This window comes from Pseudomonas borbori (genome assembly GCF_900115555.1).
Classification (GTDB): Bacteria; Pseudomonadota; Gammaproteobacteria; order Pseudomonadales; family Pseudomonadaceae; genus Aquipseudomonas; species Aquipseudomonas borbori.
In genome coordinates this window covers 1-55,557 of sequence record NZ_FOWX01000024.1, presented here as the reverse complement: position 1 = coordinate 55,557, position 55,557 = coordinate 1, and the positions used below count along the sequence as shown (strand labels likewise).

The following is a 55,557-nucleotide window of genomic DNA, read 5'->3' as shown; positions in this document are numbered from 1 at the left end:
CCAGTCCTCGGTCATGCGTGCGGCAAAACGATCCTGCAAGCGCGGGTGGGGGTGGTTGATCCGCACGCGGTAGCTCAGCTTCGCCAAGCCTTTGGCCGGTTGCCAGACCCCGCGTTCGGGGCTTTCCTGGGTCCACTCGCCGTCGGCGCTGAAATCGCTGTAATAACCTTTGTCGCCCAGATTGAACGCCAGGCTGTGCACGCGTTCGCCATTGCCCAGCGTCAGGCTGACTTCGGCCTGGTCGCTCTCCGGCAGAAAGCGCACGTGGTAATCCAGGTCGACCTTCTGCGCCGCCCAGAGCGGTGCGCACAGGCTCAGCAGTAAGGCGGACAACAAGCTGCGGCGGATCATCATGATGGGCTTTTCCTTGGCGGGACGGGTCATGCATTACATGGACTGGATATAGGCCATGCAACTCAATATAAGACGACCGTTATAACTATTTAAACCATGCCCTGCTTCAGCCTGCGCGAAAAATCAGGTGTTCTTCCCAATCGTCCTCGGCCACGCTGTTTTCGCTGAGCATGCGCCCGGACTGGGAGATACGCTGCTGGTGCACCTGTTCCGGATCGCCGCAGACCAGGTGATGCCACAACAGCAGATCCTTGCCCTCGCTGACCAGGCGATAGGCACAGGTCGGCGGCAACCACTGGAACTGGTCGGCCTGGGCCGGGGTGAGCTGGATGCAATCGGCGACGAATTGCCGGCGGTTGCTGTAGTCGGTGCAGCGGCAGCTCTGCAGATCGAGCAGCTTGCAGGCGATGCGCGTGTAATAGACGCTGCCGTCGTCCTCATCCTCGAGTTTTTGCAGGCAGCACAGGCCACAGCCATCGCACAGCGACTCCCACTCATCCTGATCGAGTTGCTCAAGGGTTTTGCGTTTCCAGAAGGGTTCGACTTTGGCGGCCATGGCGAGGGTACGGTGACTGGCGAAAGGCCGGCAGTCTAGCGCGCCGCATGGCCAAGTCCAAGGCCGCCGGGCCGAATGGCAGCGTTGTGACACGCCGGCGTAGGGTGCGTCGTGCGCACCGGGTGCCCGCAGTCAATCGATGGTGCGCGGCCGGCGTCATCGAAGCAGTTTGTAGCCGGATGCAATCCGGGGAAGACAGCACGTCTGCGACTCAATACCCGCGGACAAAATCCACGGCGCCGCGCAACTCGCTGCCGGCCTGGTAACGGCGCAGATTGTCGACGAACAACTGCACCATCAGCCGCGGCTCGGTCGGTGCCGCGCTGTGCCCGGTGAGCAACAGGTGCGGCGCACTCCAGAACGGATGGCCGGCGGGCAGCGGCTCCTGGCGGCAGACGTCGATCACCGCGCCGGCCAATTGGTCCTGCTGCAGCGCCGCGACCAGGTCGGCATCGACCACCGCCACGCCACGCCCGGCGTTGATCAGCAGCGCGCTCGGTTTGAGCCGGGCGAACAGCGCGGCGTCGTAGATGTCGCGGGTGGCCGGGGTGTCCGGCAACAGGTTGATCAGGTAGTCGGCCTGACTGGCCAGGCGCGGCAGCTGATCGAGTCCGGCGACTTCGAGAAAAGGCGCCAGCACGCGCGCGCGACTGGCCACGCCGTACAGCTCGATGCCGAACGGGGCGAGAAAGCGTGCCACGCTCAGGCCGATATCGCCGCAGCCGACGATCAGCACCCGGCGTCCGGCCAGGCTCTGCGGCAGACGGTCGTCCCAGCGCCGTTCGACCTGGGCGGCCAGACGGGCGAACAACTGGCGCTCATGGGCCAGCAGGTGACAGAGCACGTATTCGGCCATCACCTGGCCGAAGATGCCGACCGCGCGGCTCAACCGGTAATCGCGCGGCAGATCGGCGGCCAGCAGCGGCGTGATGCCGGCCCAGGTCGATTGCAGCCACTGCGGCTTGTGCCCCTGAGCCAGCAGCGGCGCGAGCAGATCCGGCTGGCCGAGCCAGAGCGGACAGCTAACCGCCCAGTGCGCCAGCTCGAGCGGGTCGGCGCTGCCGTGCAGCTCGAGCTCGGGCGCCGCCTGGCGCAGCAGCCCGGCGTAGCGGGCATGTGCGGTTTCGCCGATCAGGACGCGCATGGCGCTCATACCGGATCGTTGCGCCGCAGCAATTCGTCCGGCAGGTGCTCGATGTATTCATCTTCCGGCGGCGGCATCTGCAGGTGATAACCCTGCTTCTCGAGGTTTTCCAGCACGGCGTGAATGTCCTCGCGGGCCAGCTTGCGTTCCGGCGTGAGCACCATGCTGAAGGCCAGGGTCGGCGGGCCGAACGCCGCCAGCAGGCTTTCCGGCACGCGCGCCAGGTCATCGCTTTTCAGCACATAGAGGTACATCTCGTTCTTGCGCGGGCTTTTGTAGATCGAGCAGATGCGTTTCACGCGGATTCTCCTTCGCCGGCCAGGCAATCGAGCAGGGCCTGGCCCATCAATTCACGGCGCCAGCCGCGCAGCGAGTCCGGCAACTGGTAGGGACCATTGGGGTAGCCGCTTTTCAGCAAGGCTTCGAGGGTTTTCTTGCGCAGCATCAGCTCCGGGGCGATGTTCAGCCGTTCGCCTTCGCGCTGGCCGATGGCGCGCAGTTTCTTCAACAATGCCGAGGCTTCCAGCGGCAGGGGCTCGGGCAGGGCCTCGGGCCACTCGGCTGGCGGCGTGGCGGCGGCGTCCTTGATCAGCTGGAGGAGGAACTCGCCGTCCTGACGCACGGTTTTCGGGTGCATATCGTCGATCCGCGCCAGCGCCACCAGGTTGTTCGGCTGGGTGCGGGCCAACGGCCACAGCGAATGTTCGCGGATGATGCGGTTGCGCGGCTGATTGCGCGCCCGCGCCTCGCGCTCGCGCCAGGCGCAGAGTTCGCGTAGCACCGCCAACTGCGCGCGGGACAGCTTCCAGGCCAGCTTGGCCTCGCGGTAGGCATCTTCCGGGGCGATTTCACGGCCCAGGTTGGCCACCAGCTCGGCGCCGTCTTCCAGCACCCAGGCGTTTTTCTCGGCCGACAGCTGTTGCTGCAACAGGTTATAGACCTCGGCCAGGTGCAGCACATCCTCGGCGGCGTAGCTGATCTGGGTCTCGCTGAGCGGGCGCTGCAGCCAGTCCGAGCGGGTTTCGCCCTTGGGCAGTTCGATGTTCAGCACCGTCTGCACCAGGCGCGAATAGCCCATGGAGAAACCGAGGTTGAGGTAGGCGGCGGCCAGCTGGGTGTCGAACAGCGCTACTGGCAGGCTGCCGGTCAGGCGCAGGAAGACTTCCAGGTCCTCGCTGCAGGCATGCAACACCTTGACCACGGCCGGGTCCTGCAGCAATGCGGCGAACGGCGCCCAGTCGTCGATCAGCAACGGATCGATCAGGTAGGCGCGCTCACCTTCGCTGACCTGCAGCAGGCCGGCGATCGGGTAAAAGGTGTCGACCCGCATAAACTCGGTATCTACCGCCACGAACGGCAGGCTGTGCCAGCCGGCGCAGTGCTGCGCCAGGCTGGCGTTGTCACGAATCCAGTGAATATCGATAGCCACGCGGCGCTCCCATGAAGAATGCCGCGCAGTATATATCGCCCCGCCACCTAGCCGGGCATTGACGATGCGCGGCATGAGACAGAAGCGCTATCCTGCGCGGCGCCTGCTTGAAACCATCCATACAGGGAATAAGAATAATGAACAAACTGCTTGGCCTACTCGTCCTGCCGATCGCCGCCGCGGCGATCTATCTGGCCATCACTCCCAGCTCCATCGACCCGCTGGCCTGGCAGGCGCCGCCCGCCCCGGCCATGACCGGCGTGCTGGAACCCAACGACACCCTGATGAAGGCCGAACTGCTCGGCCGCGGCCAGTTGCACGGCCCGGAAGACACTGCCGTGGACGCCCAGGGCCGGGTCTACGCCGGCCTGCATGACGGCCGCATCGTGCGTATCGAGGCCGACGGCAGCGTCGCGACCTTCGCCGACACCCAAGGCCGACCGCTGGGCATAGACTTCGACGCCGCCGGCCAGCTGGTCGTCGCCGACGCCTACCGGGGCCTGCTGTCCATCGACCCGCAAGGGCAGATCCAGGTCCTGACCACTGAGGCCGAAGGTCTACCCTTCAAGTTCACCGACGACCTGGACATCGCCAGGGACGGCACCATCTATTTCAGCGACGCCTCCTCGCGTTTCGCCCAGCCGGATTATTTGCTCGACCTGCTCGAAGCCCGCCCCCACGGCCGCCTGCTCAGTTACAACCCAGGCAGCGGCGAGACCCGCGTGCTGCTCAAGGACCTGTACTTCGCCAACGGCGTGGCGCTGTCGGCCAACGAGGACTTCGTGCTGGTCAACGAAACCTACCGCTACCGCATCACCCGCTACTGGCTCAAGGGCGAGCAAGCCGGCAGCCGGGATGTGTTCATCGACAACCTGCCGGGCCTGCCGGACAATCTGCAAGGCGATCGCGCCGGCACCTTCTGGGTCGCCCTGCCGACGCCACGCAAGGCCGATGCCGACTTCCTCCATCGCCACCCCTGGCTCAAGGCGCAGCTGGCCAAACTGCCGCGCGCGCTGTGGCCCAAGGCCATTCCCTACGGCTTGGCCATCGCCCTCAACGAGCAGGGCGAGATCGTGCGCAGCCTGCACGACACCAGCGGCAGCCACCTGCGCATGCTCACCTCGGTCAAGCCGGTGGGCGATTACCTGTACTTCGGCAGCCTGGATAACGACCGCATCGGCCGGCTGAAGATTCGCTGAATATAAACGCCGCACGGCAGCGGCTGCGTAGCTTGCCTAAAGTCATGGAGCAGGCGTCAGCGTAATCCGGGGTGGTCGCGGCCCTGGATTGCGCCGCACTGGTCGGGCCGCGCAGGTGACAGGCCATCAATCGCGGCCTGCGGGTACAGGTACAGCCCGACCGTAGGATGGCGTTGAGCGTAGCGATACCCATCAAGCGACTTATGCCTGTACTCGGCGTCATGGCCACTATCGCTGATGGGTTACGGCGCCATTGCTCTTGTGGCAACAGGCCAATTTGCGCGCGCCTAACCTACGCGGTCCGACCCATCCTACGCCGCCTGACCTACGCGGCCCGCTCCCGCCTACAGCTTCTCGGCGATCCAGATGGTATGGCGGGTACCCTTGTTGCCATGGGCATAGACCTGCACTTCCTCGACCTTGAAGCCGGCTCTGCGCACCTTGTCGGCGAACTTGCTGTCGGCGCTGGCCGACCACACGGCCAGCACGCCCTTGGCGCGCAAGGCCTGGTGACAGCGCTGCAAGCCTTGCGCGGAATACAGCCAGCCGTTGCGTTTCTGGGTCAGGCCCTCGGGGCCGTTGTCGACATCCAGCATGATCGCGTCGTAACGCCTGTCCGCCGTCTTCAGGCTGTTGGCCACATCCTCCTGCAGCACCCGCGTGCGCGGGTCGAGCAGCGGGTAGCCGGCCTTGGCCCCCAGCGGGCCACGGTTCCACTCGACCACGCCCGGCACCAGCTCGGCGACTTCCACCTCGGCGTTTCTGCCCAGGTTCTGCAGCGCCGCCGCCAAGGTGAAGCCCATGCCCAGGCCGCCGATCAGTACCCGCGAATCCGGGCGGCCGGCGACTTTCTTGCAGGGAATCGCCGCCAGGGCGTCTTCGGAGCCGTGCATCCGCGTGTTCATCAGCTGACCGCCATCGCCACCGGCGATCTTGATCACGAAGTCCTCGCCGTACTCGAACAGGCAGAGCGCCCCGGAGCCATCGGGAATCGGGGCGGTATCCAACAGTACGAAGCGCTTCATGGTTGTCTCATGCTTGATTGAGTCGAAGAAGAAAAACAAGGCGTGCAGCATGCACAGAAACGGCCAAAGATGCAGCGCCGCAGCCTAAGAAAAAGTCGCGCCTTGCCAACCTGACGCCCATCAGGCTTCGCGGCTGTTGCGATGGTTGTTGTGCAATCGCGTAACCCCGACACAGCCTTTATCATGCCTGCAGTCTTCCGCGAACCCCAGGACACCTGCCATGCCCCTCGCCCAACTGCTCACCGCCGACGCACTCCAGGCCCGCCTGGGTCAACCCGAACTGCTCATCCTCGACTGCCGCTTTGCCCTGGATGACCCTGCCTACGGCCAGCGCAGTTACGCCGCAGGGCATATCCCCGGCGCCCAGTTCGCCGATCTTGAGCGCGATCTGTCCGGGCCGGTGCATAAAGGCATCAGCGGCCGTCACCCCTTGCCCGAGTCCGCCCAACTGCTGGCGCGCCTGCGCGCATGGGGCCTGCACGACAGCAGCACGGTGGTGCTGTACGACGACGGCCCCGGCACCTTCGCCGCCCGCGCCTGGTGGTTGCTGGTCTGGCTGGGCAAACGCGAGGCCGTCTACCTGCTAGACGGCGGCTTGCAGGCCTGGCGCGAAGCCGCTTTCGAGCTGAGCCAGGCGCTGCCGAACCCCGCGCCGGGGCGCTTCGACGGCCAAGCCGATGCCAACCTGCTGGTCGACGCCAACCAGTTGCAGCGGCGCCTCGCCGATCCGCAACTGACCCTGCTCGACGCCCGCGCCCTGCCGCGCTTTCGCGGCGAGGTGGAGCCGCTCGACCCGGTCGCCGGGCATATCCCCGGTGCCCGCTGCGCACCCTGCACAGACAATCTGGACAGCAGCGGACGCTTCCTGCCGGCGGCCCAACTGCGCCAGCGCTTCGCCGCACAACTCGGCGAGCGCCCGGCCAGCGAGCTGGTGGCCTACTGCGGTTCCGGCGTCACCGCCTGCCACAACCTGTTCGCCCTGTGCCTCGCCGGCTACCCGCTGGCGCCGCTGTATGCCGGCTCCTGGAGCGAGTGGATTACCGACCCGAACCGCCCTGTCGCGGTGGGTGATTAGGGGCTATCCGAGACGACTCGGCACACAACTGGCGGGCTGTCGCTACGCTCCGAGGCGCCCTGCCTGCGAGCGGATCGCCGCCCGCTCGCTCTAAGCACCAAGTGGAATATAGGTAATAACAGAAAGCATAAAACAATTTAAAAACAGTCTTTTACAAACGAAAGGTCGCACTAGACTTCAAATCAAGCGGCTAAGTCCGCTTCCGGTGGGGCCTTTCCAAGAATGACCACAAGCTGCCACGCGCCCCGGCCCCACCGGTCATTTTTCGCGAGGGCTATATGGGAATTGCAGCCTGCGAGTTGATCCAGCACGTCATACGCCCCACGCTGATCTATCTGGGGCGTCACTCACCTGCTGCCGAAGCCCTGCTCCTGGGCGCCGCCGCCTGCCAGTCGGCGCTGGGTTCGGCGCTCGACGACCAGGGCGGCCATGGCCTCTACCGCATCGCCGAACTGCGCCATCAACAGCTGTGGGATCAGTATCTGGCACTCGATCCGGACCTGGCCAGCCAGATCCGCGGCCTGGCCAGCCAGCACGCTTTTCTGGCAGCGCCACACCTGGAACTGACGGTCAACCTGCGTTACGCCACCGCCATCGCCTGGATGCTGATCGAGGTGGAACAGCGCGAATTGCCCGCTGCAGACGACCTGTTCGCCCTGGCCCGGGTCTGGTGCCGGGTATTTCGCCCACAGGGCCACCCGCGCGACTTCATCGAAGCCTGGCAACGCTGCATCGGCAGCTTCAGCGCGGTCGCCTGACCCGGCAGCCTGCAGGGGCGACTTTCGGCGGCGGTGGGCGGATCGCCAGCAAGCTGGCTCTTACATGCCCCCTCCCCTCCCCTATTAGTGACCTGGCGCCTAAACCAGCCAGCACTTTGCGCTACACTCGCCCCACAAAAAACCGCGTGAAACTGCCATGACAGCACTCTGTACTGCCCTGCCCGACCAGCTTCGCCTGTTGCTGGTGGATGACCATCGGATCTTTCTCGACGGTCTCAGCCTGGCCCTGGCGCCGCTCTGCCCTGACCTGCAGATCCAGACCGCACAGAACGCCGGCGAAGCCGAGGCCTGTCTGCGCCGGCACGATTTCGACCTGATACTGCTGGATTTGCGCCTGCCGGACGTAGCCGGCCTCGAACTGCTGCAACGCTGGCAGCAACAAGGGCGCCTGACCCCGGTGGCGATTCTCAGTGCCAGCGACTCGAATCTGGATGTTCAGGCGGCGCTGACCGCAGGCGCCCTGGGTTTTATCCCGAAAAGCGCCAACAGCGACGACCTGCGTCAGGCGGTGACCCGCGTGCTGCTCGGGGAAACCCTGCCGGCGCCGGCGGCCGGCGAAAAACCACCCCTCACGCCCCGCCAATCGCAGATTCTCCTGCTGCTGGCCGACGGCTTGCCGAACAAGGCCATCAGCCGACAACTGGGGGTTTCCGAAGACACGATCAAAACCCACCTGAAGACCCTGTTCCAGGAACTCGACGTGCACACCCGCACCGCCTGCGTCAGCGCCGCTCGCCAGCGCGGATGGTTGTAGAGCTCTACAGCATCCACCCTACGAAATCGCAGGTCTTGCAAATAAACATAGGATCTACCTGGCTGCAGGAGCGGCCGGCCGGCGTTCCGTTTCTAGGCTTTTTCAGCAACCGGCAACAGCACCGCCAGCGCCTGGCGCAAACGTGCCGGCAGCAGGGGTTTGCCGAGCAGGGTGACGTGGGCGGGCAGGCAGCGCTCCTGCAACTCGGGGCTGATATCGGCGCTGACCAGCAGGGCCGGAAGCATGCTCCCGGCCTCCTCGCGCAGGCGCTCGATGGCGCACAGGCCGTCTTCGCTGGCGGCCAGGCGGTAATCGCTGATCAACAATTGCGGCGATGCCTCTGCCAGGCATGCCAGGGCCGCTTGCAGGTCGGCGCAGGCCCAGACCTCGCAACCCCAGCGGCGCAACAGCCCGGACAAGGCCTCGCGCCCGGCTTCGTCGTCCTCCAGCAGCAAGACCCGACCATGCAAGGCGGCGCCGACCGGCTTGGCTGGCTGCCACTCCCCCACGGCGGCGCGCGGCAGGCGCACTGCGAAACGGGCGCCCTGGCCCGGACTGGAGTCCAGCTGCAGCGGATGCTCCAGCAGCGCGGCCAGCTGCTGGACGATGGCCAGACCGAGGCCCAGGCCGCGCTCGGCATTGCGCCCGGGGTTATCCAGTTGGCGGAATTCCTCGAAAATTTGTGCCTGATCTTGCGCCGTCAGACCACGGCCGTCGTCGGCGACCTCCAGCAACACGCTGCCCGCCTCCGCCCGGGCGCTTAGCGTCACGCGCCGCGCCTGGGCATGGCGCAAGGCATTGTTGAGCAGATTGCGCAGCACCCGTTCGAGCAGCAACGGGTCGCTGCGCACCCATAGATCCGCGCACTGCAGATCCAGCTCGACGCCCTGCAGCTCGGCTTCGCTGCGGGTTTCGCCGCTCAGGCGTTCGAGCAGCGGACGCAGGGCGAACACTTCCAGCTTGGCCTGCACCCCGCCGGGCAAGGTCAGGCGGCTGTAGTCGAGCAGCGATTGCAGCAGGCGGCTAAGTTGCTCCACCGAAGTTGCCAGACGAGCGCTGACCCGACGGATGCCCGGTTCCCGGCTTTGCTCGAGCAGGTGCTGGGCATACAGGCCCATGGCGTTCAGCGGCTGGCGCAGATCATGGCTGGCCGCCGCGAGCAGACGCAGCTTGCGTGCGTCGTCGGCTTCGGCGCGCTGCCGCGCCAGGTCGAGCAGGCGCAGGTTGAGCCAGGCGCCGCGCTGCCCGTGCTCCTGCAGGTAGGCACCGACACTGCCGATCAGGTTGGCGCAGATCAGAAACAGGCCCTGATAAGCCAACTGGCTACCCGGCTCGGTCAGCAGCAATCCAAGCGCCAGGAACAGCAGGCAGAAGCTCCAGGCCGCCAGGCTCACGGCGCGAAACGAGACGCCGAGCAGCACGTAACCGAACAACAGGATCAGAAACAGGCCGTCATAGGGCATGGCCTCGCCCTGAACCCAGCACAGGTGGATGATCAGCGCCACACAGGCGCCGTTCAGCGCATAGGCGGCGGTGTAGGCGAACAACGCCCGGCGTGGCGGGCTCTGCGGGCGCCGACAGTAGACGAACGCCGCCAGCACGCCAAGGATGCCCAGCACCCGCAGGGGCATCGCCGACAGCCCCACCGCCAGCGGCATCAGCAGCAGATCGAGGGCGCTGTAGATCAGCTGGAAGACAATCGCGGTGCCGACGATCAGCAACAAACGGCGATGGATGCGCTGTACCCGGTGCTCGACGAAGCCCTGCTCCAGCTCGGCAACGAAACACAAACGCCGGTAACCACGGCGCTGTTGCGCCAGCAACAGACGTTCTTCCTGCTCCAGCCTCATGGCTGCGCGGCCGCCCGTGCGAGCGACTGGCGATCAAGGCTCGGCGGGGGCGCGGTCCTGCTGTTTGGCGGCAATCGCATCATAGGTGTCGACTCGGTGTTGATCGGCGGCGTCGAACAGGCGCTGGCGCAGACGCTGCTGCTCATGCTGCTGGTCCGCCGGGCTCAGACCGGTGCTGCGCAGCGTGGCCAGTTGCTCGCGATAGGCCGTGTAGCGCTGCTGCCAGGCGCGCTCAGTGCGCTGCTCGAGCAGCAGGCGCTCGACAGTCGACGGATCATAGGACAAAGCCAATGCCTGGCGCACCTGTTCCTCGCTCGCCCCCTCGCGCCACAACCGTTCGCTTTGCGCCTGCTGTGCCTGGGCCTGGCTCTGCCGCTCCTCACTGGCGCGCATGGCCGCCGGCAATTGCTCGCGCAGGCGCTCCTGGGCGGCGGCTTTGCCCTGCTCGCTCAAATCGTCGCGGGCGACTAGCGCCAGGCTGTCGAGGGTGTAACGCGCATAGACCTCTTCGGCGCCGAACAAGGCCTCCACCGCGTCCGGTGAAAAGTGGCTGCGGCGCAACTGGGCCAGGCTGTCGAAGGCCTGCTGCAACGCCAGCAACTGCCCTTGCGGCTGGGCTTGCTGGTGGGCGCCCAAGGGTTGCTGCAGCAGCGCCAGGCTGGCGCGCTTGTACTCCAGATAGTCGCCAAGCAGGCCGACCAGCTGGCCCAGCGCCGGCTCCTGCAGGCGCCCGCCGGCATCGGCCAGCAAGGCCTCGACCGAGGCATCCAGCCCGGCCTGGTCGACAGCGCTGAGGAAGTAATCGAAATAGTCGCGCAGCGCCAGGTCGAGCTGCAGGTTACCGGCGCTGTCGCTCTTCAGTTCGCCATCGACCTCGGTGCCGCCCAAGCCCGGCAGCAATGCCGACGGCGTGGCCGGGGCGTCAGCCGTTGGCGCCGGCTGACCCGGCAAGGGGCTGGCAATGAGCGGAGCGACAGGTTCGTCCTGGCTGGCCGAATCGACCTGGACCACGGCCTGCTGCGGCCATTGCCAGTAGAGCGTCAGTGCAGCGGCACCGATGACCAGCACGACCAGCGCGGCGATGGAACGGATCGGCAGGGGCATGCGACCTCCAAGACGGGCTGCTGGACAGCCCGCCGGCGTGGCAAGGATCAGACGCCTTTGTTCTTCAGGCGGTTGGCATGCTGGCGATACAACGAGACCGGCTCGGTCCAGCCGCGGATACCGAACAGGTGATTGATCGCATCGACGTGGTTCATGTGGTAGCTGTCGCCGAGCACCTGGCCCAGGTAGGTCGCACAGACGCCAACCAGGCCGTCGTTCTTCTCGCCGGCGAAGGCCAGGCCGGTGATGGCCAGGAACGGATCGACCGCGTCGAAGATGTTGGTGTAGGAGGAATTGCCGGTCCAGGAGAAATAGCGGATGTTGTAGCCGCGCACGTTGTGCACTTCGCTGGATTTGGCGCAGTAGCTGGCGTTGTTCACGCCCCACGGATGGCGGCTGTTGAGGGCCGTGGTGCCGGGGGTGGCCAGGGTTTCCAGGGCGGCCAGGCCGTCCTGCGGATTGTTGCTGCCGGACAACAGGTTGATCACCGCACCCAGGGCATTGGCGATGGCACTGGCGCCGCCTTCGATGGCGCTGTCCGGCGGCACCACGCCGCGCACCACGTCGGCGACCTTGGAGCCCTTGTTGACGCCATTGATCGAGGTCACCGAGGCCACCAGGTCCGGGCGCAAGGAGGCCGCTACCCGCGAAGTCGGCGAGCCTTGGCTGTGGCCGATCAGGTTGACCTTGCCGCCATTGGCACCGGCCCAGGGCACGATCTGCCGGGCCAGTTCGGCGCCGCGCTGCTCGCTGTCGTTGAACGCGGCGACGCTGGCGACGTAGACCTTGGCCCCGTCGCGCTCGAGGTTCCAGGGAATGGTGTGGAAGTAATTGACCAGACCGCCGATGGTGTCGAAGCCGGTGATGCCGTGTACCAGCACGATCGGGTACTTGGTCTGGGTGTAGCCGGCCTGGGTCTCGACCGCGCCGACCAGGGCAACGGCGGCTAAAGCAGTGCAGATAACGCGACGCATGGGGTGCCTCCTTATTGTTCTTGTGGGCACGCCGGGTGACTGCGTCCGGCGTGCCCACACTTTAAGGAGACGAGGATGGCCCGCCCATCGCCCAGATGGGTGAAGCTACCGGCTCAAGGTGCCGAGGCGATGGCCTTTTCCACCGCAGCGATCAACTCGGGATCGTCCGCCAGGGTGCGGCTGGAGAAACTGGCGACCACCCGGCCCTGGCGGTCCACCACATATTTGCTGAAGTTCCAGCGCGGCGCCTGGCTCTGCGCGGCCAGTTCCTTGAACAACGGAATCGCCTGGGCGCCGGTGACAGGCTGGGTTTGGCTCATGCTGAAGGTCACGCCGTAGTCGACGTAACAGACCTTGGCGGTTTCCTCGGCATCGTCCGACTCCTGCTTGAAGTCGTCCGAGGGCACGCCGAGCACTTCCAGGCCCTGGCCCTTGTAGCGCTGATACAGCGCCTCGAGGCCTTTGAACTGCGGGGTGAAGCCGCAGAAACTGGCGGTATTGACCACCAGCAGCGGCTTGCCGGCGAATTGCTCGCACAGGTCGATGCGGTCCTTGCTGCGCAGCTTGGGCAACTCGCCTTGCAGCATGCTCGGGCACTCGGCGGCCAGCGTTGGGGCCACGAGCAACAAGGACACGACAGCGCTGCGCAGCAGCATGGCAAAACCCTCGGTAACAGATCGATTGGACGCTACGCCCAACCAAGCTCAAGGGCAATCGGCGACGACTGACAGGCCGCGCCAGGCGCCGCGCTCAACATACCGCCATGCCCAGTTGCAGGAAGGCCAGACCACTCTGCTGCCAGCCCCACCAGATCAGCCCGAGAGCCAGGGAACCGAGCAATGCCAGGCCGACACTCAGCAGATTGTGGGTATTCATACGCCAGCCTCCAGGTTGCGTAAACGCGCTACCGGCTGCTCACGCACCGGCCAATTGAGGGCGGCAGCCAGCAAGCTGAGCAGAATCGCGATCTGCCAGACCAGATCATAGCTGCCGGTGCGGTCGTACAGGTAGCCACCCAACCAGCCGCCCAGGAACGCGCCGATCTGATGAAAGAGGAACACGATACCACCGAGCATAGACAGGTTGCGCACGCCGAACAGGGTCGCCACCGTGCCGTTGGTCAACGGCACGGTGGCCAACCACAGCAAACCCATGGCGATGCCAAAAGCATAGGCGCTCCAGGTGCTCAGCGGGGTCAGGATGAACGCCGCGATTACCACCGCCCGCGCCAGGTACAGGCCCGTCAGCAGACGCGGCTTGGACATGCGCCCACCGAGCCAGCCGGCCGTGTAGGTGCCGAACACGTTGAACAAGCCGATCAGCGCCAGCACCGTGGTCCCCACCAGCGCCGGCAGATGCTGATCGACCAGATAGGCCGGCAGGTGCACGCCGATAAACACCACCTGGAAACCGCAGACGAAAAAGCCCAGCGCCAGCAACCAGAAGCCCGAATGGGCGCAGGCTTCGCGCAATGCTTCGCCCAGGCTTTGCTCATGGGCCAGGACCGGCGACGGGCTGTCCTTGATCATCGCTGCCAGCGGCACGATCAGGGCCACCAGCAGACCCAGGGCGAGCAAGGCAACGGACCAGCCGAGCCAACTGATCAGGCCCAGGGTGCCCGGCAGCATGGCGAACTGACCGAGTGAGCCGGCCGCTGCAGCAATGCCCATGGCCATGCTGCGCTTCTCCGCGGGCACTGCACGCCCCACCACCCCGAGGATCACCGAGAACGAGGTGCCGGACAGGCCGATGCCGATCAACAGACCGGCACTCAAGGACAGCGTCCAGGGCGAATCGGCCAGCCCCATGCATACCAGACCAAGGGCATAGAGAATGCCGCCGACGATCACCGTACGCTGCGCGCCGAAGCGATCGGCCAAGGCGCCGGTGAACGGCTGGGTCAGGCCCCAGATCAGGTTCTGCAGGGCGATGGCGAAGGCGAATACCTCGCGCCCCCAGCCGAATTCAATGCTCATCGGCGGCAAAAACAGACCGAAGCCATGGCGAATACCCAGCGACAGCGCCAGGATCAGGGAAGCGCCGAGGAGAACCCAACCACTCTTGCGCCAAACGGCAGTCATAAAAGCGTCCTTTCGCGGGCAGACGCCCGCTTTATCGAGAAAAATAAGTCGCGCGTTTCCAGGTCACCGAGCAACGCCATCGAGGCGCTGCGGCCGATGCGTCGCGTCAAGCCTGCAACTCGAGCACCCACAGGTTACGCCCGGGCGTGCTGCGCTCCAGCCACGGCTTCGGCCAGACTGGTGATGCAAGGTTCTTCAGCAGCGAATACTGAGCGACATCAAGCCCGGCAACTATAAGCGCATTGTCGTAGAGCCTGCTCGCGCCGCGGCTGACACGACGCAATGGACCACACAGGCATGGAGCAGGCACCATGAACAGCTGTATATACCCCCATCCGCCGGAGCGGCAGCTACAGTAACCCGACAATCCGGCACTACAGATCGAGTTCAGCGCTTGCGGCACAGGCTCAGGCCGTCACCGAGCGGCAGCAGCGACAGGTCGAGGCGCTGATCGTCTTTCAGGGCCAGGTTGAGGGCCTGGATGGCGCGGGTGTCTTCGCTGTCCGGGTTCTGCTCCAGCACCCGGCCGCTCCACAGGGTGTTGTCGAACAGAATCAGGCCGCCCTGGCGCAGCAGGCGCAGGGCGTACTCCAGATAGGCCGGGTAGTTGGCTTTGTCCGCGTCGATGAAGATCAGGTCGAAACTGCCGGCCTGTCCTTCGGTTTCCAGTGCCGCGAGGGTATCCAGGGCTGGTGCCAGGCGTTGCTCGATACGCCCGGCGAGGCCGGCTTCGCGCCAGTAGCGCTCGGCGGTGGCGTTGTAGTCGCCGGGGAGATCGCAGCAGATCATCCGCCCCTCCTCGCCCATGGCCTGGGCCATGCACAGGGCGCTGTAGCCGGTGAAGGTACCGACTTCGAGAATCCGCCGAGCACCGCTCAACTGCACCAGCAGCGCCATGAACTGGCCCTGTTCGGGAGCGATCTGCCACTGGGCGTTGGCCAATTGCGCCGTCTCGTCGCGCAGGCGCTTGAGCAGCGGCGTTTCGCGCAGGGACACGTCGAGCAGGTAGCGGTAGAGGTTGTCATCGAGGCTGAGGGTGCGATTGGTCATGGGGGTCTCCATGGATTGGCGCAGATCCGCTCCTACAGACTGCTCTGCTCGTCAGGGATTGCGCGCCAGTTCGGGACTGAAGACGCGCTTGGCCTTCAGATAGGTGCGCTGCCAGTAGCTGTTGCTGAGGCTGTCCAGGCGCACGGTGCCGCCGCTGGAGGGGGCATGCACGAAGCGGCCGTCACCGACGTAGATACCGGCATGGCTGACCTGGCTGCCGCCATTGGTGGCAAAGAACACCAGGTCACCGCTTTGCAGCGCATTGCGGCCAACGGCTGGTGCGCGCATGCCGATCAGCTCACGGGTCGAGCGCGGCAGGCTGACGCCGGCAGCATCGCGGTAGACATAGCCGATCAGGCCGCTGCAGTCGAAGCCGCCCGCCGGGGTATTGCCACCGTAGCGATAGGGTGTGCCGACCAACCCCAGGGCGCGAAACAACACGTCCTCGGCACCACTGTGGAAGCTGGTGGCGGGCACATGGACGATTGGCTGTGGGGCAGGACTGCGGCCAGCGCAGCCAGTCAGCAGCGCGGCAAGCAGGAGCAGGGCAACGGGGGTCGTGACGTTCATCAGCGAAGCGATCCAGAGCCTGAATGCGCTCACTCTGCCTATTCAGGCGATACAGCGCAACTTTTTGGCTGCGCCGGGGATTCGCTGCGCCGGAGATTCGCTGCGCCGGGCGATCAGGGATGGCGGGCGAGCGGTTCGGTCGACGCCAGGGCCAGGGCCCGTTTGGCCTCGATAAAGGTGCGGTTCCAGTAGCGGTCTTCCAGGCTGTCGACCCGCACACCACCGCTGCGGCTACTGGAGGAATGGATGAACTGATCGTCACCCAGGTAAATCCCGGCGTGGCTGACACGGCCACGGCCATTGGTGCTGAAGAACAGCAGATCGCCCGGCTCCAGTTCTTCACGCTCGACCAGGGGCGCATCGATATTGATCATTTCGCGGGTCGAGCGCGGCAGTTGCATGCCCAGCTCTTCCTTGAACAGGTAGCCGATGAAGCCGCTGCAATCGAACCCGGATTTCACCGTACTGCCGCCGTAGCGGTAGCGGGTACCAACAAGCGACAGGCCATGGGACAGGATGCTGTCGGCCAACTGGGGAAGCTCGTAGGGTTCATCGTCGGTAAAATCGATGTCCGCTTCGGCTGCGCTTTCGTCAAGAAAAACCGCATGCGCGGCTGTCTTGGCCTTAGCCACTGCAGTGGTCGCCGGCGTTTGCGGCGCATGGCTGGCACAGGCGGTCAGAACCAGAGTGAGTGCGAGCGGCACGAGCGGTGCGAAGTTTTTGAACATGGGCACAAGGTGTCGTAGTTTCACAAGGGCGCGACTATGCCTTCTATGCCCCTCATTTGCAAATTCAATGGCTGTTGATGTGACTCAGTACTCCCGGCAAAACATCTAAGCGCCGCATCGCAAGAAACGAACATGCGATTAAATTGCCAGTAACTTTTAAGCTCTAATCGGCCCCGGTCGTCGGATCGATTTTTTTCGCTCAAGGGAGTGAGAATCTTCAGCCGTTTCTGCTGCCGTTGTTTGATTTCCCGCCTGCGTAAAAAGCCAATTCCCTCGAGACCCTCACCGAGTCGACAAGGAGTTTTCATCATGCGCATGCTTAAAAAAACCGGCCCCCTCGTTCTGGGCGCCTGCATTGGTCTTTCAGCAGGCTGCGCCAACATGTCGCAGAACGAGTGGATGAACAAAGAGAACATCGGCACCCTCGCCGGTGCTGCCGCGGGCGTGCTGATCGGCAGCCAGGTCAGCAGTGGCAGCGGCCGCACCGCCGCCATGATGGTTGGCGCCCTGGCGGGCGGCATGCTCGGCAAGTCCATCGGCGCCAAGCTGGACGAACGCGATCGCCAGGCCCTGGCCCTGCAGACCCAACAGGTACTGAACAACAGCCTCGATGGCCAGGCCAGCACCTGGACCTTCGGCCACAGCGGCGCCAGCGCGCAAATTACCCCGGTCAGCACCGAAATCCGCTCGCGCACTGTCGCGGTCAAGCGCACCGCCCAGGTCCAGCCGGTGCCCAACATGCAATTGCTGAACAAGCCCTACCGTGCGTTGAAATCCGCCAACGTGCGCAGCGCGCCTAGCACCAGCGCCGAAAAAGTCGGCGGCCTGGCCAGCGGCAGCACCGACAACAACTGGATCATGGTCGGACGCCAGGGGGTCAGCATCGGTTATGTCTACGCCCCGCTGGTCGCCGCCGTCGGCAGCCAAACCACGGCCAGCACCGCTCAGCCTGTCGCGCCCGCTACCGACCTGGATGCCATGGATGTTGCCAGCGCCAAGGAGCAGGGTTTCGACCTGGACAGCCTGAGCCTGGTGGAAGAACAGGTCACCGCCCAGACCACCTGCCGCACGGTCAATTACAACATGACCAGCAAGGGCGCCAACGACCAGCAAACCGTTCAGGCCTGCCAGGCCGCCGATGGTGCGTGGGAACTGATCTGACCGGGATATGAACATGAAGAACTTTGCAGCCCTCAGCCTCATGGCGCTGAGCGTGGTCGCGCAGGCGGCCGATAACAGTCACCGGCTGGTCTATTCGAAGGCGGAAAATATCGAAGTATTCGTCGACCATGCCGGCGGCCAGCCCTGGTGCAGCAGCGCCCTGAACATGCGCTTCGCCTTCGGCGGCGCGGCCAATCAGAACACCCTCGAGCGCCTGCTGCCAAAACTGGGCGGATTGCTCGCCAGCCAGTGCCCACAAGCCGAAAGCCTGAACTGGCAGAGCCTCGACCAGAACGGCCAGCTGCAGGCCCAAGGCCGCGCCAGCAAGAGCGGCGCCTGGATTGCCCAGGTGATGCAAAGCGCCCCTGCCAGCGCAGCGCCTCCTGCCCTGGCAGACAACACACCGGCCCCAGCTACTGCGCCAGCCAGCGTAGCGGCCGATCCGCCAGCACAGCCTGCTGCAGCGTCCGTCAGCGCCGCCGCAGCAGCGCCAACTGCCGAGCCGATAGCAGCCGAGCCAATCGTCGAACCAACCACCACGCAGACAACCGCAGCCCCGGCCGCAACCGTTGCGGCACCGGCGGTTCTGAGCAATGACTTCAGAGTGGCCGGCTGGAAGCCGCCCCTGGAGAGCGACGTGCTCGCCCAGGCCAGCTTCCTGAGCATCATCCGGGATCAGGGCAGCTGCCGCTTCCGCACCAGCTACAAGCAGGAAGGCGACCGCCAGTTCGTCCAGGCCGAATCCACCGGCATCAGCTGCGGCCCGGACGGTTTCGCCAGCGGCACGGGGCAACTGCTGCTCAAGCGTAGCGACGGCGTCGAGCTCAAGCGCATCAAGGCCAGTTTCCATCGCGGCCTGCCGATCACCGACGGCACTCTCGACCTACCTGTGGTCGGCTTCGACCAAGAGCAGAACATGCTGCTGTGGCTGAGCAGCGACCCGCTCAACCGTGTGCATTACCTGGTACGGGCAAAACACAACCGCTATGCCGGCAGCTGGCACCTGGAGCAGCCGCTGCTACTGGCCCTGACCGACAACGCCGAGCTGTTTCGCCAAGCCGAAAGCATCCGCACCATCCTGTTCGCCCCGCTCGCCCAGCTCGACAAACAACGGCCCAAGGAAACCTGGATCAACGCCTACGCCATTCGCGACCTGGCCAAGGGACTGCTCAAGGGCGACCGCGACGCCTGGCTGTACGAGGTCGGATTGCAGCGCAACTACCGCAGCAAACTGTGGGACTTCGACCCCAACCGCGCCAACAACCACCTCTTTGCATTCGAGCGCAAGCAGGCAGAAATCGCCCGCCGCGAAACCGAGCAGAAGGCGCGCAACGAACACCACCTTCAAAGAACCACAAAGCCTGTTCTCCCGCCTGATCCACAGCCTGCTGCCGCGCCTGCTGTTCATGCCGCCGGTGTACCGCGCGCTGGCGGAAAACCTGCTGTTCAGCCCCAGCGTCTCGCTGTTCATGCTGCTCGCCTTCGGCCTGGTCTGGTTCGCCAACGCCACCGGCCTGGCACGCCTGGACAACACGCCGGTGATGGCCTGGCTGGGGCTGCTGCTGACCCTCTACCTGCTCAAACTGTGGCTGGGCATGCGTGAGCCATTCCGCCACTTCAGCCGCGGCGCCATGGACATCAGCCTGCTGCGGATCGGCCTGACCCTGGCCCTGGCGATCCTCCTGCCGGTCGCGCTGGCGTATGTCCACCGCCATGTGCAGGCCATCCCGCGTTTGCCGATCAACACCCTGCCCCACCTGCTGGCCCTGCTGCTGCTCGGCGCCGTCACCACCGGCCTGGGCCTGTACCTGCTGGCGCAGCGTCTCAAGCTGGCCGAACCGAGCACCGAGGTATCCGAACACCGCAACAACTGGCAGAAGAACCTGATGCCGCGCGAGCTGTTCATCCATCTGGAATCGCACATCCTGGCCAACCGCCGCCATCGGGAAATCCCCAACCGGATCTACCAGAAATTCGAACCCTCGCTGTGCCAGGAAGGCGGCAGCGAGAAAGGCACCTTCGGCGGGCGCACCCTGGTGGAAACCCAACCGATCCTCAGCGAAATAGCCTATGGCAGCGGCTTCCGCGCCGTTCGCATCGTCACCAGCGTGCTCGGCCAGACGCTGCTGGCGGTAGGTGCCCTGAGCCTGATCGGCCTCAGCGCCGACCTGGCGCGCGTGGCGCACCAGCCCGCGCTGCTGATCGGCCTGATCATGCCCGGCATGCTGTTGATCTTCGGCGCGGTGCTGAGCCGCATGGGCAATGCCTTCTGGGCCGAGATGCAGTTCCGCTCGCTGCTCCTGGAGTTGAGCGTGGAAGGCACCTACACCGAGTCGAAACTCTCCACCGGCACCGGCATCTATGACAGCACCCGCTCGGAGAACACCGTAGTGCGCTCGACCATCACGCCCTGGTTCCTGGTCAGCGACCTGCTCACCAGCACCTTCGCCATCAGCGGCAACATGAACCTCGAACAGGAACGCCACATCCTCTCGCTGGGCAAGGCCGACGATGCCCTGGATGCGGTGCTCGGTGAACTGGAGGAGTTCTTCGCCAGCCGCCAGACCATCGCCGGCGTCAACGAGGTGGATCTGCAATCGGCCAGCCAGATCTACCAGATGAACGAGCAGACCCGCGCCCTAGCCGCCCAGCCGACAAGCCTCGCGCTGGCCGCCGAACAGGCCAGCGGCCTGCTCGCCCGCACAGAAGAAGAACAAGGTACAACCACCTGAAGACGCAACCTACTCCGGCGCCGACCACAGCTGTTGCAGCCGGGTCAGCGCCTGGGCCGCCCCCATCTGCACATGCACATCGACGACAGCGCTCAGGTCGCCGCGGGCGGGGTTGATCTCGGCGGTGAAGCCGCCCGCCTGACGGGTGCGCAGCAGCGGTTCGACTATGTAGGGGAAGCTGGCGCTGGTGCCGATGCTGATGGCCACCGCGAAGCCCTTGCCCACTTCCGTATAGAGACTGCTGATGGCCCGTTCCGGCAGCATTTCCTCGAACAGCACCACCGGCGGGCGCAGGATGCCGCCGCACTGCCGGCACCTGGGCGGTAGCGGCCGGCTCAGGTGCTCGGCCAGTTGCGGATCTTGTGCGCCGCAGGATTGGCAATACAGCGGTGCCAGCTCGCCATGGATCTCGATCAGGCGCTCGGGCGGGCTGCCGGCGGCGCGGTGATAGCCGTCGATATTCTGGGTCAGCACCCAACACTGGGGTTTCATACGCTGCAACTCGGCGATGGCGTAATGCCCGGCATTGGCCCGGGCGCCGAGACAGGCCTTGCCCAGTTCGGCCAGGTACTTCCAGCATAAAGCCGGATCGCGCTGCAGCATGGGGCCGGACAGCGCCGCCTCGATCGGCAGGCCTTCGGCGGTCTGATTGTTGTACAGACCGCCGATGCCGCGGTAGGTCGGCAAGCCGGAGTCGGCGGACAGACCGGCGCCGGTAATGATCAGGATGCGCTCAGCCGCTACTATGGCCTGGGCGACACGGGCAATGACCTCATCCATCTCAAGCTCTCCCGCGCAGGGTGGACGACGCTCTTTTCGTCCACCACCACCTCAACAGGTGGATGGGGAAAGCGTCATCCACCTGTTCAATGATTGACCGTGTACGCCAGCATCATCGACAACTGGCACAGCGGCCGAGCGCTCTGCGCGTGCCACTGGTTGAACGCCGCCTGCACCGCGGCGCGGTCTTTCAGGCTGGTCGGCGCCTTGTCGACGATGTGCTGCGCCTTGAGTGCGGCCACCATGTCATCGGAGGGGATGAAGGTGTCCTTGCCGACCATGCGCAAAAAGCGCGGTGCCGACAAGCCGCCCAACTGGCTGCCGTGTTTGGCCAAGTAGCGCCACAGGCCGACGATATCGGTCACCGGCCAGTCGGCGATCAGCGCGCCGAAACTGCCCTTCTCCCGGCGCACATCGAGGACGAACTGGGCGTTGCGCGGCACGCTCTTGAGCTTGCCCAGATGGCGGATGATGCGCGCATCCTGCATCAGGTTTTCCAGGTGTTCGGCGCCCATCAGCACGACTTTTTCCGGGTCGAAACCGAAAAACACCTGCTCGAAAACCGGCCACTTGGCATCGACCAGGCTGTGCTTGAGGCCGGCGCGAAAAATGCGCAGGCTGATGGTGGAGAGATAGCGGTCATCGCCCAGCGCGCGCAACTCGGCAGCGCTGCGCGGCTGCGGCAAGCGCGCCTCCAGCGCCTCGGCCGAACCGAAGCGGTTCAGGCAGTACTCATGCAGCCATTGGTAGTCGCGCATCGTCCCTCGCCTTTGTCTATCGCTTGTCGCTATCCCTACAGATTCATCACATTGACGAACCGCGACGCGGCATTTTCGTCGATTTTCAGGCTCTTGAAGTCGAACAGGTTGCGGTCGGCCAGTTGCGAGGGCACCACGTTCTGCAGGGCGCGGAACATGATCTCGGTACGCCCCGGCGACTTGCGCTCCCAGTCCTGGAGCATCTCCTTGACCACCTGGCGCTGCAGGTTTTCCTGGGAGCCGCAGAGGTTGCACGGAATGATCGGGAACTGCTTGAGCCGGCTGTAGGCCTCGATATCCGCCTCGTTGCAATAGGCCAGCGGGCGGATCACCACGTTGCGCCCGTCGTCGGCGCGCAGCTTGGGCGGCATGGCCTTGAGGGTGCCACCGTAGAACATGTTGAGGAAGAAGGTTTCCAGGATGTCGTCGCGATGATGACCCAGGGCCATCTTGGTCGCGCCTATCTCGTCGGCGAAGGTATACAGGGTGCCGCGGCGCAGGCGCGAACACAGCGAACAGGTGGTCTTGCCTTCCGGGATCATCTCCTTGACCACCGAGTAGGTGTCTTTTTCGACGATGTGGTAGGCCACGCCGATGGACTCCAGGTAGGCCGGCAGCACATCTTCGGGGAAGCCCGGCTGTTTCTGGTCCATATTGACCGCGACTATCTCGAACTGGATCGGCGCGACCTTCTGCAAATAGAGAAGGATGTCGAGCATGGTGTAGCTGTCCTTGCCCCCGGACAGGCAGACCATGACCTTGTCGCCGTCCTCGATCATGTTGAAGTCGGCAATGGCTTCGCCGGCCTGGCGGCGCAGGCGTTTTTGCAGTTTGTTCTGATTGACCGAGAGGCTACCCATGGTGCGCTGGAATCCGGAGGCTTACTAAAGTGCGGCATTTTACCCAGAAAACGCGACGCGCCCTACCCCAATCACGCTGAAATGCTAGGGTCTGGTAATGAACGACAAACTCGACCCCTCTGCCGATCTGGCGGATCAACTGCACCAGTTACTGCAGGACGCCCCCGCAGGGATTGGCGAATACCAGTTGATCCAGCAGTTGAAAGAGCGCCACTGCACGCACATCCCCCACCTGCCTTTGACCGACAAGCTGGTGCTGTTTCGCACCCACTTCCTGGTATTCAACGCCCTGTACCGGCTGCGCGAACGCCTATGGGGCGAACGGCTCGGCTTCGTCCAGATCAGCCCGCTGTGCATCCAGTTGCTGCCCTACCGGGCCGGCAGCGCCGGACTGAGCGAGCACGACCCGTTGCGCGACTATTACCTGGATCTCAGCCAGTTGAGCGACACCGACGAACAGGATGTGCAGGAGCTGCTGGTCAGTTTCTGGAAACGCATGCAGGGCGGCGAGGAAAAGCGCGCAGCCCTGGAACTGTTCGAGCTGAATGACAGCCAGCAGGTGCTCAATATCGGGCTTATCAAGCATCGCTACCGGCAACTGGTCAGCCTGCACCACCCCGATCGCGGCGGCAGCACCGAGCGCCTGCAGTCGATCAACAAAGCCATGGAAATCCTGGAACGCTATTACGACTGACATTCAGAGATCAATTTGCTCTAAGACCAACCGCCTCAGGAGCACCAGCCTCTGCCTATACTGCGACATACGGTCGCATGGGTTCGGCCCAGTACCCGGTAGCGCTGCCTACGCGCGCCGGGCACTTCGCTGGGGGGCGACCGCATAACAAGAGGAGGTGTCTGGCATGATCCATCACGTTTGGGGGCTCTTCACCCATCCCGATCAGGAATGGCAGGAAATCCGTGGCGAAGAAGAAACCATCAGCCACATGTATCTCACCCACGTACTAGTGCTCGCGGCGATTCCGGCGATCTCGGCCTTTATCGGCACCACCCAGGTGGGCTGGTCCATCGGTGGCCGGGAACCGGTAATGCTGACTGAAGCCAGCGCGTTGCAAATGACCATCATGACCTACCTGGCGATGCTTGCCGGGGTTGCTGTGATGGGCACCTTCATTCACTGGATGGCCCGTACCTACGACGCCAGTCCCAACCTGACCCAATGCATCGTATTCGCCGCCTACACCGCGACGCCCCTGTTCATCGGCGGCCTGGCGGCACTCTATCCACATATGTGGCTGGCCATGGTAGTGGGAACACTGGCCATCTGTTACACCGTCTACCTGCTCTATGTGGGCATACCGACCTTCATGAACATTCCCGCGGATGAGGGCTTCATGTTCTCCAGCTCGGTACTGGCGGTCGGCTTGGTGGTACTGGTGGCGATGATCGCCTGCTCGGTGATTCTCTGGGGGCTTGGGGTAGGTCCGGTCTATACCAGCTAGACGGCTCAACTGGCACTGCACGAAACCACCAGCCGGTGGTTTCGTCGTTTTAGGGCTGTCGCAGGCGCTCGGCTTGGGCATAATCGCGCCGTCCTCCTCAGGTTGCGCTCATGCCCGAACACCTCCACGCCCGTGTCGAGTCCTGTTACCAGCAGGCCGAGGCCTTTTTCAAGCAGCGCTTCGTCCGTGCCGAAGTGAGTTTCAAGCTGCGTGGGCAAAAGGCCGGAGTGGCGCACCTGACGGAGAACAAGCTGCGCTTCAACCCGCAACTGTACCGGGAAAACCGCGAAGACTTCCTCAGGCAGACGGTGGCCCACGAAGTCGCGCACCTGATCGCCCATCAGCTGTTTGGCCTGAAGATCCAGCCCCACGGCGAGGAATGGCAACTGATCATGCGCGGCGTTTATGGGCTGCCGCCAAACCGCTGCCATAGCTACGCCGTCAAGCGCCGCAAGGTCAGCCGCTTCATCTACCGCTGCAACTGCCCCGAGGGCGAGTTCCCCTTCTCCGCTCAACGTCACGCCCTGGTCGGCAAAGGCCGGCGTTACTTCTGCCGGCGCTGCAAGGTGACCCTGAGCTTTACCGGCGAACAGCGGGTGGAGTGAAAGACGCTCGCCCCTGGGAAATCGATCACCAGCGGCGAGCAGGCCGTTCTCAGCAATAGTCGCCCAGAGCCGAACCGGGCTTGCCGGCGCTGCCCCCCCTTACAGATGTTTTACAACTGTAAAGAATCTCGCTTTACAGGTGCATTACGGCGCCGCGCGAAAGCGCCTTTTATCCCCCAACAAAATCATTAATAAACAATAGGTTAGGCACACAACAAAGCATTGGCACGCAAGCTGCTCCAGGGTTATCGAGGGGGAAAACCTCTCACCAAATAACAATGAGCGCCGGCCACACCTGACCCCACAAGCAGTGTGCCGGCAATAGCCTGGAGCACTGCCATGCATGACTCTCCCAGCCCCCACGCCGGCCTCTCGCGCCGGCGCTTTATGTCCCTTTCCGGCCAGTCCCTGCTCGCCCTCGGCGTCACGGCCGTCGCCGCGCAACTGATTCCGGTCACCCTGCTTGCCGACGAGGCGCTGCCCGCCCTGCCCCAGGGACTGCTGCGCATGGGCCGCGACATCTACCCGCATGACCGCCTGAACGATCTGCACTACGCCAAGCCACTGGCCGAACTGGTGACCCAGCAACCCGAGCTGATCGCCGACGGCCTGCGCGAGCTGCAGGCCAGCGCCGAGCGGCGGCACGGCCAGCCCTTCGAAGGCCTCAACACGGAAATCGATCGGGTCGCCCTGCTGCGCGAGATCGAAACCGGGGCGTTCTTTCGCGCCGTGCGCAACGCCCTGATGTTCGGCCTCTACGACAACCCGGCGCTGTTCCCGCTGTTCGGCTACGAAGGCTCCTCGGTGGAGAAAGGCGGCTACCTGGCGCGCGGTTACAACGACCTCGACTGGCTCTGACCCAGGCCTGAGCAATCGCAGCACATCCAATTCCAACAATGAGGGGAACACCCCATGGCAGCGAAATTCGCACAAGACGACGGCGACGTCGTGGTCATCATCGGCTCCGGTGCCGGCGGTGGCACCCTGGCCCACGCCCTGGCCAAACAGGGCATCCGCAGCGTGGTGCTGGAAGCCGGCAAACGCTTCGAGATGGCCGACATCGAGAACGATGAATGGGCCATGTTCAACAAAATTTCCTGGCTCGACAAACGCATCGCCACCGGTGGCTGGGACGTGGCACAGAACCACCCCAACCTGCCGGCCTGGATCGTCAAGGCGGTCGGCGGCAGCACCGTGCACTGGGCCGGCGTGGCCCTGCGCTTTCGCGACTTCGAGTTCCGCATGCGCACGGAAAACGGCGAGATCAAGGGTGCCAACCTGCTCGACTGGCCGCTCAGCTACGAGGAACTGGAACCCTGGTACGTGAAGGCGGAGAAACACATGGGCGTGACCGGCCCCAGCACCGGCATGCCGTACCACCAGTGGCACAACTCGTTCAAGGTGCTGGCCGAAGGGGCCAAACGGGTCGGCTACCAGGAAATCCAGTCCGGCCCCATGGCGATCAACACCCAGGCCTACGACGGCCGGCCGGGCTGCATGCAGATCGGTTTCTGCATGCAGGGCTGCCGCATCGGGGCGAAGTGGTCGACCCTCTACACCGACATCCCGCGCGCCGAGGCCACCGGCCACTGCGAGGTACGCCCGCAGTCCATGGTCCTGCGCATCGAGCATGATGCGCGCGGCAAGGTAAACGCGGTGGTCTACGCCGACGCCCAGGGCCGCCAGCAGCGGCAGAAGGCGCGGGTGGTGTGCGTGGCCGGCAACTCCATCGAGTCGCCACGCCTGCTGCTCAACTCCGAGTCGTCGACCTTCAAGGACGGTCTGGCCAACTCCTCCGGCCAGGTCGGGCGCAATTACATGACCCACACCACCGCCGGCATCTACGCCACCCTGCCCAAGCCGGTGCACATGTACCGCGGCACCACCTGCGCCGGGGTGATCTCCGACGAGTCGTACAACGACACCTCGCGCGGCTTTATCGGTGGCTACCGCCTGGAAGTGTTGTCGCTCGGCCTGCCGTTTATGTCGGCCTTCCTCGACCCGACGCCGCAGGGCTGGGGCCGCGCCTTCGCCTCGAAGATGGAGCGCTACGACCACATGTCCGGGGTCTGGCTGTGTGGCGAGGATCTGCCCATGGAGGGCAACCGCATCACCCTGCACGCCAGCGAGAAGGACCAGTACGGCCTGCCGGTACCGGTGGTGAACAAGGACGACCATGCCTTCGACAGCGCCATGCGCGAGCACGGCGTCGAGCAGACCCGCAAGTGCTACGAGGCGGTCGGTGCCACCGAGGTGATCCGCCTGCCGTCCTACCCGGCCAGCCACAACATGGGCACCAACCGCATGAGCGCCAAGGCCGCCGACGGGGTGGTCAACAAGTGGGGGCAGAGCCACGACATCCCCAACCTGTTCGTCTCCGATGGCAGCCAGTTCACCACCAGCGGCGGCCAGAACCCGACCCTGACCATCGTCGCCCTGGCCCTGCGCCAGGCCGAGTACATCGGCGCGCAGCTCAGCCAGCGTGCCCTCTGACAGCAACAATGGAGCCCAGCACATGACCGTACCAAGCAACGCGCAGCGCCTCTGGATGTTCGAGCAGATGCTCGTCAGCCGCTACCTGGAGGAGTCCATCGAGCGCATTTACATGGAAGGCAAGACCCCGGTATTCAACATGGCCAACGGGCCGATCCCCGGCGAAATGCACCTGTCCAACGGCCAGGAGCCCTGCGCCGTCGGCGTCTGCGCGCACCTGAACGCCGAGGATATCGTCACCGCCACCCATCGCCCGCACCACATCGCCGTGGCCAAGGGTGTGCATCTCAATGAGATGGTCGCCGAAATCTTCGGCAAGAAGACCGGCCTGTCCGGCGGCCGCGGTGGCCATATGCACCTGTTCGATGCGCGGGTGAATTTCTCCTGCTCGGGGATCATCGCCGAAGGCATGGGCCCAGCCGTGGGCGCGGCGCTGTCACGCCAGCTACAGGGCAAGCCCGGCGTGGCAGTGGCCTTTATCGGTGAGGGCGCGGCCAACCAGGGTGCCTTCCACGAGACGCTGAACCTCGCCGCCCTGTGGAAGCTGCCGGTGGTGTTCGTCATCGAGGACAACGCCTGGGGCATCTCGGTGGCCAAGCAGGCGTCCACCGCGATCGAGCGCAACTACCTGCGCGCGGCGGCCTACGGCATGCCCGGGGTATTCGTCCCCGGCAACGACGCCGACGCCATCTTCGCCGCGGCGTCTGCTGCCATCGAGCGCGCCCGCGCCGGTGGCGGGCCGAGCCTGATCGAGATCGAGACCTCGCGCCTGGCCGGCCACTTCATGGGCGACGGCGAGCAGTACCGCCCCGCCGGCGAGAAGGAGGCGTTGCAGGCCAAGGACCCGATTCCCGCCTACCGCCAGCGTCTGCTCGAGCTGGGCGTGCTGGACGAGCGCGCCGCCGAGGAGATCGCCGCCCGCGCCCGCGGGCGGGTCGACGAGGCCGTGCTGTTCGCCCGCGAAAGCCCCTACCCGGCCCCCGAAGAGGCGCTGGAAAAGGTGTTCGTTTGAACGTCGTGTCCACACCAACAGACAGATAAGGATGTGCTTATGAATCAGCAAGCCAGCATGACCGCCGCGGTATGGCATGGACGCCGCGACATCCGCCTGGAACAGGTTGCCCTTCCCGGCACGCCGCCACCCGGTTGGGTGCAGATCAAGGTGCACTGGTGCGGCATCTGCGGCTCCGACTTGCATGAATACCTGGCCGGGCCGGTGTTTATCCCGATGGACAGCCCGCATCCGCTCACAGGGTTGCAGGGGCAATGCATCCTCGGCCATGAGTTCAGCGGCGAGATAGTCGCCCTGGGCGCAGGCGTCAGCGACTTTGCCTGCGGCGAGCGGGTGGCGGCCGATGCCTGCCAGCACTGCGGCCAGTGCCTGTTCTGTCGGCAGGGCCAGTACAACCTGTGCGAGAACCTGGCCTTCACCGGGCTGATGAACAACGGCGCCTTTGCCGAGTTGGTCAATGTACCGGCCAACCTGCTGTACCGCCTGCCGGAGGGATTCCCCAGCGAAGCCGGGGCGTTGATCGAACCGCTGGCCGTGGGCATGCATGCGGTGAAAAAGGCCGGCAGCCTGCTCGACCAGACCGTGGTGGTAGTCGGTGCCGGCACCATCGGCCTGTGCACCATCATGTGTGCCAAGGCGGCGGGCGCCTCGCGCATCATCGCCCTGGAGATGTCCGCCGCACGCAAGGCCAAGGCCCTGGAAGTCGGCGCCAGCCACGTCATCGATCCCAGCGAGTGCGACGCCGTCGCGGCAGTCAAGGCGCTGACCGACGGCTACGGCGCCAGCGCGTCCTTCGAGTGCATCGGCCACAAAGCCACGGCCAAGCTGGCCATCGACGTCATTCGCAAGGCCGGGCGCTGCGTGATGGTCGGCATCTTCGAGGAGCCCAGCGAGTTCAACTTCTTCGAGATAGTCGCCACCGAGAAGCAGGTCATCGGCTCGCTCGCCTATGCCGGCGAGTTCGCCGACGTGATCGCCCTGATCGCCGACGGCAGTATCGACGTCACGCCCTTGATCACCGGGCGGATCGGCCTGCAGCAGATCATCGAGCAGGGCTTCGAAGAGCTGGTAAACAACAAGGACCACAACGTCAAGATCATCGTCAGCCCCGCCGCGCTGGCGATCTAACCGGCCAAGAATTCCAGGAGACAACCATGACCACAGCAGTCAAACAACGCAAACTCACCGTCGCCCGCGCCATGGCCGAGGCGGTGGCCCAGGAAATGCGCCTCGATCCCCGCGTGTTCGTGATGGGCGAGGACATCGGCCCGCTCGGCGGGGTATTCGGCAACACCCGCGGCCTGCATGAAGAATTCGGCGGTGCGCGGGTACGCGACACGCCGATCTCCGAGACCGCCTTTATCGGCGCGGCGGTGGGCGCGGCCTCCGATGGCATGCGCCCGATCGTCGAGCTGATGTTCGTCGACTTCTTCGGCGTGTGCATGGACGCCATCTACAACCTGATGGCGAAGAACACCTACTTCTCCGGCGGCAAGGTCAGGGTGCCGATGGTGCTGATGGCCTCCACCGGCGCCGGCTATTCCGATGCCGGCCAGCACTCGCAGTGCCTGTACGCCACCTTCGCTCACCTGCCGGGAATGAAGGTGGTGGTGCCGAGCAATGCTTATGACGCCAAGGGCCTGATGACCGCGGCGATCCGCGACGACAACCCGGTGATCTTCCTGTTCCACAAGGCCCTGCAGGGCATGGGCTGGCTGGGCACCGAGAAAGGCGCCACGGTGGCGGTGCCGGAGGAACCCTACTGCCTGGAGATCGGCAAGGCCAAGACCCTGCGCGAGGGCTCGGATGTGTCCATCGTCAGCCTCGGCGTCGGCGTGCACCACGCCCTGCGCGCGGCCCAGCAGCTGGAACAAGACGGCGTCAGCGCCGAGGTCATCGACCTGCGCAGCCTGGTACCGCTGGACCGCGACCACGTGATCGCCTCGGTACGCAAGACCGGCCGGCTGATCGTGGTCGACGAGGACTACCACAGCTTCGGCGTCAGCGGCGAGATCATCGCCAGCGTGGTAGAGCACGACATCGGCATGCTCAAGGCGCGGCCGCAGCGGGTGGCCTTCCCGGATATTCCGATCCCCTTCACCCCGGTCATGGAGCAATGGGCCCTGCCCAATGCCGAGAAAATTGTGGCCGCCTACCAACAGATGCACGAGGAACAAAACCGATGAGCACTCCCATCCTGATTGCAGACAACCTCTGGGACGGCGACGCCGAAGCGGTGATCACCGCCTGGCTGGTCAGTGACGGCGCCGAGGTTGGCCAGGGCGACCTGGTCGCCGAGATCATGTCCGAGAAAGCCCAGTTCGAGATCGAGGCGCCGGCCGCTGGCGTGCTGAAGATCCTCGAGGAAGAAGACGCGGTGATCGCCAAGGGCGCGACCATCGGCCTGGTGGAGTAGCCCATGACTGCCATGACACAAGCAGCGGATTGCCTACCGGGCACGACTACAGTGCCGCTCAAGGGCATGCGCAAGATGATCGCGGCGAAGATGCAGGAGAGCCTGCACAGCGCTGCCCAGCTCACCCACCACGCCGAGTGCGAACTGACCGCGCTGCAGGCGCGGCGCGCGCGACTGAAGGCGGCCGGCAGTACGGTGTCGCTGCAGGATTTGTTGCTGCACGAAATCGTCCAGACCCTGGGCGCGCACCCGAGCCTCAACGCCACCCTGCAGGACAACCAGATCACTCGCTATCAGGCCGTGCACCTGGGCCTGGCCATCCCGCTGCCCGGCGACCTGCTGGTGGCACCGGCGCTGTTCGACGCCGACCAGCTGGATGCCGAGCAACTGGCCGAGGCGCGCCGCGCCCTGGTCGACAAGGCCCAGGCCGGCAAGCTGTCGGTCAGGGAGCTGACCGGCGCGACCATCACGGTTTCCAACCTGGGCCTGTCGCGGGTACGCTTCTTCACCCCTATCCTCAATGTGCCGCAGGTGGCGATCATCGGCATCGGCGGCAGCCAGCGGCGTTTGCAGCGCGAGGCCGACGGCACGCTGGTGGAACGGGACTTCATGGGCTTGTCGCTGACCTTCGATCACCGTGCGGTGAACGGCGCGCCGGCGGCGGACTTTCTCGATGATCTGTGCAGACGACTGGAACGAACAGACTGCTGAAAAACGTAGGCGAGGCAGCCAAGGCTAGGCAAAAACAGGCGAAACGCAGCGCAGCGGAGTAACAGCCGCAGGCTGGCCCGCAGGGCGAGCGAAGCGAGTCAAAAGCGGAGTTTACGAGTTGTAAATGAGCATTTTGACTGGGCTCGCACACGAGCCTGTTTTTAACGACGCCTCGGCAACGCAGGTAGTTTTTCAACCGTCTGGTAAGCGAGGTGACATGACAACCATACAGCGACTGCCGGTCGAAGCCGGCCTGGATGCGGAGCGGCAGTTGCTGGACCAGGTGCATGCCGGTGCCCTCGACTGCGGCCTGTTGTTCTGGCGGCCGCTGGATGCGGCGCTGGTGATGCCGCGCCGACTCAACCGCCTGGACGGCTTCGCTGCCGCCCAGGCGGCCTGCGTGACGCAGGGCTGGCCGGTAGCCCTGCGCGACACCGGCGGCGAGCCGGTGCCGCAATCGGCGGCGGTGCTCAACGTGGCCCTGGCCTACGCCGTACCGGCAAGCGACAACGAACAGAAACGCATCGAAACCGCCTACCTGCGCCTGTGCGAACCGCTGCGCGCCTGGCTACGCGGCCTGGGCCTGGATCCCGGTCTGGGCGAAGTCGACGGCGCCTTCTGCGACGGCCGCTACAACGTCACCCTGGAGCAACGCAAACTGGTCGGTACCGCGCAACGCTGGCGGCGGCGACCGAGCGATGGCCGTCACGTGTGCCTGGCCCACGCTGCCGTGCTGCTGGAGAACCAGCGCCAGGCGATGGTCGAGGTGGTCAATAGCTTCTATGCCGGCTGCCAACTGCCGAGCCGTTGCCGGGTCGCCAGCCATGTGGCGCTGGACGAGTTGCTCGAGGATGTCTGGCCGGCTACCGATGGCCTGCTCGATTGCTACCGGCAGCAGTTTCAGACGACGGGATTGGTGCTTTCACCGTAGAAGAGCCCGGCCGCGCTCCGTAGGGTGTGCTGTGCGCACCAGAACATATGGCAATGGTGCGCACAGCGCACCCTACGGAGTTGCCCCTCCCCCTAACTCTCCCCTCATAGCCGACAAATCCCCGCTCCACGGCCAAACCAGCCACTCACTCCCATGCCTTCGGCGGCACTATGTTGTAGACCTTCATCCAGCGGTAGATGGTCGGCCGCGACAGCGACAGCTCGCGCGCCGCGGCGCTGACATTCCAGCGGTGCCGACGCAGGGTTGCCTCCAGCTGCGCAGCCGGATCGGCGCTCAGGGTGCGGACCTGTTCTGTCGGCACAGGCAGGCGCGGCCCCGGGCTGGGCAGGCACTGCTCAGGCAGATCGTCGACGGTGATTTCGTCGCCTTCGCAGGTGGCCAGGGCATACTGCAGCGCGTTGCGCAGTTCGCGGATATTGCCCGGCCAGGCATAGCCCAGCAGCGCACTCATGGCATCGCCGCGCAGGCGCGGCGGACGCTGGCGCTGTTCGCTCAGTTCCGTAAACAGCCGCTCGATCAGGTAGCCCTTGTCGGCCCGCTCGCGCAGCGCCGGCAGTTTCAGGGTGGCACCGTTGAGGCGGTAGTAGAGATCCTCGCGAAACTGTCCGGCCTCGATCATCTGGCGAATGTCGCGGTGGCTGGCGGCGATCACCCGGATGTCCACCTTGATCGGCTTGTCCGCGCCCAGCGGCATCACTTCCTGCTCGGCCAGCACCCGCAGCAGGCGGGTCTGTAGGTGCAGCGGCATGTCGCCGATCTCGTCGAGGAACAGGGTGCCGCCATCGGCCTGCTGGATCAGCCCGCGCATGCCCTTGCCGCGCGCGCCGGTAAAGCTGCCCGGCTGGTAGCCGAACAACTCGCTCTCGATCAACGACTCGGGCATGGCCGCGCAATTGATCGCGACGAAGGCGGCCTGGCTGCGATTGCCGCTCTCGTGCAGGGCACGGGCCAGCCGTTCCTTGCCGGTACCGGTCTCGCCATTGAGCAGGACGTTGAGGGGTTCGCTGCACAGGCGCTTGGCGCGGGCCAGCATCTTGCGCATCAAGGGGTCGTCGTCGGCCAGTTCGTCCAGGGCGCAACGCGGCAATTCGCGGCTGCTGGCCAGGGCTTGCACAGGCGCGCGGCGCGGCTCCATCAGGGCGGCGAAATACAGCGCATTCTGCCGATGGGTGCGGAAGGCGCGCACATGGTCGGCGCTGGCATAGGGGATATTGAACACATCTTCCAGTTCGCAATCGAACAGCTGCTGCACGCCTATCCTGGGGGCCAGCGCCGAGGGCCGTAGCGGCAATTCCAGGGCGCACTCGGCGAGCAGTTGCCGGCCGGCGGTGTTGGCCGCCAGCAGGCTGCCATCCTCGGCCATCGCCAACAGGTAATGACGGTTGATCAGGACGAACTCGCGCGAGCTGTCCAGGCAGAGGATATGGCTGTCGCGGTAGCGCCTGAGGAAGTAGGCATCCTCGATCATCCGCGCGTACTGCTTGACCAGTTGCAGGGCAAAGGTCTGCGAGTCTTTCGAGGGCGGCGACTGCAGGGCGGAGATGTCCAGCACGGCGAGCAGTTGGCCCTGTGGATTGAAGATCGGCACCGCGGTGCAGGTGAGGCTGACATGGTGGGCGCTGAAGTGGTCATGGTGGTGACAGGTCAGGGCCTGCTGCTCCTTGATGCAGGTGCCCACCGCACAGGTGCCGGCATGATCCTCGCTCCAGTCGGCCCCCAGGTAGAGGCCGGTCTTGCGGTGCGAAGCCTTGTCGTCCGGGTCGCCGAGAAACTGCACAGTGATCCCGCGGTTGTCGGTGAGCAGCACCACGTAGCCCAGCTCGGCGATATGCCGATACAGCTGTTCGACGCCGGCGCGGGCCACGTTGATCAGTTCGTCGGCCTGATCCTGGTGATCGAGCAGCACCTGGCGCGGGACGAAACGCGGCGGAGCCGGCTTGGCCGGATCCAGGCCGTAGTCCTGGATGCAGCGCTGCCAGGAGCGCGAGATCAGCGGGTCGAAGCCTTGCCCCAGCGGCGCCAGCGCAGGGTCGGCGGCATGGGACAGGACAGTGTCGATATGCACACTGCTGGGCGGGATGATGCGCATGCAGCCTCCTCGGACGCGCGACGCAGCCTGCTCAGGCACAGCACGCGCTGACGATCTTGTTCTTGTTGCGCCCCGCCCGCTGGCAAGCCGGGCGCATCCGTCTATGGGCCAGAGTCTACTCCCCCAGCGCCTGCCCTGCGAAGCCTGTAATGCCTGTAACGACGGGCATTACAGCTGTAAGCGGCGTGACAGTCGGCGGCCTTCTGCAGGTTGCCAAAAGCCGATTTCACCTCAAAAAAAATCATTAAAAATCAATCGACTGCAGCCATAGCCAGGCACCGTAACGGGTTTGGCATGGGTTCTGCCATCCAGTCCATGAGCCCGGCAACGGGCCCCATAACAACAAGACGAGGATGCAGCATGCCCGCCATTACCCCGATGCCTTTTACCGATACCACTCGCAGCGCCGACAGCCAGCCCTGGCCATTGCTTTGCCGTCCCGGCTTGCCGCAGAGCCAGCAGGCGGTGCGGCGACCACCCCGCCGCTGACCGCTGCCCGCTTCGCCCCACCTCAGTCGACCGACATTGCAGGCGCGCAAGCCTGCGGCGGGCGACCGCTTGCCCATCCTGTACCAGGAGTATCGCCATGACTTTCCAAGCAACAACCCAGCTGTTACGCCGTTTCCTCCTCGCCCTCGCCGCTGCCGCGCTGTCGCCATTCGCGTTGGCCGGCGGACTTCCCGGCATGCAGGGGCTGCAGCACATCGGCATCACCGCACCCAGCCTGCGCCAGGCGACGGATTTCTTCGTCGAGGTGCTCGGCTGCGAAGCCTACTTCACCTTCGGCGAGTTCAAGTTCGCCGACGACTGGATGGAGCGCCACCTCAACGTGCATCCGCGCGCAGTGATCAAGGACTTCCAGATGGTCCGCTGCGGCAACGGCACCAACCTGGAAATCTTCGAGTACGGCGCACCGGATCAGAACCGCCGGTTGCCGCGCAACAGCGACATCGGCGGCCACCACCTGGCGTTCTACGTCGACGACATGGACGCGGCGATCGCCTACCTGAAGTCGAAGCAGGTGCGGGTGCTCGATACGCCCAGCACCTTCAGCGAAGGCCCGGCAGCCGGCCTGACCTGGGTGTACTTCCTGGCGCCCTGGGGCCTGCAGCTGGAGCTGGTGAGCTTTCCGCGCGGCATGCAGTACGAGCAGGGGCTGGATCGGCTGCTGTGGGATCCACGCCATCCGCAGCGATAGCCCGGTCAGCGCAACCGCTGGCGAGACCTGCACCACTCAAGTCAAACAAGAAAACGAGGAAGCAAGATGTTGCCAATCACGCCAATGCCGCTGCACGCTGGCAGGCCGTTGAAAAATGTAGGCGAGGCAGGCAAGACAAGGCAAAAACAGGCGAGGAAGCGGAGTTTACTGGCTGTAAATGAGCATTCCGAGCCTGTTTTTAACGCAGTATTGCCAACGCAGGTAGTTTTTCAACGGCCTGCTGGTGCCCGGCAAGCCGATGCAAAAATCTGGATAGCGCTCTGGGGCCTGCTGCTGTTGGGCGCGCTGCTGTCTTGGGGCCGGCCCGCGCAAGCCCTGGATCTGGATGCCGGCGACTATGTACCGGCCGCCGCCGACACCACTCTGGGGCTGCTCTACCTGCAGTATGCGGAGCGCGACCATCTCTATCGGGACGGCGACAAGCTGTCAGGCTCAGCCGGGCTGGATTCGCAGATCGGCATCCTGCGCCTGGTGCACTACAGCGACCTGGGCGGCTACCGTGTCGCACCGCAGATCCTGCTGCCATTCGGCCGCCTCGACGGGCGTCACGATGGCGGCGCCCTGGGCGACAGCAGCGGCATGGCCGACCCTATCCTGGCGATGCCGATCTGGCTGCTCAACCAGCCGGAGAAGCGCCGCTTCTTCGGCATCACGCCCTACCTGTTTGTCCCGCTCGGCAGCTACGACCACGACCGGGCACTGAACCTCGGCGAGAATCGCTGGAAGTTCAATCTGCAGGCCGGCTATGTCACCGGCCTGGGCGACAAGCTGGCGCTGGATCTGGCGGCCGATGTGACCGTCTACGGGCGCAACCACAGCTACGGCGCGCACAAGTGGACCCATCGGCAGAAACCCAGCTACCAGTACCAGGGCTTTCTGCGCTATCCGCTGCGCGACAACCTCGACCTGCGTGTCGGCCTGTCGCACCAGAGCGGCGGCGAGAACCGCATGGAACAGAGCTGGCTGGACGACAGCCAGCGCAGCAGCAAGTGGTCGGCGGGCTTCGCCTGGTTCTTCCTGCCCGGCACCCAGCTGGCGGCCACTGTCGGCCGGGATATCGCAGTGGAACACGGCTTTCGTGAGGACAGCCGGCTGAATATCCGGCTGCTCCAGGTGTTCTGAGGGGTGCCGCGTTCGAAGCTTAGGCGAAGGTGGCGGCTCCCCCGCTTACGCCACGACCTTGGCGGCTTTCAGCTCGGCGATCCGTTCTGCCGAGTAGCCCAGCTCGCGCAGCACCTGCTCGGTGTGTTCGCCCAGTGCCGCGCCTATATGCCGGGGCGCGGCCAAGCCGGCGGAAAACTTGAGCGGGCAGACGATCTGCCGCTGCGGGTCGCCGCCGGCACGCGGCACCTCGGCGACCAGCTGGCGCGCCTTGAGCTGCGGATGCTCGACCGCCTCGCTCAGCAAGAGCATGGGTTCGACGCAGGCGTCCAGGCCGGCGAACAGCTGGCTCCACTCGGCGAAATCACGCTTCTCGAATTCGATCTCGATCTCGCGCTTGAGCGCGCGCTGTTCCTCCGGCTTGGGCGACAGGCCGCGGGCGGCCAGCTCCGGACGGCCGAGGGCGGCACAGAACTGCTGCATGAACGGCGGTTCCAGACTGCCGACCGAAAACCAGCGGCCATCGCGGGTGCGGTAGTAGTCGTAGAAGCTGCCGCCGTTGAGCACCTGATTCTCCATCTGCGGCTCCACCCCGGCCGCCAGATAGCCCGCACCGGCCATGCCGTGCAGGCTGAAGGCGCAATCGGTCATGCTCACGTCGACCTGCTGCCCCTGCCCCGTGACCTGGCGCTGGATCACCGCGGCCAGCAGACCGATCACCCCGTGCAGCGAACCGCCGGCGATGTCGGCCAACTGCACGCCGAGCGGCAGCGGCCCGCGGTCGCGGCGGCCGGTGTAGCTGGCGATCCCGGCCAGGGCCAGGTAGTTGATGTCGTGGCCGGCGCGGGCCTTGTAAGGCCCGCTCTGGCCATAGCCGGTGATCGATACATAGATCAGCCGGGGGTTGATCGCCTTGAGCGCCTCATAGCCGACCCCGAGCTTGTCCATCACCCCGGGACGAAACTGCTCCAGCACGATGTCGTACTCGGCCACCAGTTCTTTGACCAGCGCCACCGCCTCGGCCTGTTTCAGATCCAGGGCGATGCAGCGCTTGTTGCGGTTGAGGTAGGCATGGCTGGCGGAGACGCCGCCGTCATGCGGCGGCAGCACGCGGACCAGGTCGGTGCGCGTCGGCGACTCGATGCGCAGCACCTCGGCCCCCATGTCGGCGAGCAGCAGTGAGGCGAACGGCCCCGGTAACAGGGTGGAGAAATCCAACACTTTCAGCGAGGACAGCGGGCCTTTCATGACGGCTCCTTGTGTGCGGATTGGACAGCGTTTGGCGGGCAGCCCGGATGGTGGGCTGCACCCGCCCTACACCTGCATGCTGCGACTGATGATCTCTTTCATGATCTCCGAGGTGCCGGCGAAGATGCGCTGGATGCGCGCGTTCGCGTACATCTTGCAGATCGGCTACTCCCACATATAACCCCGTCCGCCATGTAACTGCACGCCCTCGTCGACCACCTTGCCGAGCAGCTCGGTGGTGAACAGCTTGGCCTCGGCGGCGACTTCCGGGGTGAGCTGTTTCTGATGGTGATCCATCACGCAGCGGCGTGTTCCCGGCGCTGAAGTCGTCCTGCAGGTTAGGTGCCTCAGCCCCCTCACCTCAATGACCCCAGCGCTCAGCTGCAATTGACCCAATCGCTCGACCGACTTGTCCTGACGCCATCGGGCTGCCTACCATCGACCCATTTTCAAGGAGCCGTCATGCGCGAACGCACCATCGCCAGCCACTTCGTCCGTGCGGCCCTGCGCGGAGCCGAGCGCCAGGGCGAGGATTGCGCGCCGCTGCTGCGCCAGGCCGGCATTCAGCCGGCTGTGCTGGAGCAGGCCCGCGCGCGCATCGCCCCGGAGCAGTTCGCCCGCCTGCTGCAACTGCTGTGGGAGAGCCTGGACGACGAATACCTGGGCTTCGGCCGTCTGCGCAGCAAGCGCGGCACCTTCGCCATGATGTGTCACGCGATCATCCACTGCCGCACCCTGGAAAAAGCCCTGGGCCGTGGCGCGCTGTTCTACGGCCTGTTCGCCGAAGCCCCGACCATCAGCATCCATCGCGAAGGCGACTGGGCGCGGCTGACGGTGGACGACTCGACCCTGTGGGACCCGGACCACTTCCTGCTGGAAAGCCTGCTGGTGATCTGGCACCGCCTGGCCAGCTGGCTGATCGGCCAGCGCATCCGCCTGGAGGAAGCCTGCTTCAGCTACCCCGAACCAGCCCACAGCGCTGAGTACGACCTGCTGTTTCCCTGCCCACGGCGTTACACGGCCGGCAGCACCAGCCTGCTGTTCCATGCCCGCTACCTGGCCATGCCGCTGCTGCAGGACGAGCGCACGCTCAAGCAGTTCCTCCAACATTCGCCGGCCGACCTGCTGGCCCGCCCGGATGGCGGCGACAGCCTGACCAGCCAGATCCGCCGCCTGCTCGGTCGCGACTGCGCCAGTTGGCCGGCTCTGGAAGCGCTCGCCCGGCAGTTGCACATGAGCCCGCCAACCCTGCGCCGCCACCTGCGCGAGGAAGGTTCGAGTTTTCAGGAGCTGAAGGATCAACTGCGCCGCGACCTGGCGATCTATCATCTGGGCCGCACCGAACTGCCGATCCAGGACATCGCCGAGCAGCTCGGTTTCTCCGAGCCGTCGGCGTTTCACCGCGCGTTCAAGAAGTGGACCGGGCTGACCCCGGGCGCCTACCGCGCCCAGGAAAGCTGAGGCGACGCGGTCCTGGCCCGGATGCAATCCGGGAAATCTTACAAGCGTCGCGCCCAGCACCCGGCCAACACGAACAAACCGGCCAAAACCGCCAGCAACGGCAGCCAGCCGGCATGCTCCCAGACATAGCCGCCGGCATAGCCGACCACGCTGGAGCCCAGGTAATAGCTGCACAGATACAGCGCCGAGGCCTGCGCCTTGGCGCCCTGGGCGTGCTGGCCGACCTGGCCGCTGGCCACCGCATGGGCGGCGAAAAAGCCCAGGGTAAACAGCGCCAGGCCCAGTACCACGGCACTCAGCCAGGGGGTGGCGCAGAGCGCGACGCCGAGCAGCATGATACCGATACCGCCCCGCAGCACCTGGCGCGCAGCGAAATGCGGCACCAGGCGCCCGGCCCAGCCGGCACTGACAATCCCGACCAGATACACGGTGAACAGCAGGCCGATCAGCGTCGACGACAAACCGAACGGCGGCGCCGCCAGGCGAAAGCCGACATAGTTGAACAGCGCGACGAAGCCGCCCATCAACAGAAACGCCAGCAGAAACAGCGCACGCAACTGCGGGTTGCCCAGGTGCCGGGCGAAGTTGCCGAGCAGCCCGCGCAGCGACAACGGCTGGGCGCGGAAATGCCGCGACGGCGGCAACAGCCAGGCAAACAGCGCCAAGGCCAGCAAGCCCATCGCGGCGATGCCGCCGAGAGCCAGCGGCCAGCCGCCGAGGTCGCTGAGCAGGCCGGCGAGCAGACGTCCGAGCAGGCCGCCCAGCGCCGTGCCGCCGATATACAGGCCCATGGCCGCCGGCAGCGCCTCGGGGTCGAATTCCTCGCCGACATAGGCCATCGCCAGCGCCGGCAAGCCACTCAGGGCCAGACCCAGCAGTGCACGCAGCCAGAGCAGATGATCCCAGCTGTCGACCAGCGCGCAGGCCAATCCGAGGACAGTCGCCAGCCCCAATGCCGCCACCATCACCGACTTGCGCCCCCAGCTCTCGGCCAGGGCGCCAGACAGCAGCAGGCACAGGGCCAGACTCAGGGTGGTCAGCGACAACGCCAGGCTGCTGCCGGCCGCCGACACCGCGAAATGCGTCGCCAGCAGCGGCAGCAGCGGCTGTACGCAATAGAGCAGGGCGAAAGTGGCGAAACCGGCGCAGAACAACGCCAGGGTGGCACGGCGATAGGCGGCGCTGCCACTGCTAAGGTGGGTGACGGGACGATTGACGGACATCGGCAGACTCACGAGGCGCGGCCCTGAACCAGCCGCGCAGAAAGATTAGCACGCTATCTATCAGCACGGCTTTGCGCCCGCCGCACAGGCCCTGTGCCATCGGCGAACAGCCCGGCTCGGGTCCTACGCGAATGGAGATCCCTGCAGGCGCGGGCCTGACTGCCGAGCACCTGGACGCAAGCGAAAAACTACCCGCCGTCGGCACAACCGTCCGTCTTGATCTGGCGCACGGTTTTTGTCCTCAGCGGCTGTCGGGACTAGCCTGAAATCGACGCTTGAACGGCGTTGGCCGACATGCGCAGTGCACCTGACGCCCCCTTCCGGGCCGAGAACGCCCCGTGCAGATCACCTGGCTGTTTGCGCGAACGCCACACCGATTGACCAGGAGCAGAACAAGCAGCCAAACAAATGGGGATAGTCGACGATGAACGACTTCGTGGTCAGCGCCCGCCGCGTCAGGCAGGGCGCTTTCGAGGCCGAACCCGGCCCCTCGCGCATGCTCGTGGTACCCGCCGACGCCAAGGCGCCGCTGCCCGGCCATGGCCGTCTGGGCGAAACCTGGGTCAAGGCCTGGTTGCAGCAACTCCTGAGCGAGGCGATCTGGGGCACGGACGCGCGCACCGGCGCCGAACGCGGCGACATCCTGGTCTATGTACACGGCTACAACAACAGCGCCGCAGAGGTGATCAAACGCCACCGCCGGCTCAAGGCCGACCTCACAAGCATAGGCTGGAAAGGTGTGCTGGTGTCCTTCGACTGGCCGAGCGACAACAAGACCGTCGGCTACCTGGAGGATCGTCACGATGCCAAGCGCTCGGCGATGCAGCTGGTCACCGACCTGATCGCCCTGCTGGCAGCCAGACAGACCCCGGATTGCGCGGTCAACACCCACATCATCGCCCACTCCATGGGCGCCTATGTGGTGCGTGAAGCCTTCGACGACGCCGACGATGCCAAGCTGGAGAACAACTGCTGGATGATCAGCCAACTATGCCTGATCGCTGCCGACGTATCCGCCGCCTCGCTCAGTGACGGCCATGCCAGCAGCGCCTCGCTGTACCGCCATTGCTCGCGCCTGACCAACTACTTCAGCTTCGCCGACAGCGTGCTCAAGCTGTCCAACGTCAAACGCGTTGGCGTGGCGCCGCGTGCCGGGCGCATCGGCCTGCCGGAGTTAGCGCCGCAGAGAGCAGTGGATATCGACTGCACGGCCTATCACCAGACGCTGCTGGCCGATGCCGCGTTGCAGGCGAGTGACCAACCGCACGGCTTCCTCGGCAATCGGGAGCATTCCTGGTTCATCGGTAACCGGGTGTTTACCCTGGACCTGTTCGAGACGCTCAAGGGCGACCTGGATCGCAGCATCATTGCCGCCCGCGAACCGATCAGCGGTTCGCGGCGGCTCAGCCTGGCACGCGGATAGGGAACAGGTGAAAACAGGTGGAAAAAGCCATGCCCCCGGTTACCTGTTGCCACTAGCCCCGCTCGGAGGCTGAAGGCTGCTGTGCTGCCCCAGGATCACTGAGAGCTTGTGAAAAAACTCTCGCCTACTGCGGCTGCCTCCAAACGCCCGCTGCGGCGTCGCGCTACGTGAACGGAGCGCAGCGGAGTAACAGCCGCAGGCTGGCCCGCAGGGCGAGCGAAGCGAGTCAAAGCAGGGTCATTTAGCTGACTAAACTCCCCTACTTTTCACGTAGCACGCCTTGCCGCGAACGCCTGGAGACGGCCTCGCAACGGCGCTCGATATTTTCACAACCTCTGACTCGAGCAAGTAGGCTGTGCCGTACGCACCAATCGCGTTCTGCCAGCGGTGCGCGCGCTGCACCCTACGGAAGCGATCATGCACTGAATCAAAAAAAAACGGGAACCCAGTCGGACTCCCGTACTCATTCTCAGAGAAAAGTCGCAAACGGTTCACACCGCTTGCAACAACAACCTCACCTGCACTGCCGAAGCAACGCAGCAATCAGTCTGGCAAAAATCCGTGCGCCTGTTCGTTTAGCTTTGTTGTCGCTGTGCAAAGATATGTAACCGCGCACGCCGCTGGCCGGACGACACGGCAAGCGGCAGAATGCCGGCATGAGCGACCTTTACCTGCCTTCTTGCTGCACCGCCCTGAGCGATCACTGGCCACTGCCCCAGGCACTGCCTGGCGTGCAGCTGATCAGTACGCGCTTCGACCCCGCCCTGCTCGACGCCGGGGACTTCAGCCGCAGCGGCATCGCCGCCGTCAACGGCGTGGCCAAACGCCAGGCCGAATACCTCGCCGGCCGCCTGTGTGCGCGCGAAGCCCTGCGCCGGGTGACCGGCATTGCTTCGGTACCGGCAGTCGGTACCGACCGTGCGCCGCAGTGGCCCGCCGAGGTTAGCGGTTCGATCACCCATGGCAGCGGCTGGGCCGCTGCATTGGCGGCCCCCCGCGACACCTGGCGCGGTCTGGGCCTGGACGTGGAGCAAAGACTGCCTGCGGCGCGCGCCGAACGCCTGGCCGGCGAAATCCTCACCCCCGACGAACTGCAGCAGTTGCACGGCCTGACACCCGAGCAACGCGCCGAACGCATCAGCCTGACCTTCTCCTTCAAGGAAAGCCTGTTCAAGGCGCTCTACCCCCTGGTATTGCAGCGCTTCTATTTCCAGGATGCAGAGCTACTGAGTTGCCTCGCCGACGGCAGCGCACGGCTGCGCCTGCTGATCGACCTGAACGGCGACTGGCCGGCAGGCAGCGAACTGGCTGGCCAGTTCGTCGAGCTCGACGATCACCTGCTCAGTCTGATCGCTATCCCCGCCTGATCCGTTAAAGCGCAGGCCCAATGCGCCGGTCAATTCCGATAAACTCCGGCCATTGCCGCCTGGAGTGCCCCATGCACGAACAACTGAACCAAGGCCTGATCGATTTCCTCAAGGCCTCGCCGACCCCCTTTCACGCCACCGCCAGCCTGGCCCAGCGCCTCGAAGCCGCCGGTTTCCAGCAGCTCGACGAGCGCACGCCCTGGCATACCGAAGCCGGCGGGCGCTATTACGTGACCCGCAACGACTCCTCGATCATCGCCTTCAAGTTGGGTAAGCGTTCGCCGCTGGAAGGCGGTATCCGCCTGGTCGGCGCCCATACCGACAGCCCCTGCCTGCGGGTCAAGCCGCAGCCGGAATTGCAGAACCAAGGCTTTTTTCAACTCGGCGTGGAAGTCTACGGCGGCGCCCTGTTCGCCCCCTGGTTCGACCGCGACCTGTCGCTGGCCGGGCGGGTGACCTACCGCCGCGCCGGCAAGGTGGAAAGCCAGCTGATCGACTTCCAGGCGCCGATCGCGGTAATCCCCAACCTGGCGATCCACCTCAACCGCGAGGCCAACCAGGGCTGGCCGATCAACGCGCAAACCGAGCTGCCGCCGATCCTCGCGCAACTGGTCGACCCCGAAGCCGCCGACTTCCGCGCCCTGCTCACCGAGCAACTGGCGCGCGAACACGACTTCAACGCCGATGCAGTGCTCGACTTCGAGCTGAGCTTCTACGACACCCAGGCCGCCGCGGTGATCGGCCTGAACGGCGACTTCATCGCCGGCGCACGCCTGGACAACCTGCTGTCCTGCTTCGCCGGGCTGCAGGCGCTGCTCGCCGCACCGGACGAGGAAAGCTGCGTGCTGGTCTGCACCGACCACGAGGAAGTCGGTTCCTGCTCGGCCTGCGGCGCCGACGGGCCGATGCTCGAACAGGTGCTGCGCCGCATGCTGCCGGAAGGCGACGGTTTCGTGCGCAGCATTCAGCGCTCGCTGCTGGTCTCCGCCGACAACGCCCACGCCGTGCACCCCAACTACGCCGACAAGCACGATGGCAACCACGGGCCCAAGCTCAACGCCGGTCCGGTGATCAAGATCAACAGCAACCAGCGCTACGCCACCACCAGCGAAACCGCCGGCTTCTTCCGCCACCTGTGCCTGGAAAACGAGGTGCCGGTGCAGAGTTTCGTCACCCGTAGCGACATGGCTTGCGGCTCGACCATCGGCCCGATCACCGCCAGCCAGCTCGGCGTGCGCACCGTGGATATCGGCCTGCCGACCTTCGCCATGCACTCGATCCGCGAACTGGCCGGCAGCCACGACCTGGCCCATCTGGTCAAGGTGCTCACCGCGTTCTATGCGAGCGCCGAACTGCCATGAGTGCTGCTAGCGTTTGAACTGTTGCCGGTATGTCGCCGGGGTCATACCGGTGACCTGTTTGAAAGTCCGGCGAAAACTGGACTCATCGCTGTAGCCCAGCGCAGCGCTGATGCGGCTGACCGAATCGGACGTCACTATCAGTCGCTCCCCTGCCTGATTGAGCTTGATCAGGCGTACCTGATCCGACACCGCATTGCCCGTCAGCGTCTGCACTTTGCGCGCCAGCGTGCGGGCGGAAACCGCGAGTTCGTCGGCGAGGCGCTGCACGCTCAGTTGCTGCGCCGGCAACCGCTCCACCAGCAGATGCAACCTGCGTAGCAGGGGGTCGGCGTTCTCCATCAAATTGATGCTGCGAAACACCGAGGTGGCCGGTTCGGGCCGTGGCAACACCATCAGCCTGGCGATATCGCGATAGGTCGCCTCGCCCATCTGCTGCTCTATCAGCGCGCGGGCAATCGATAAGTAGCCACTGACGCCGGACGCCGTCATGTTCAGAGGATTGGTGATATGGGCCTGTTCGAACTGCCAATCCACCTTGGGAAAGCGCGTTTGCAGGCTCGGTGCCAGCCACCAGGTGGCCGTTGCGCGCTCGCCATTCAAGCGCCCGCTTTGCGCCAACAGGCATACACCGGTGCAGTAGCTCCACAATTGTGTCGTGCGCGGTAACTGGGCAAGCGCGCGGAGCAAGCCACCATTGGCTTCCAACGCCCGGACGATCCTGGCCTGCGAGTCCGCCCAGAGCCCAGGAATCAGCATCGCGGTAAAAGCCGCATCCGCCAGGCTGCTTTGCGGCTGCAAACGCATACCCTGAGCGCACTCCACCGGCTGGCTATCCAGCCCCACCCAGCACAGCTGAAAACGCGGCTGGCCAATACGCCGATTGGCTGCCACCAACAAGTCGGCGAAGGCGAACAGACCCGCGGGCATGCAACCGGGATACAGCAACAGACCGATTTTCTGGATAGGCATAAAATGTCCGCTTTATGGCAATTCTCGCCATCTTTATCTCGCGCAGCGATTTTTACAATGGCCACTCCTATGCCGGAGTTCGCCATGAAAATCACTCAACTGCGTAATGCCACCCTGATTGTCGAGTTTGCCGAGGTGCGCCTGCTGGTCGACCCCATGCTAGCCGCCAAAGGCCAATTGCCCACCCTCAAGTACTTCGCCCGGCGTCGGCGTAACCCGCTGGTCGAACTGCCGGACAATGCCAGCACACACCTGCAACGCGTGACCCACTGCCTGATCACCCATTGTCAGAAGGGCCATTTTGACCACCTGGACCGCGCCGCTATCCACTGGCTACGCGCGGGCAACATCCCCGTGTTGTGCGTGGCAGAGGATGCCGATTACCTGCGCAAACGGCGGCTGAATGTTCAGGTGCTGCCTGATCACACAGGCTGTGCCTTCTTTAATGGCTCCATTCAGGCGATCCCCTGCCTGCATGGCGAGGGCTTGATCGGCCGTCTGATGGCCCATGGATACGGTTACTTTATCCAGATCCCCGGAGAACCCAGCCTCTATATCGCCGGCGACACCCTGCTCACCGCACAGGTGCGCCAATGCCTGATCGAGTTGGAACCCGCGGTCAGCGTGCTGCCGGCAGGCGGGGCACGCTTCGATATCGGCGGCGAGATCATCATGGGGCAAGCGGACATACTAGCGGCGCTGCAGCTGAGCAAGGGCATCGTGATCGCCAACCACCTGGAAGCCCTCGACCATTGCCCGGTGAGCCGCATCGGGCTGTTGCAAGCGGCTGTTGAACAAGGTCTTGGACAGCGTTTACGGGTGCCGTTGGATGGGCAAACCTTGGAGTTCTAGGCGCGGACGCCAGAGCGGGTCGCGGGATAACCGACTCACTCCGGCACCTCGACACTGACGCGCAGGGCGTCGTGGCGCCAGAACTCCAGATCGCAATCGATGATGCGGCCGTGTTGGTCGCGGTTGACCCGCACGATGCGTAGCGCCGGGCTGCCCACCGCCACTTTCAGCGCAGCAGCGGCTTCGCCGTGCAGCGCGGTGGGCACCATGTCGAAACGCACTCGACCGTAGTGAATTCCGTATTCGCTGGCATACAGCTCGGTCAGCGACAGGGTCAGGTCGAAATCGAGAATGCCGGGAAAGTAAGCCGGATTCAGATAGTGCTCGACATACAGCACCAGACGCCCGTCGATGCGCCGCGCGCGGCGTATCTGGTAGACGCTCGATAGCGCCGGCAGCGCCAGGATCTGACAGATCTCCGCGCTGGCCGGCAGCAGCCGCGCGCTCAATACCTCGGTCGCCGGCACCCGCCCCTGTTCGCCGACCATGGCATGGAAGTGCGAGCGCACCAGCGGGTTATAGGTGACCCGCGCCGGCGAGACGAACCAGCCGCGGCGCTCCTCGCGGTAGACCAGCCCCTCGGCCTCCAACTGACCGAGGGCCTCGCGCAAGGTGATGCGGGTGGTATCGAAGACTTCGCTGAGCTTGCGCTCGGCGGGCAACTGGCTGCCCGATGGCAATAAGCCGTGCTCGATCTGCTCTTGCAAAGCCCGGCAAATGGCGGTTACCGCCCGAGGCGCTGTGTCACCCATTGGTTACCCCCACACTGGACTAGTCCAAATTGATAAATATATTCAACCGCGGCAGCTAGGACGCGATTTGTGGCGATCCTAAGCACCTTTGATGACTGACAGGTGACAGCTGTGAACTGATAGCGCGCCGGCCTTATGGCACTTTCCGGCGTGCGCGGGCTGGCCATGGTCTACGCTGGATATGCTTAGTCTGCCCTGGCGCGAAAGCGAGGCACAAGGCGAGAGACGACATAAAAATGTCATGCCGTTGGCTTAGATTGGCTGGGTTCCTTCTGATCTAGACCAACATTCACCGCAACGGAGTTTTCGATGAAAAAACGACTGCTGGCTTCATTGATAGGTTCGACCATCGCCCTCGCGGCATCGGCCATGGCGAGCGAAATGGACGTAAAGGCGCTGGAACAAGCCGCGCGGGCCGAAGGCGCGGTGAACAGCGTGGGCATGCCGGACAGCTGGGCCAACTGGAAGGACACCTGGGTCGACCTGGAGAAGCTCTACGGCCTCAAGCACATGGACACCGACATGAGTTCGGCCCAGGAAATCGCCAAATTCGCCGCCGAGAAAGACAACGCCAGCGCCGATATCGGCGACGTCGGTGCGGCCTTCGGCCCCATCGCGGTGCAGCAGGGCGTTACCCAGGCCTACAAACCGAGCACCTGGGAACAGATCCCGAGCTGGGCCAAGGATGCCGACGGCCACTGGATGCTCGCCTACACCGGCTCCATCGCCTTTATCGTCAACAAGCAACTGGTCAAGGACGTGCCGAAAAGCTGGGCCGATGTGAAAACCGGCAAATACCGCGTCGCCATCGGCGATGTCAGTGCCGCGGCGCAGGCGGTCAACGGCGTACTGGCGGCGGCCATCGCCAACGGCGGAGACGAGACGAATATCCAACCGGGCCTGGACTACTTCGCCGCCATCGCCGAACAAGGCCGCCTGTCGCTGGCCAACCCGACCATCCAGACCCTGGAAAAAGGCGAAGTGGAAGTCGGCGTGGTCTGGGACTTCAACGGTCTGTCCTATCGCGACCAGATCGACCCGAGCCGCTTCGAGGTGCTGATTCCATCCGACGGTTCGGTGATCTCCGGCTACACCACCATCATCAACAAGTATGCGAAGAATCCCAACGCCGCCAAACTGGCGCGCGAGTACATCTTGAGCGATGCGGGGCAGATCAACCTGGCCAAAGGCAACGCCCGGCCGATCCGCGCCGAGCACCTGACCTTGCCGGCCGAGGTTCAGGCCAAGCTGCTGCCGAACGAGCAATATGCCAAGGTGCAACCGATCAAGGATGCCGCCGCCTGGGAAGCCACGTCCAAGGCCCTGCCGCAGCAATGGCAGGAAAACGTCATCATCAATATGGAGTAACGGCCGTAGGATGGGTGGAGCGCAGCGATACCCATCGCTCCACCTACCTTGATGGGTATCGCCAGCTCAACCTACGCGGCCGGCCCCATCCTACGCATATGGTTCCACCCGCTATTTCGCAATACAAGGAACATGCAGCGCATGCACAACGTCATCCTGGTGGTACTGGATGGCCTGAATTATGAGGTGGCCCGCCACGCGCTGGGGCATCTGCAGGCCTACTGCGGCGCCGAGCGTGCGGCGCTGTACAAGCTCGACTGCGAGCTACCGTCGCTGTCCCGTCCGCTGTACGAATGCATCCTTACCGGCGTCCCACCGATCGACAGCGGCGTGGTACACAACCAGGTGGTGCGCCTGTCCAACCAGCGCAGCGTCTTTCACTACGCCCGCGCCGCCGGCCTCTGCACCGCCGCCGCGGCCTATCACTGGGTCAGCGAACTGTATAACCGCGCGCCCTTCATTGCGGCCCGCGACCGCCATACCGATGACCTCGAGCTGCCGATCCAGCATGGGCATTTCTACTATGCCGATCACTACCCCGACTCCCACCTGTTCGCCGACGCGGAAAGCCTGCGCCTGCGCCACAGCCCGAATTTCCTCCTGGTGCATCCGATGAACATCGATGACGCCGGCCACAAGCACGGCCTCGACAGCGCGCAATACCGCAACAGCGCCCGCGGAGCCGATGTGCTGCTCGCCGACTACCTGCAAGGCTGGCTCGATGCCGGTTACCAGGTGCTGGTCACCGCCGACCACGGCATGAACCTTGACCGTTCGCACAACGGCCTGCTCGCCGAAGAACGAGAAGTACCGCTATTCGTGCTGGGTTCGGCGTTCAGCCTCAGCGGCGATGCCCAACCGAAACAGACCGAACTGTGCGGCACCGTCTGCGAACTGCTCGGCGTGGCCCACGACAAACCCGTCTGCAGAGAATTACTGAAATGAGCGCGCCAGTCGGACAAAGCGCCAAGCTGCCCGGCGAAACGCAGCCGCTGGCCGTGTCACGCGCGCGCCTGTCGCCGCAGCTCAGGGGCAAATGGCTGGCGGCGCTGTGCCTGCTGCCCTTCGCGATTTTCTTTATGGTCTTTCAGATCGCGCCGCTGGTATGGGTGGCGATCAACAGCCTGAATAGCGCCGAGGGCTGGGGCCTGGCCAATTTCGCCAAGATATTCGGCTCCAAGTTCTACCTGCAGGCGATCAAGCACAGCCTGCAGATTGCCTTCTGGTCGAGCCTGTTCGGCATGAGCATCGCCATCCTCGGCAGCTATTCGCTGCATCAGGTCGATTCCAAGCTGCGCGATTTCGTCATGGCCTTCTCCAACATGACCAGCAACTTCGCCGGGGTGCCGCTGGCCTTCGCCTTTATCATCCTGCTCGGCTTCAACGGCGCGCTGACCCTGCTGCTGATCAAGATCGGTCTGATCGAGAGCTTCAACCTCTACTCGAAAAACGGCCTGATCGTGCTCTACACCTACTTTCAGATTCCCCTCGGCGTATTGCTGCTCTACCCGGCCTTCGACGCCCTGCGCGAGGACTGGCGCGAGTCCGCCGCGCTGCTCGGCGCCAATACCTGGGATTTCTGGCGGCATATCGGCCTGCCGGTACTGACCCCGGCGCTGCTCGGCACCTTCGTCATCCTCCTGGCCAACGCCCTGGGCGCCTACGCCACCGTGTACTACCTGACCACCGGCAACTTCAACGTGATGCCGATCCGCATCGCCGGCCTGGTCTCCGGCGATATTTCCCTCGACCCGAATCTGGCCAGCGCCTTGGCGATGATCCTGGTCGGCCTGATGGCGGTAATCACCGTGGCCCACCAACTATTGCTGAAGAGGAACCGCCATGTCGCGCGCTGACGCCATCCCGGCAGCGCTCTACCACCGCATCGTGGTCTGGCTGCTGTTCCTGATTCTGCTGACGCCACTGGCCGGCACCCTGCTCTATTCGTTGTCCACCAGCTGGTCGGCGAGCATCCTGCCGGACGGTCTGACCTTCAAGTGGTACCTGGCGCTGTGGAGCGATCAGCGCTTTCTCGATGCCTTCGGCCAGTCGCTGCTGGTCTGTTTCGGCGCCCTGGCGCTGTCGGTGTTGTTGATCCTGCCGCTGCTGTTCGTGGTGCATTACCACTTCCCCAAGCTCGACGGGCTGATGAACATCCTGATCCTGCTGCCGTTCGCCGTGCCGCCGGTGGTGTCCTCGGTGGGCCTGCTGCAGCTGTACGGCTCGGGGCCGCTGGCGATGACCGGCACGCCGTGGATCCTGATCGGCTGTTACTTCACCATCGCCCTGCCCTTCATGTACCGCGCCATCACCAACAACCTGCAGGCGATCAACCTGCCGGACCTGATGGACGCCGCTCACCTGCTCGGCGCCAGCACCTGGAAGGCGGCGTTTCTGGTGGTGCTGCCGAACCTGCGCAAGGGCCTGATGGTGTCGCTGTTTCTCTCCTTCAGCTTCCTGTTCGGCGAGTTCGTGTTCGCCAACATGCTGGTCGGCACCCGCTACGAGACGCTGCAGGTCTACCTCAACAACATGAAAAACAGCAGCGGCCATTTCAACAGCGCCCTGGTGATTTCCTACTTTTTCTTCGTGCTGGTCTTCACCTGGGCCGCCAACCGCCTGAACAAGGACAAGTCATGAGTTATCTGAGCATCCGCGGCCTGCACAAAAGCTACGGCACCACCTCGATCTTCAGCGATATCGACTGCGAGATCGGCAAAGGCGAATTCGTCACCCTGCTCGGCCCTTCGGGCTGCGGCAAGTCCACCCTGCTGCGCTGCATCGCCGGCCTCACCGAAGTGGGCGGCGGGCAGATCCTCCTCGATGGCGACGACCTGGTGCCGCAAGCGCCGCAGAAACGCGGCATCGGCATGGTGTTCCAGAGCTACGCGCTGTTTCCCAATATGACCGTGCAACAGAACGTCGCCTTCGGCCTGCGCATGCAGAAGGTCGCCAAGGAAGAAAGCGCCGAGCGCGTGCGCGAAGCCCTGGCCATGGTCGAACTCGGCGATTTCGCCGCGCGCTACCCGCACCAGTTGTCCGGTGGCCAATGCCAGCGCGTGGCCCTGGCCCGCTCGCTGGTCACCCGCCCGCGCCTGCTATTGCTGGATGAACCACTGTCGGCGCTGGATGCGCGGATTCGCAAGCACCTGCGCGAGCAGATCCGGCAGATCCAGCGTGAGCTGGGCCTGACCACCATTTTCGTCACCCATGACCAGGAAGAAGCCCTGGTGCTGTCCGACCGCATCTTCCTGATGAACGCCGGACAGATCGTCCAGAGTGGCGACGCCGAGACCCTCTACACCGCCCCGGTAGATGTCTTCGCCGCCGGCTTTATCGGCAACTACAACCTGCTTGACGCAAGCCAAGCCAGCCGCCTGCTCGACCGGCCGGTAAGCAGCCGCATCGCCATCCGCCCGGAAGCCATCCAGATTGGCAGCCAGGGCAAGATCGAGGCGCAGATCCGCAGCCACAGCCTGCTCGGCAACGTCATCCGTTACCGCATCGAGGCCCGTGGCGTCGAGTTGCTGGTCGACGTGCTGAACCGCTCGGCGGACGACATGCACGCCAACGGCCAGCGTATCGCGCTTAACATAGACGCCAATGCAATCCGTGAGGTGGCCTGATGGCCCTGGCAATTTTCGACCTGGACGAAACCCTGATCGGCGGCGACTGCGCCAGTCTGTGGGCCCGGGAAATGGTCGAGCTCGACTGGGCCGATGGCGACAGCTTTATCGCCCGCGAGCAGGAACTGATGCGCCAGTACAGTGCTGGCGAGCTGGCCATGGAGGACTACATGGCCTTCACCCTCTCGCCCCTGGTGGGCCGCACGGTCGAGGAAGTCGCCCATGTGGTCGAGCCCTTCGTCGAAGACGTGATCGAGCCGATCTTCTACAGCGCCGCCACCCGCTGCCTGGCCAACCACCGCGCCGCCGGCGACCGGATTCTGATCATCTCCGCCTCGGCGCATTTCCTGGTCAGCGCCATCGCCGCACGCCTGAAGGTCGAGGATGTACTGGCCATCGACATCGAAGAGCAACACGCCACCTACAGCGGCCGCACCCGGGGCGTGCTGACCTACCGCGAAGGCAAGGTCAGCCGCCTGCAGGCCTGGCTCGAAGAACAAGGCGAAAGCCTCGACGGCGCCTACTTCTACTCCGACTCGCACAACGACCTGCCGCTGCTGCAAGTGGTCGCCAAGCCCCATGTGGTCAACCCGGACCCAAGCCTGCGGCGGCATGCCGAGCAGGCCGGCTGGCCGATTCTTGACTGGCGCTGATCAAGGCGCAAGCGCTGGACAAGGCATTGCCATATCCAGCCCGTGCACCTGGTAGCCCGGATGCAATCCGGGGGAAGCTAGCGCCGGCAAATCCGCTCCTGGATTACATCCGGGCTACAAAACAGAGCCGGCCTTGGCCATAAGCGCAGGGCATGGCCACTTTATCGACTCTTCTATGGATTTTTTCCGCAAAAGCCCCTAGCGTGCGGGCGCTGCGCTATCGATCAAAACTCACCAATGGTGACCCCATGGATTTCCACCTGCAACCCTCCGCCGCTGCGGTAAAAGCATTGCTCGCAACCGCCGCTCTGCCGACCTCAGACCTGCGCGCCGAACACTTCGAGCACTTTATCGCCTGCGGGCCAGAGGATTCGCCCGATGCAGTGGTCGGCCTGGAGCTGTATGGCGAGGTGGCGCTGCTCAGGTCCTTGGTGGTGGCCGCAGGCGCGCGCGGCAAGGGTTATGGCACCAGGCTGGTGGCCCAAGCCGAGGCCTATGCCGGCCAGCAGGGTGTGCAGGAAATCTACCTGCTGACCACCACGGCCGAAGCCTTCTTCCGCCAGCTGGGCTATGCCAGTTGCACCAGAGCCGATGCGCCGGCAGCGATTCGGCAAACCCCGGAATTTTCCAGCCTGTGCCCGGCCAACTCGGCCTTTATGCACAAGCGTATCGAGGCACGCTGATGGACTGCAGCTCACCCCTGACCGCCTACCAGCAAGCCATCGACCGCGACGGCTTCAAGTCCGATCCCGCGCAATGGCAGGCTGCCCAGGCCTTGCACGATTGCCATCAGGCCTTGCACCAGGCTGCAGCAACGCACCCCATCAGCGGAGTTTATTTGTGGGGGCCGGTGGGTCGCGGCAAGACCTGGCTGATGGACAGTTTCTACAAGGGCCTGAAGGTACCGGCGCGGCGCCAGCACTTTCACCACTTCATGCGCTGGGTGCATATCCGCCTGTTCCAGCTGACCGGCACCGCCGATCCCCTGCAGGCCTTGGCCGTGGAGCTGAGCGCAGAGGTCCGGGTGCTGTGCTTCGACGAACTGTTCGTCGGCGATATCGGCGATGCGATCATTCTCGGCCGGCTGTTTCAGGTCATGTTCGAGCAGGGCGTGGTGCTGGTCGCCACCTCCAACCAGCCGCCCGAGCAGCTGTATGCCGAGGGTTTCAACCGCGAACGCTTTCTCCCGGCCATCGCCGCCCTGCAGCGGCACATGCAGGTGGTGAGCATCGACGGCAACCAAGACCATCGCCTGCACCCCGGCGCCGCCCATCGCCGCTACTGGGTCGCCACGCCCGGCATGCCCGGCGTGCTCAATCGCAGTTTCAGCCAACTGGCCGCGGGCAGGCCCAGCAGCGATCAACCGCTCGCGCTGGGCAACCGCAATGTGCAAACGCTGCGCCACTGCGATGACGTGCTCTGGTGCCGCTTTGCCGATCTGTGTGAGCAACCCCTGGCGGCCCTGGACTTTATCGCCCTGTGCGACCGCTTCAGCGCCATCCTGCTCGGCGAGGTGCCGAACCTGAGCAGCCCGCAACGAGCTGCGAAGATCGCCCGCGGCACCGAAGATGGGGTGGAGCGGGTGCAGGCCGGCGACCGCCAGCTGCCGGCGCTGTCGGTCAAGGACGATAGCGTGCGGCGCTTTATCACCCTGGTGGACGAGTGCTACGACCGCAAGGTGCCGCTGTATATCGAGGCCCAGGTGCCCTTGACCGAACTCTATACCGAGGGCTACCTGAGCTTCGCCTTTCGCCGCACCCTGAGCCGCCTGCAGGAGATGCAGCTACAGCGCTTTGGTACTTGAGAACTGGTTTGAGCGGAAAGTAAATACCCCCCCGGCAAAACCGGGGGATTACCTGGTTTATTTAATCTGTCGAAACGATAGGCCAGTCGTTCAATCTCCACCGGATAAAGCCTAGGAATCGGGTAGAAGGCGGGGTCGCCCCCGCCGTCCTCCCACACCACCGTACGTACGGTTCCGTATACGGCGGTTCCTGCCTACTGACCAACTGCGTCAGCGAGCTTGGTTTCGTTCGATGTGTCGCCCGCGTAATCTAAGCACCCAGACAGGCCCTCGGGACTTCCGGCCCCTACTTCCTAAATGTCCAGGCCTCCGTATTAGGGAGCTTGTGCCTACGACCCGCTCAGAGAGCACACCTGACTATCCGCTCATGGCAGGTTCAGCCCTTCATTGCTCCGGTTTCGAGCAGCTACTACGGCCTCGGCTGACTTC

The 55,557-nt window shown here is 64.6% G+C and carries 56 protein-coding genes and 1 pseudogene (1 of these 57 only partly in view); 33 read left to right on the top strand and 24 right to left on the bottom strand.

All coding sequences use genetic code 11. From position 1 onward, the window contains the following. The 5 genes from BM315_RS16945 to rnd all read right to left on the bottom strand — a co-directional run. A protein-coding gene (locus tag BM315_RS16945; RefSeq protein ID WP_090503184.1) for a hypothetical protein crosses the window boundary here: on the bottom strand, positions 1-354 show its start. 882 nt of this gene lie to the left of the window's left edge; 354 of the gene's 1,236 nt are visible here — the first part of the coding sequence; the start codon lies at positions 352-354; its stop codon lies off the left edge, out of view. A 106-nt stretch (positions 355-460) separates the two neighbouring features. Further along, positions 461-910, bottom strand: coding sequence for a YcgN family cysteine cluster protein (locus BM315_RS16940; protein WP_090503128.1), 450 nt, complete (start codon positions 908-910; stop codon positions 461-463). Between the two features lie 211 nt (positions 911-1,121). Further along, positions 1,122-2,054 carry a D-2-hydroxyacid dehydrogenase gene (locus tag BM315_RS16935; protein WP_090503182.1) on the bottom strand — a complete coding sequence of 311 codons (933 nt, stop codon included), beginning with the start codon at positions 2,052-2,054 and terminating at the stop codon, positions 1,122-1,124. Positions 2,055-2,059: 5 nt separating this feature from the next. Beyond that, positions 2,060-2,353, bottom strand: a complete 294-nt coding sequence (locus BM315_RS16930) for a YcgL domain-containing protein (RefSeq protein WP_090503126.1) — start codon at positions 2,351-2,353, stop codon at positions 2,060-2,062. Next, positions 2,350-3,483, bottom strand: coding sequence for a ribonuclease D (gene rnd, locus BM315_RS16925; RefSeq protein WP_090503124.1), 1,134 nt, complete (start codon positions 3,481-3,483; stop codon positions 2,350-2,352). The genes BM315_RS16930 and rnd overlap by 4 nt, the downstream gene beginning before the upstream one ends. Before the next feature lie 137 nt (positions 3,484-3,620). Between rnd and BM315_RS16920 the strand changes: the two genes are divergently transcribed. Beyond that, positions 3,621-4,682, top strand: a complete 1,062-nt coding sequence (locus tag BM315_RS16920) for an SMP-30/gluconolactonase/LRE family protein (RefSeq protein WP_090503122.1) — start codon at positions 3,621-3,623, stop codon at positions 4,680-4,682. Between the two features lie 344 nt (positions 4,683-5,026). Here BM315_RS16920 and BM315_RS16915 read toward each other — a convergent pair whose 3' ends face one another. Beyond that, positions 5,027-5,707, bottom strand: coding sequence for a spermidine synthase (locus BM315_RS16915; protein WP_090503180.1), 681 nt, complete (start codon positions 5,705-5,707; stop codon positions 5,027-5,029). 220 nt (positions 5,708-5,927) lie between these two features. Between BM315_RS16915 and BM315_RS16910 the strand changes: the two genes are divergently transcribed. From BM315_RS16910 to BM315_RS16900, 3 genes are all read left to right on the top strand, one after another. Continuing rightward, positions 5,928-6,782, top strand: coding sequence for a sulfurtransferase (locus tag BM315_RS16910; protein ID WP_090503120.1), 855 nt, complete (start codon positions 5,928-5,930; stop codon positions 6,780-6,782). A 278-nt stretch (positions 6,783-7,060) separates the two neighbouring features. Then, the gene (locus BM315_RS16905) at positions 7,061-7,540 is read left to right on the top strand and encodes a hypothetical protein (protein WP_090503118.1); all 480 of its coding nucleotides are present in this window, start codon (positions 7,061-7,063) and stop codon (positions 7,538-7,540) included. 157 nt (positions 7,541-7,697) lie between these two features. Then, a complete protein-coding gene (locus BM315_RS16900; protein WP_090503116.1) occupies positions 7,698-8,315 on the top strand; it encodes a response regulator in 618 nt (205 codons plus the stop codon). A 92-nt stretch (positions 8,316-8,407) separates the two neighbouring features. Here BM315_RS16900 and BM315_RS16895 read toward each other — a convergent pair whose 3' ends face one another. From BM315_RS16895 to BM315_RS16860, 9 genes are all read right to left on the bottom strand, one after another. Beyond that, positions 8,408-10,165 (bottom strand): ATP-binding response regulator, encoded by a 1,758-nt coding sequence (locus BM315_RS16895; protein ID WP_090503114.1) that lies wholly within the window; start codon positions 10,163-10,165, stop codon positions 8,408-8,410. A gap of 33 nt (positions 10,166-10,198) precedes the next feature. Beyond that, positions 10,199-11,269, bottom strand: coding sequence for a lipase secretion chaperone (locus BM315_RS16890; RefSeq protein ID WP_090503080.1), 1,071 nt, complete (start codon positions 11,267-11,269; stop codon positions 10,199-10,201). 47 nt (positions 11,270-11,316) lie between these two features. Then, complete coding sequence (locus BM315_RS16885; RefSeq protein ID WP_090503078.1) at positions 11,317-12,243, bottom strand: esterase/lipase family protein; 927 nt, start codon at positions 12,241-12,243, stop codon at positions 11,317-11,319. Between the two features lie 113 nt (positions 12,244-12,356). Further along, a complete protein-coding gene (locus BM315_RS16880) occupies positions 12,357-12,899 on the bottom strand; it encodes a glutathione peroxidase (protein WP_090503076.1) in 543 nt (180 codons plus the stop codon). Between the two features lie 94 nt (positions 12,900-12,993). Next, positions 12,994-13,119, bottom strand: a complete 126-nt coding sequence (locus BM315_RS25275) for a hypothetical protein (RefSeq protein WP_280140427.1) — start codon at positions 13,117-13,119, stop codon at positions 12,994-12,996. Next, positions 13,116-14,324, bottom strand: a complete 1,209-nt coding sequence (locus BM315_RS16875) for an MFS transporter (RefSeq protein ID WP_090503074.1) — start codon at positions 14,322-14,324, stop codon at positions 13,116-13,118. Before BM315_RS16875 ends, BM315_RS25275 begins: the two co-directional genes overlap by 4 nt. A 387-nt stretch (positions 14,325-14,711) precedes the next feature. Continuing rightward, positions 14,712-15,374, bottom strand: a complete 663-nt coding sequence (locus BM315_RS16870; RefSeq protein WP_090503072.1) for an O-methyltransferase — start codon at positions 15,372-15,374, stop codon at positions 14,712-14,714. A gap of 51 nt (positions 15,375-15,425) precedes the next feature. Continuing rightward, positions 15,426-15,944, bottom strand: a complete 519-nt coding sequence (locus BM315_RS16865; RefSeq protein ID WP_090503070.1) for a C40 family peptidase — start codon at positions 15,942-15,944, stop codon at positions 15,426-15,428. Between the two features lie 113 nt (positions 15,945-16,057). Next, on the bottom strand, positions 16,058-16,672 hold the full coding sequence (locus tag BM315_RS16860; protein WP_090503068.1) for a C40 family peptidase: 615 nt from the start codon (positions 16,670-16,672) through the stop codon (positions 16,058-16,060). Positions 16,673-16,981: 309 nt separating this feature from the next. On the opposite strand from BM315_RS16860, the gene BM315_RS16855 reads away from it, so the two are divergent. Together BM315_RS16855 and BM315_RS16850 are read left to right on the top strand one after the other, a co-directional pair. Then, on the top strand, positions 16,982-17,833 hold the full coding sequence (locus BM315_RS16855) for a glycine zipper 2TM domain-containing protein (protein WP_090503066.1): 852 nt from the start codon (positions 16,982-16,984) through the stop codon (positions 17,831-17,833). A 13-nt stretch (positions 17,834-17,846) separates the two neighbouring features. Next, entirely contained in the window at positions 17,847-19,436 is a 1,590-nt protein-coding gene (locus tag BM315_RS16850) for a hypothetical protein (RefSeq protein WP_090503064.1), read from the top strand. Positions 19,437-20,574: 1,138 nt separating this feature from the next. Here the strand turns inward: BM315_RS16850 and BM315_RS16845 are convergent. The 3 genes from BM315_RS16845 to ttcA form a co-directional block, all read right to left on the bottom strand. Beyond that, positions 20,575-21,345 carry an NAD-dependent deacylase gene (locus BM315_RS16845; protein ID WP_090503062.1) on the bottom strand — a complete coding sequence of 257 codons (771 nt, stop codon included), beginning with the start codon at positions 21,343-21,345 and terminating at the stop codon, positions 20,575-20,577. A gap of 86 nt (positions 21,346-21,431) precedes the next feature. Next, positions 21,432-22,103, bottom strand: coding sequence for a DNA-3-methyladenine glycosylase I (locus BM315_RS16840; RefSeq protein ID WP_090503060.1), 672 nt, complete (start codon positions 22,101-22,103; stop codon positions 21,432-21,434). A gap of 35 nt (positions 22,104-22,138) precedes the next feature. Beyond that, positions 22,139-22,963, bottom strand: a complete 825-nt coding sequence (ttcA, locus tag BM315_RS16835; RefSeq protein ID WP_090503057.1) for a tRNA 2-thiocytidine(32) synthetase TtcA — start codon at positions 22,961-22,963, stop codon at positions 22,139-22,141. 97 nt (positions 22,964-23,060) lie between these two features. Here ttcA and BM315_RS16830 point away from each other — a divergent pair, with 97 nt between their 5' ends. The 11 genes from BM315_RS16830 (at position 23,061) to BM315_RS16780 (ending at position 32,591) form a co-directional block, all read left to right on the top strand. Then, complete coding sequence (locus BM315_RS16830) at positions 23,061-23,657, top strand: DNA-J related domain-containing protein (RefSeq protein ID WP_090503055.1); 597 nt, start codon at positions 23,061-23,063, stop codon at positions 23,655-23,657. 166 nt (positions 23,658-23,823) lie between these two features. Then, entirely contained in the window at positions 23,824-24,423 is a 600-nt protein-coding gene (locus BM315_RS16825) for a Yip1 family protein (protein WP_090503053.1), read from the top strand. Positions 24,424-24,533: 110 nt separating this feature from the next. Next, a complete protein-coding gene (locus BM315_RS16820) occupies positions 24,534-25,028 on the top strand; it encodes a SprT family zinc-dependent metalloprotease (RefSeq protein WP_090503051.1) in 495 nt (164 codons plus the stop codon). 339 nt (positions 25,029-25,367) lie between these two features. Then, on the top strand, positions 25,368-25,886 hold the full coding sequence (locus BM315_RS16815; RefSeq protein ID WP_090503049.1) for a gluconate 2-dehydrogenase subunit 3 family protein: 519 nt from the start codon (positions 25,368-25,370) through the stop codon (positions 25,884-25,886). Between the two features lie 54 nt (positions 25,887-25,940). Next, positions 25,941-27,521, top strand: coding sequence for a GMC family oxidoreductase (locus BM315_RS16810; protein WP_090503048.1), 1,581 nt, complete (start codon positions 25,941-25,943; stop codon positions 27,519-27,521). Positions 27,522-27,543: 22 nt separating this feature from the next. After that, positions 27,544-28,533: a thiamine pyrophosphate-dependent dehydrogenase E1 component subunit alpha gene (locus tag BM315_RS16805; protein WP_090503046.1), complete on the top strand. Its 990-nt coding sequence runs from the start codon at positions 27,544-27,546 to the stop codon at positions 28,531-28,533. 57 nt (positions 28,534-28,590) lie between these two features. After that, a complete protein-coding gene (locus BM315_RS16800) occupies positions 28,591-29,661 on the top strand; it encodes a 2,3-butanediol dehydrogenase (protein WP_090503178.1) in 1,071 nt (356 codons plus the stop codon). 26 nt (positions 29,662-29,687) lie between these two features. Then, entirely contained in the window at positions 29,688-30,719 is a 1,032-nt protein-coding gene (locus BM315_RS16795) for an alpha-ketoacid dehydrogenase subunit beta (protein ID WP_090503044.1), read from the top strand. Further along, positions 30,716-30,949, top strand: a complete 234-nt coding sequence (locus tag BM315_RS16790) for a biotin/lipoyl-containing protein (RefSeq protein ID WP_090503042.1) — start codon at positions 30,716-30,718, stop codon at positions 30,947-30,949. The genes BM315_RS16795 and BM315_RS16790 overlap by 4 nt, the downstream gene beginning before the upstream one ends. Positions 30,950-30,961: 12 nt before the next feature. After that, positions 30,962-31,660 carry a 2-oxo acid dehydrogenase subunit E2 gene (locus tag BM315_RS16785; protein WP_090503175.1) on the top strand — a complete coding sequence of 233 codons (699 nt, stop codon included), beginning with the start codon at positions 30,962-30,964 and terminating at the stop codon, positions 31,658-31,660. Between the two features lie 217 nt (positions 31,661-31,877). Then, the gene (locus BM315_RS16780) at positions 31,878-32,591 is read left to right on the top strand and encodes a lipoate--protein ligase family protein (RefSeq protein WP_090503040.1); all 714 of its coding nucleotides are present in this window, start codon (positions 31,878-31,880) and stop codon (positions 32,589-32,591) included. Positions 32,592-32,736: 145 nt separating this feature from the next. Here BM315_RS16780 and BM315_RS16775 read toward each other — a convergent pair whose 3' ends face one another. After that, complete coding sequence (locus tag BM315_RS16775; protein WP_090503038.1) at positions 32,737-34,701, bottom strand: sigma-54-dependent Fis family transcriptional regulator; 1,965 nt, start codon at positions 34,699-34,701, stop codon at positions 32,737-32,739. A 360-nt stretch (positions 34,702-35,061) separates the two neighbouring features. Here BM315_RS16775 and BM315_RS25270 point away from each other — a divergent pair, with 360 nt between their 5' ends. The 3 genes from BM315_RS25270 to BM315_RS16765 all read left to right on the top strand — a co-directional run bounded on the left by BM315_RS25270 (position 35,062) and on the right by BM315_RS16765 (position 37,042). Continuing rightward, entirely contained in the window at positions 35,062-35,190 is a 129-nt protein-coding gene (locus BM315_RS25270; protein ID WP_280140426.1) for a hypothetical protein, read from the top strand. 97 nt (positions 35,191-35,287) lie between these two features. Beyond that, positions 35,288-35,899 carry a VOC family protein gene (locus BM315_RS16770; protein ID WP_090503036.1) on the top strand — a complete coding sequence of 204 codons (612 nt, stop codon included), beginning with the start codon at positions 35,288-35,290 and terminating at the stop codon, positions 35,897-35,899. A gap of 297 nt (positions 35,900-36,196) precedes the next feature. Then, positions 36,197-37,042 carry a transporter gene (locus BM315_RS16765; RefSeq protein ID WP_244527320.1) on the top strand — a complete coding sequence of 282 codons (846 nt, stop codon included), beginning with the start codon at positions 36,197-36,199 and terminating at the stop codon, positions 37,040-37,042. Between the two features lie 45 nt (positions 37,043-37,087). Here BM315_RS16765 and BM315_RS16760 read toward each other — a convergent pair whose 3' ends face one another. Together BM315_RS16760 and BM315_RS16755 are read right to left on the bottom strand one after the other, a co-directional pair. Then, positions 37,088-38,269 carry a CaiB/BaiF CoA transferase family protein gene (locus BM315_RS16760; protein ID WP_090503032.1) on the bottom strand — a complete coding sequence of 394 codons (1,182 nt, stop codon included), beginning with the start codon at positions 38,267-38,269 and terminating at the stop codon, positions 37,088-37,090. A 66-nt stretch (positions 38,270-38,335) separates the two neighbouring features. Beyond that, a pseudogene (locus BM315_RS16755) lies at positions 38,336-38,656 on the bottom strand (acyl-CoA dehydrogenase family protein). Between the two features lie 75 nt (positions 38,657-38,731). On the opposite strand from BM315_RS16755, the gene BM315_RS16750 reads away from it, so the two are divergent. Continuing rightward, positions 38,732-39,730, top strand: coding sequence for an AraC family transcriptional regulator (locus BM315_RS16750; protein WP_090503031.1), 999 nt, complete (start codon positions 38,732-38,734; stop codon positions 39,728-39,730). A gap of 38 nt (positions 39,731-39,768) precedes the next feature. Here BM315_RS16750 and BM315_RS16745 read toward each other — a convergent pair whose 3' ends face one another. Next, a complete protein-coding gene (locus tag BM315_RS16745) occupies positions 39,769-40,953 on the bottom strand; it encodes an MFS transporter (protein WP_090503029.1) in 1,185 nt (394 codons plus the stop codon). Positions 40,954-41,377: 424 nt separating this feature from the next. Here BM315_RS16745 and BM315_RS16740 point away from each other — a divergent pair, with 424 nt between their 5' ends. From BM315_RS16740 to BM315_RS16730, 3 genes are all read left to right on the top strand, one after another. Continuing rightward, positions 41,378-42,376, top strand: coding sequence for an alpha/beta hydrolase (locus tag BM315_RS16740; RefSeq protein ID WP_090503027.1), 999 nt, complete (start codon positions 41,378-41,380; stop codon positions 42,374-42,376). Positions 42,377-43,032: 656 nt separating this feature from the next. After that, positions 43,033-43,743 carry a 4'-phosphopantetheinyl transferase family protein gene (locus BM315_RS16735; RefSeq protein WP_090503025.1) on the top strand — a complete coding sequence of 237 codons (711 nt, stop codon included), beginning with the start codon at positions 43,033-43,035 and terminating at the stop codon, positions 43,741-43,743. Positions 43,744-43,814: 71 nt separating this feature from the next. Beyond that, positions 43,815-45,104: a M18 family aminopeptidase gene (locus BM315_RS16730; protein WP_090503024.1), complete on the top strand. Its 1,290-nt coding sequence runs from the start codon at positions 43,815-43,817 to the stop codon at positions 45,102-45,104. 6 nt (positions 45,105-45,110) lie between these two features. Here BM315_RS16730 and BM315_RS16725 read toward each other — a convergent pair whose 3' ends face one another. Further along, positions 45,111-46,073 (bottom strand): GlxA family transcriptional regulator, encoded by a 963-nt coding sequence (locus tag BM315_RS16725; protein ID WP_244527319.1) that lies wholly within the window; start codon positions 46,071-46,073, stop codon positions 45,111-45,113. An 84-nt stretch (positions 46,074-46,157) separates the two neighbouring features. On the opposite strand from BM315_RS16725, the gene BM315_RS16720 reads away from it, so the two are divergent. After that, positions 46,158-46,925 carry an MBL fold metallo-hydrolase gene (locus BM315_RS16720; protein ID WP_090503022.1) on the top strand — a complete coding sequence of 256 codons (768 nt, stop codon included), beginning with the start codon at positions 46,158-46,160 and terminating at the stop codon, positions 46,923-46,925. Positions 46,926-46,960: 35 nt separating this feature from the next. Here BM315_RS16720 and BM315_RS16715 read toward each other — a convergent pair whose 3' ends face one another. Further along, complete coding sequence (locus BM315_RS16715; RefSeq protein ID WP_090503021.1) at positions 46,961-47,677, bottom strand: UTRA domain-containing protein; 717 nt, start codon at positions 47,675-47,677, stop codon at positions 46,961-46,963. A gap of 309 nt (positions 47,678-47,986) precedes the next feature. Here BM315_RS16715 and BM315_RS16710 point away from each other — a divergent pair, with 309 nt between their 5' ends. From BM315_RS16710 to zapE, 8 genes are all read left to right on the top strand, one after another. Next, a complete protein-coding gene (locus tag BM315_RS16710) occupies positions 47,987-49,045 on the top strand; it encodes an ABC transporter substrate-binding protein (RefSeq protein ID WP_090503019.1) in 1,059 nt (352 codons plus the stop codon). A 141-nt stretch (positions 49,046-49,186) separates the two neighbouring features. Continuing rightward, the gene (locus tag BM315_RS16705) at positions 49,187-49,990 is read left to right on the top strand and encodes an alkaline phosphatase family protein (RefSeq protein WP_090503170.1); all 804 of its coding nucleotides are present in this window, start codon (positions 49,187-49,189) and stop codon (positions 49,988-49,990) included. Between the two features lie 134 nt (positions 49,991-50,124). After that, positions 50,125-50,901, top strand: a complete 777-nt coding sequence (locus BM315_RS16700) for an ABC transporter permease (RefSeq protein WP_244527322.1) — start codon at positions 50,125-50,127, stop codon at positions 50,899-50,901. After that, positions 50,888-51,685, top strand: a complete 798-nt coding sequence (locus BM315_RS16695; RefSeq protein WP_090503017.1) for an ABC transporter permease — start codon at positions 50,888-50,890, stop codon at positions 51,683-51,685. The genes BM315_RS16700 and BM315_RS16695 overlap by 14 nt, the downstream gene beginning before the upstream one ends. Next, a complete protein-coding gene (locus BM315_RS16690; protein ID WP_090503015.1) occupies positions 51,682-52,671 on the top strand; it encodes an ABC transporter ATP-binding protein in 990 nt (329 codons plus the stop codon). The genes BM315_RS16695 and BM315_RS16690 overlap by 4 nt, the downstream gene beginning before the upstream one ends. Beyond that, entirely contained in the window at positions 52,671-53,324 is a 654-nt protein-coding gene (locus BM315_RS16685; protein WP_090503013.1) for an HAD family hydrolase, read from the top strand. Before BM315_RS16690 ends, BM315_RS16685 begins: the two co-directional genes overlap by 1 nt. A 248-nt stretch (positions 53,325-53,572) precedes the next feature. After that, positions 53,573-54,007 carry an arsenic resistance N-acetyltransferase ArsN2 gene (arsN2, locus tag BM315_RS16680; protein WP_170862240.1) on the top strand — a complete coding sequence of 145 codons (435 nt, stop codon included), beginning with the start codon at positions 53,573-53,575 and terminating at the stop codon, positions 54,005-54,007. After that, positions 54,007-55,128: a cell division protein ZapE gene (gene zapE / locus BM315_RS16675; protein WP_090503009.1), complete on the top strand. Its 1,122-nt coding sequence runs from the start codon at positions 54,007-54,009 to the stop codon at positions 55,126-55,128. The genes arsN2 and zapE overlap by 1 nt, the downstream gene beginning before the upstream one ends. The last annotated feature ends 429 nt before the right edge of the window (positions 55,129-55,557 follow it).

Coding starts and splice junctions, on each gene's coding strand:
- BM315_RS16905 (WP_090503118.1), top strand. CDS start 7,061: ATGGGAATTGCAGCCTGCGAGTTGATCCAGCACGTCATACGCCCCACG.
- BM315_RS16745 (WP_090503029.1), bottom strand. CDS start 40,953: ATGTCCGTCAATCGTCCCGTCACCCACCTTAGCAGTGGCAGCGCCGCC.
- BM315_RS16910 (WP_090503120.1), top strand. CDS start 5,928: ATGCCCCTCGCCCAACTGCTCACCGCCGACGCACTCCAGGCCCGCCTG.
- BM315_RS16790 (WP_090503042.1), top strand. CDS start 30,716: ATGAGCACTCCCATCCTGATTGCAGACAACCTCTGGGACGGCGACGCC.
- BM315_RS16875 (WP_090503074.1), bottom strand. CDS start 14,324: ATGACTGCCGTTTGGCGCAAGAGTGGTTGGGTTCTCCTCGGCGCTTCC.
- BM315_RS16810 (WP_090503048.1), top strand. CDS start 25,941: ATGGCAGCGAAATTCGCACAAGACGACGGCGACGTCGTGGTCATCATC.
- BM315_RS16750 (WP_090503031.1), top strand. CDS start 38,732: ATGCGCGAACGCACCATCGCCAGCCACTTCGTCCGTGCGGCCCTGCGC.
- BM315_RS16820 (WP_090503051.1), top strand. CDS start 24,534: ATGCCCGAACACCTCCACGCCCGTGTCGAGTCCTGTTACCAGCAGGCC.
- BM315_RS16785 (WP_090503175.1), top strand. CDS start 30,962: ATGACACAAGCAGCGGATTGCCTACCGGGCACGACTACAGTGCCGCTC.
- BM315_RS16850 (WP_090503064.1), top strand. CDS start 17,847: ATGAAGAACTTTGCAGCCCTCAGCCTCATGGCGCTGAGCGTGGTCGCG.
- BM315_RS16815 (WP_090503049.1), top strand. CDS start 25,368: ATGCATGACTCTCCCAGCCCCCACGCCGGCCTCTCGCGCCGGCGCTTT.
- BM315_RS16890 (WP_090503080.1), bottom strand. CDS start 11,269: ATGCCCCTGCCGATCCGTTCCATCGCCGCGCTGGTCGTGCTGGTCATC.
- BM315_RS16900 (WP_090503116.1), top strand. CDS start 7,698: ATGACAGCACTCTGTACTGCCCTGCCCGACCAGCTTCGCCTGTTGCTG.
- BM315_RS16735 (WP_090503025.1), top strand. CDS start 43,033: ATGAGCGACCTTTACCTGCCTTCTTGCTGCACCGCCCTGAGCGATCAC.
- BM315_RS16840 (WP_090503060.1), bottom strand. CDS start 22,103: ATGCGCGACTACCAATGGCTGCATGAGTACTGCCTGAACCGCTTCGGT.
- BM315_RS16710 (WP_090503019.1), top strand. CDS start 47,987: ATGAAAAAACGACTGCTGGCTTCATTGATAGGTTCGACCATCGCCCTC.
- BM315_RS25270 (WP_280140426.1), top strand. CDS start 35,062: ATGCCCGCCATTACCCCGATGCCTTTTACCGATACCACTCGCAGCGCC.
- BM315_RS16760 (WP_090503032.1), bottom strand. CDS start 38,269: ATGAAAGGCCCGCTGTCCTCGCTGAAAGTGTTGGATTTCTCCACCCTG.
- BM315_RS16770 (WP_090503036.1), top strand. CDS start 35,288: ATGACTTTCCAAGCAACAACCCAGCTGTTACGCCGTTTCCTCCTCGCC.
- BM315_RS16915 (WP_090503180.1), bottom strand. CDS start 5,707: ATGAAGCGCTTCGTACTGTTGGATACCGCCCCGATTCCCGATGGCTCC.
- BM315_RS16795 (WP_090503044.1), top strand. CDS start 29,688: ATGACCACAGCAGTCAAACAACGCAAACTCACCGTCGCCCGCGCCATG.
- BM315_RS16715 (WP_090503021.1), bottom strand. CDS start 47,677: ATGGGTGACACAGCGCCTCGGGCGGTAACCGCCATTTGCCGGGCTTTG.
- arsN2 (WP_170862240.1), top strand. CDS start 53,573: ATGGATTTCCACCTGCAACCCTCCGCCGCTGCGGTAAAAGCATTGCTC.
- BM315_RS16865 (WP_090503070.1), bottom strand. CDS start 15,944: ATGAACGTCACGACCCCCGTTGCCCTGCTCCTGCTTGCCGCGCTGCTG.
- BM315_RS16860 (WP_090503068.1), bottom strand. CDS start 16,672: ATGTTCAAAAACTTCGCACCGCTCGTGCCGCTCGCACTCACTCTGGTT.
- BM315_RS16825 (WP_090503053.1), top strand. CDS start 23,824: ATGATCCATCACGTTTGGGGGCTCTTCACCCATCCCGATCAGGAATGG.
- BM315_RS16780 (WP_090503040.1), top strand. CDS start 31,878: ATGACAACCATACAGCGACTGCCGGTCGAAGCCGGCCTGGATGCGGAG.
- BM315_RS16830 (WP_090503055.1), top strand. CDS start 23,061: ATGAACGACAAACTCGACCCCTCTGCCGATCTGGCGGATCAACTGCAC.
- zapE (WP_090503009.1), top strand. CDS start 54,007: ATGGACTGCAGCTCACCCCTGACCGCCTACCAGCAAGCCATCGACCGC.
- BM315_RS16920 (WP_090503122.1), top strand. CDS start 3,621: ATGAACAAACTGCTTGGCCTACTCGTCCTGCCGATCGCCGCCGCGGCG.
- BM315_RS16775 (WP_090503038.1), bottom strand. CDS start 34,701: ATGCGCATCATCCCGCCCAGCAGTGTGCATATCGACACTGTCCTGTCC.
- BM315_RS16845 (WP_090503062.1), bottom strand. CDS start 21,345: ATGGATGAGGTCATTGCCCGTGTCGCCCAGGCCATAGTAGCGGCTGAG.
- BM315_RS16725 (WP_244527319.1), bottom strand. CDS start 46,073: ATGCCTATCCAGAAAATCGGTCTGTTGCTGTATCCCGGTTGCATGCCC.
- BM315_RS16940 (WP_090503128.1), bottom strand. CDS start 910: ATGGCCGCCAAAGTCGAACCCTTCTGGAAACGCAAAACCCTTGAGCAA.
- BM315_RS16685 (WP_090503013.1), top strand. CDS start 52,671: ATGGCCCTGGCAATTTTCGACCTGGACGAAACCCTGATCGGCGGCGAC.
- ttcA (WP_090503057.1), bottom strand. CDS start 22,963: ATGGGTAGCCTCTCGGTCAATCAGAACAAACTGCAAAAACGCCTGCGC.
- BM315_RS16720 (WP_090503022.1), top strand. CDS start 46,158: ATGAAAATCACTCAACTGCGTAATGCCACCCTGATTGTCGAGTTTGCC.
- BM315_RS16935 (WP_090503182.1), bottom strand. CDS start 2,054: ATGCGCGTCCTGATCGGCGAAACCGCACATGCCCGCTACGCCGGGCTG.
- BM315_RS16690 (WP_090503015.1), top strand. CDS start 51,682: ATGAGTTATCTGAGCATCCGCGGCCTGCACAAAAGCTACGGCACCACC.
- BM315_RS16705 (WP_090503170.1), top strand. CDS start 49,187: ATGCACAACGTCATCCTGGTGGTACTGGATGGCCTGAATTATGAGGTG.
- BM315_RS16730 (WP_090503024.1), top strand. CDS start 43,815: ATGCACGAACAACTGAACCAAGGCCTGATCGATTTCCTCAAGGCCTCG.
- BM315_RS16800 (WP_090503178.1), top strand. CDS start 28,591: ATGACCGCCGCGGTATGGCATGGACGCCGCGACATCCGCCTGGAACAG.
- BM315_RS16870 (WP_090503072.1), bottom strand. CDS start 15,374: ATGACCAATCGCACCCTCAGCCTCGATGACAACCTCTACCGCTACCTG.
- BM315_RS16700 (WP_244527322.1), top strand. CDS start 50,125: ATGGTCTTTCAGATCGCGCCGCTGGTATGGGTGGCGATCAACAGCCTG.
- BM315_RS16895 (WP_090503114.1), bottom strand. CDS start 10,165: ATGAGGCTGGAGCAGGAAGAACGTCTGTTGCTGGCGCAACAGCGCCGT.
- BM315_RS16695 (WP_090503017.1), top strand. CDS start 50,888: ATGTCGCGCGCTGACGCCATCCCGGCAGCGCTCTACCACCGCATCGTG.
- BM315_RS16885 (WP_090503078.1), bottom strand. CDS start 12,243: ATGCGTCGCGTTATCTGCACTGCTTTAGCCGCCGTTGCCCTGGTCGGC.
- BM315_RS16805 (WP_090503046.1), top strand. CDS start 27,544: ATGACCGTACCAAGCAACGCGCAGCGCCTCTGGATGTTCGAGCAGATG.
- BM315_RS16880 (WP_090503076.1), bottom strand. CDS start 12,899: ATGCTGCTGCGCAGCGCTGTCGTGTCCTTGTTGCTCGTGGCCCCAACG.
- BM315_RS25275 (WP_280140427.1), bottom strand. CDS start 13,119: ATGAATACCCACAATCTGCTGAGTGTCGGCCTGGCATTGCTCGGTTCC.
- BM315_RS16740 (WP_090503027.1), top strand. CDS start 41,378: ATGAACGACTTCGTGGTCAGCGCCCGCCGCGTCAGGCAGGGCGCTTTC.
- BM315_RS16855 (WP_090503066.1), top strand. CDS start 16,982: ATGCGCATGCTTAAAAAAACCGGCCCCCTCGTTCTGGGCGCCTGCATT.